The organism is Natrinema sp. CRL1 (assembly GCF_059162405.1).
The window spans coordinates 52989-107177 of sequence record NZ_JBLVOY010000001.1 but is presented as its reverse complement, the minus strand read 5'-3'; the positions used below and the strand labels follow the sequence as shown (position 1 = coordinate 107177).

The following is a 54189-nucleotide window of genomic DNA, read 5'->3' as shown; positions in this document are numbered from 1 at the left end:
AGTGGGAGCGAGAGCGACAAAAACGGTGTCGTTTCGGCGAGTGTCGGCGTGGGTGTGCGTTGCCCGCGTTAGGCCATCCCGATTGTCTCCTCGGCCTCGAGGAGTTCGTGGTAGCGGTTCCGAATCGTCACTTCGGAGATATCGGCGACGTCGCTGACGGCGGCCTGGGTGGTCTTTTCGTTGGTCAGGAGCGCAGCGGCGTAGACGGCAGCGGCCGCGAGGCCGACCGGCGACTTGCCGCTGTGGACGCCCTTCTCCTTGGCGTTCTGGAGGAGGCTCCGCGCGCGGTGTTCGGCCTCGTCGGAGAGTTCGAGTCCCGAAGCGAAGCGGGGGACGTAGCTCTCGGGGTCGGCCGGCTGGACCTCGAGGCCCAGTTCGCGGACCACGTAGCGGTAGGTGCGCGCGATTTCGTTTTTCTCGACGCGGGAGACGTCGGCGATCTCGTCGAGGCTGCGGGGGACGCCGGCCTGTCGCGCGGCGGCGTAGACACAGGCCGTCGAGACGCCCTCGATGGAGCGGCCCGGCAGCAGGTCCTCGTCGAGCGCGCGGCGGTAGATGACCGACGCGGTCTCGCGGACGTTCGTCGGCAGGCCGAGGGCGCTCGCCATGCGGTCGATCTCGCCGAGTGCCTGTTTCAGGTTGCGCTCCTTGGAGTCGCGGGTGCGGAAGCGCTCGTTCCACTTGCGCAGGCGCTGCATCTTCTCGCGCTGGCGCGAGCCGAGCGAGTTGCCGTAGGCGTCCTTGTTGCGCCAGTCGATGTTCGTCGAGAGCCCCTTGTCGTGCATCGTGTTCGTCGTGGGTGCGCCCACGCGGGACTTCTCGTTTTTCTCGGCAGCGTCGAAGGCTCGCCACTCGGGGCCGCGGTCGACGGAGTCTTCCTCGACGACCAGTCCGCAGTCTTCACAGACGGTCTCGCCGTGCTCGTCGTCGACGACGAGGTTGCCGGCACACTCGGGACAGACCAGATCCTCTTGCTCCTCGCTCTCGGTCTCCTGTTCGTTCGTTTCGGGTTCGCTACGTCGTACTCTCGTGTTCGATGGTGCGTTAGTCATACGATGGCGATTGCTGCCCGGCCGAACCGATTGCAAAAGCCCGGACGGATCCGTTACCTCCCACGTTCAGAGACTCGAGGTTTAATGGTTTCGAAATCGCGCCCCCATATCCCTCGAAAACGGGTAATTCGGGCGAACGAGCATGATAAATGGAAACATTAAACCAGAGAAGACGACCGCTACAGGCGAAATCGGAGGTGCCAACTCCGCTCCGTGCGGACGCCCGGTATGGAACTCGCAATCGGCAGCACGAACCCGGTCAAGATCGACGCGGTCGAACGCACGCTCGAGCGATACGAACCGACCGTGACCGCCGTCGACGTCGACTCCGGGGTGAACGAACAGCCGCGATCGCTCGAGGAAACCGTGTCCGGTGCCGAGAACCGCGCCCGGCGCGCGCTCGCCGCGACCGAGGCAGACTACGGCGTCGGCCTCGAGGGCGGGGTCGTTCGGCTCGAGGCGACGCCGGGACTCTCCCTAATCATGTGGGGTGCCGTCACCGACGGCGATCAACTCGAGCGCGGCGGCGGGCCGACGCTTCGACTCCCCGATCAGGTCGCCGAGCGGGTCGCGGACGGCGCGGAGCTGGGACCGGTCATGGACGATCTACTCGGCACCGAGAACGTCGCCGAGGCGGAAGGAGCCGCGGGCGCGCTCACTGACGGCCTGACGAGCCGGACGCAAGCGCTGGGCGAGGCGGTTGCGGCTTCGTTCGGACCGTTCGTAACGGGGTATTACGACATCGACGCGTGACTCTCGACCGCTGTGACGGGTCCCGCTTTCGTCGCGGCAATCGAAATGCCGATCGGCTCCCGTCGGCTGGAAACCATCACGAACAAACGACAGTCCGAAGGGAGTATATATTAACCGCACGTACCAACGAAACCTTTCCGTCCGGTTAGTAGCGGATTACGCCGCGTGGAAATCGCCCGACGTGAGCGGGTTAACCGCACGTACCAAACCCCCTAAGGGTGTTCCTGTCATCCGTTCGTGTATGAGCACTGCAATGGCCCCCGACCTCACGAGCAAACAGCAGCGGATTCTGGAGTACCTCCGGAACAACGCGGCGACGAAGACGTACTTCAAATCCCGCCTCATCGGCAAGGAGCTCGGCATGACGGCAAAAGAGGTCGGCTCGAACATCACCGCACTTCAAGAGGGCGACTACGACGTCGAGATCGAGAAGTGGGGGTATTCCTCGAGTACTACCTGGAAAGTCGACGCGTAACGTCGACTGCAGTCGCGCGGTCCGTTTCTGCTCTCGGTTTACCGATCGTAACGAGCGACGCGAACGCTCTTCTATCGCGAGGCCACAATATCGGGACATGACGGCAGTACTGTTCGATATGGACGGCGTCATCCTCGAGGGGCCGCGAACGCACCCGCAGGTGTACGCCGACGCCGCCGACGCGGCCCTCGACGACCTTGGGGTCGACCCGACGCCGTCGCAGCGTCGCGATTTTCGGGACCACGACCACGAACGGATTCGGAACCACTGCCGGGATCTCGGGATCGATCTCGCACAGTTCTGGAAACGGAAGGAGACACACGCCTCGAGCGGTACCCACGAGCGGCTTCGGGCGGGCGAGCGCGGCACCTACGACGATATCGACGCGATTCACGACCTCGGCGAACGGACGGCGATCGGACTCGTCACCAACAACCGCCACGAGACCGCCGAGTTCGTCGCCAACTACTACGGGTTCGAGTTCGACATCGTCCGCGGCCGAGACCCGACGGTCGAGGGCTACGAGCGGCGCAAGCCCGACCCCTACTACATCGAAGAGGCACTCGAGGCCCTCGGCGTCACGAGCGGGATCTACGTCGGCGATTCGGAAACGGACGTGACCGCCGGGCGCGCGGCCGGCCTCGAGACCGCGTTCCTCCGGCGGTCTCACAACCGCGAGCGGTCGATCGATGCGACCCACGACCTCACGTCGCTGACCGAACTGGCGTCGCTGCTCGAATCGAACGGATCGTCATAATAGCGCAGTAAGAGGGTCTTACCGCGGCGTAACAGTGACGTAGCCCTGACAGTCAGGGCTGATACTCGAGGAACTGATCCGCGTCTCGAGCGAGCGTCCGCGCGCGGTCGCCAAAGGAGTCCGCGTGACCGACGACCAGTACCAGCACCGTCTCGGGTCGTTCGACGGCGTAGCCGTCGTCCCGGGAAAGCAATCCGGCTTCCTCGAGTTCGCCGGCGTACTTACTTACCGTCGGCGGGGAAACCTCGAGCGCCGTCGCGAGGTCGCCGGCGGTGGCGTCCGGATGCAAGAGCAGTTCGATCAGCATGCCCCGCGGGGTCTCTCGGCGGAGGTAGCCGAGGGCGCGTTTTTCGAATTCGTCGAACCGGCCGGCCGTGACGAATCGCTTGTAGTCGCCGTCGCGGTAGCGCTCGATGGCCTCGAGTTCCTCGAGCCGGCGCAGGTGATGTTGGGTTTCGCCGGTTCCGAGTTGCAAGTCGTCGCGGATCTTCGAGAAGTGCGCGCCGGGCGTCGTGGAGAGATAGCCCGCGATCGCATCGCGAGCATCGCTTTCACCCGTGTCAGCCGCCGCTGAATCGGAGCGTCCGACAAGCGGGGAAGCGGCACCGAGGGCGGCGAATCGGCGCAGGGTCGCTCGTTTCTCGTCGTCGACCCCATCGGGTGCTGTCATGCGTACTACCGTCTACAACGGCGTGACACGTAAAACAGGTTTCGCTCTGCTTTGTTCACCGAGTATTACCAGTTAGGGATTCGATACGTGGGCTCGGACTCGAGGGGGAAACAAATCGAAGCGACCGCAACCGAACGGGAGACCGGAGTCAGTCGTTCGTGGAGGGGTCGTCCTCGTCGGCCGGCATCTCGGTGCCGCCGTCGGCCTGGCTCTGGAAGTCCTGGTCCATCTCCTCGATGACTTCGTCCGGGTCCGAGATATTCGCCGGATCCTTGCCTTCCTTGATCGCTTGGGCCTCCTGCTCCATAGCTTCGACGTCCATGTCGGCTTCCTGATCGATCTCACCGATGATCTCGGCGATATCGTCTAAGCCGATCAGTTCGCGGGTCTCGTCGTCGAAATCGCGGCTCTCGAGGTCGGTGCCGTTGCCCTCGACGTCGCTGCCCGAGAGGTGCTTGCCGTAGCGGCCGACCAGCGAGGTGAGTTCCTGGGGCATGACGAACGTCGTCGACTCGCCCTGCCCGATCTCGCCGAGCGTTTCCATCCCCTTGTCGATGATGGCGCGCTCGCCCATCGACTCGGCCGACCGAGCCCGCAGCACGGTCGAGATCGAGTCACCCTGTGCCTCGAGGATCTGGCTCTGTTTCTCACCCTGTGCGCGGATGATTTCGCTCTGTTTGTCACCTTCGGCCTTCTCGACGGCGCTGCGGCGTTCACCCTGTGCCTCGAGGATCATGGCGCGGCGTTTCCGCTCGGCAGAGGTCTGTTGTTCCATCGCGCGCTGGACGTCCTTCGAGGGGTTGACCTCGCGAACCTCGACTGATTCGACGCGGATCCCCCACTCGTCGGTGGGTTCGTCGAGTTCTTCGCGGATGCGCGCGTTGATCTCTTGGCGCTTGTTCAGCGTGTCGTCCAGTTCCATGTCGCCCAGTACGGCACGCAGAGTGGTCTGGGCGAGATTCGAGACGGCCTTCTTGTAGTCGTCGACCTGCAGGAACGCCTTCTTGGCGTCCATCACCTTGATGTAGACGACGGCGTCGGCGGTCACCGGCGAGTTGTCGCGGGTGATCGCTTCCTGCCGGGGGACGTCCAGTGTCTGGGTACGCATGTCGAAGGCGTACGTGTTCGAGACGAACGGCGGGACGAAGTTGATCCCCGGCTCGAGCAGTTTGCGGTACTCGCCGAAGACGGTGAGGGCACGTTTCTCGTAGGCGTCGACGATCTCGATCGCGCTCAGCAGCGCGGCGATCACGAGGACGAGGACGAGGGCACCGACGAGCAACACGGCTGCGCCGGCGGTTTGCATCGGGAACAGTTGTAACACCATATTTCGGCCTTACGGCGGTGGGGAGAAAAGCGTTCCCTTATTTCGTCAACATGTGCGAGACGATAGCAGAGATCAACTCGAGCGCTCCGTTTCCGTCTCTCGTTCGGCGTCGGCCGGCGATCCGTTATCGCCGTCCGCGGGTTTCGAGTCCTCTTGTTGGGCGTCTCGTGCCAGTGCGCGATCGATCTCGTCCTCGCCGATGGCGTCGATGGATTCGACCGTGAGCACGTTTCCGCCGCCGGGATCGATGACGATGACCTCCTCGCCTTCCTCGATCGTCCCGCTGGTGGTTCGCGCGCTGTAGTAGGGGGCAAAGCCGCCTTCCTCGAGTTTGACCTCGCCGCTGCGGTTCGTGACCGTCTCGGTGACGTAGCCGGTCGCGCCGGACAGCGAGTCCGAGTCCGTGGTTCGGGCAGTTCCTTTCCCGCCGTAGAAATCAAAGCGGTTGTAGATGTAGGCGGCGACAACCCCGATCGCGAGTGTCAACCCTGCGAGCACGAGTACGTTCGCCACGGGCGGAAAGAGCACGCCGATCAGCCCCGCGCCGACCAGCGCGATCCCGATGACGATGAGGTGGGCTCCCGGCGAGATGGCCTCGAGTACCATCAGTACGAGACCCACCACCAAGAGCAAGAGCGGCACGTTCCCCACGAGGGATTCGACCATACTTAGCACTAGCGTCCCACGCGAATTAAATGTTTGTCAAGTACCACGCAGGAGTTCGACGCGGGTCCGGTCAAAGTAAAAATCGTGGCATGGACGACTCGAGCGACCCAATACAGACTGTAACGAGTGCATAGTCACTGTGGGCACCGCGGCGGCCAGTCGTGGGAGACGACACCTACCCTGAACGTTCGGGGAAAATTTTTGGTCCCGGAGGCAGGAATTCGAGCAAGCGCCCTCCATGAATCTTCGGTTGCGGATCTGTGCAGTCCTCGGTGTGTTCGTCGCGGTTACTGCCGTGTTCGTGCTCACGCTGTTGTGGACGTACGGCGTCTTGCTCCCGGGAATCGTCGGCGGGACGATCGTCTACCTCCAGTACGGAGCCGTCGAGTTCGACCTCTTCCAGTTGCCAGTCTCGTGGACGACGGCACTGGTGCTGATTGGCGGTTTCCTCGCGGCACAGACGTATTACGGCTACCGGCGCGTGCTCTCGGGAACGCGCGGCGACGCCGGCGACGCGGACCACGCCGTCGCGCGAACGGTCCGACGGCTGGCGATGACCGCCGACGTTCCGGAGCCGGACGTTCGCGTCGTCGCCGACGAGGCGGCGAGTTGTTACACCGTTGGCCGGCTCACCGACGCGACAATCGTCGTCACGACGGGACTGGTCGAGGCCCTCGACGCCGACGAACTCGAGGCGGTCCTCGCCCACGAGATCGCCCACGTCGCCAACCGGGACGTGACGCTGATGACGATCACGACGTTGTTCCTCGAGATCGCCGACCGGGCCTACCACGCGGCGCTGCTCGCGCGCCGCGCGCTGTCCGATCCCGGTGAGCTGTCGGGCGGCAGCCGGGTGGCGGTGTACTGGTTTCTCCCCTTAGTCGTGCTGACCGGCGTCTTCGTCGCGCCGGTCCTGTGGGTGTTCCCGACGATCGCCGACTGGGCGACCCGAACGCTGTCACAGACCCGGGAGTTTGCCGCCGACGCCGCGGCCGCCCGGCTCACTGGAACGCCGATCGCGCTCGCGAGCGCGTTGGTAACTCTCGCCGAGACGGCCGGAACGCCGGAGACGGATCTCCGGACGGCCAAAACGAGAGCGTTGTGTATCATCCCTGCCGATCCCGTGACGGGCGACGAGACGACGTCGCTGCCCGAGATCCGGCGGCCGGGAGACGAGACGACCCGGCGCGCGAACGTCACGTCGTGGCTCGAGGCTACAACGCCCTCGGGACCCGTCGATACCGACTCGGCCGAGACTCACCCGCCGGTCGAGGTCCGCGTTCGACGATTGGCCGAAATGGCGGCTGAACTGGAGGGGCAGTCGTGACGGGGGCACGCCGGCTCCTGCTCGTCGTCGGCTGTCTGTGCTGTCTGTTCGTCGTCGCGAGCGCGCTGCCCGCGGCGGACCCGCGACTCGACGGGCCCGGCGGGAGCGACGGAGAGCCGATCGCCGGCGACTGGGGCTCGATAGAAGAGACGCCCGAGCTCGTCACGGAATCGCCCGGCGACACGAGCGAGCGCGACAGCGAAAACGACGACGAATCGGAGACGAGAGAGATCGAGATCGACGGCGAGATCGAACCGGGAAGCAACGTGACAGTCCAGACCAACCATCCCAGCCATTTCAGCACGAGAACCATCGCAGTCAACAGCGAGAACGTCACGGAGGTAGACGAGTTCGGCAGGGCCACCATCGTCGTCCCGTACGCCGAGGAGATGACCGTCTCGATCCCTGAGGAAAGCCAATCGCGGACGTTCGACGTCCCGACGGCTGCGACGCTCGAGACCCACGGCGGGGCGGCTCCGGCTCGCGACCTCGAGATCTCGGCGTCGGTCGGCTCGACGCCGGTGGCCGACGCGACGGTCTTCCGTGACGGGACGGCAGTCGCGACGACCGACGAGGACGGGAAAGCGAGCGTACTACTCCCGGAAACGACCGGATCAGTTGATTTGCGGGTCGAACGCGGCCCGATCGCGGGCAATCGGACCGTCGACGTGGCCGAACCGACGGTCGAGTTCGTCTCGCCGGTTCTGTTCCCCGGCTCGCCCGCGCCCGTCCAGGTGTCGGCCGACGGGGACGGCGTCCCCAACGCGACGGTCTCCCTCGAGAACGGCGGGACGGCGACGACCGGCGAGGACGGGCGGGCGCAGCTCTGGCTGCCGATCGATGACGGGGCGACCGTGACGGCCGAGGTCGGTGCGGAGACCGCGACGGCGACCGTCGGGAACCTCTACTTGCGGCTGGCGGCGGTCGTCGTGCTCGTCCCGGGATTCTGTATCGGCGGCGTCGTGACCTACCTCCGACTGGTCGCTACCAGTGAACGGCGGCGCGGAACCGGGGCGGCAGCGCTGTTCGTCGCGCTCGCGGACGTGGTCGGGAGCCTGGGAGCCGCACTCGGCCGTCTCTTCGGCGCTATTGGCGGATACAGTCTGCCGTCGATATCGCTCCCGACCGTCTCGATGCCTCGCCTCGAGTTCGGTGGCTCGAGTCTCGGATTCCCCTCGTTGGGATCGGCCCTCCCGTCGGTCGGCCGCGCGTTCGGCTCGCTCCCGTCGCTCGGATCGCTGGGATCGCTCGGCCGATCGTCGGCCGACAGCGACCGGTCGCTGCTCGCGGGGATTCTCAGAACGACTGCCGACGACGAGGACGCCGACGAGTCGAGCGACGGCGAGACGGCCACCCCCGAACTTGCGGCCGAACCGCTGACCCCTCGCGGGCCGCGCGCGGAGGTCCGAGCGGCATGGCACGCGTTCCTCGATCGCCTCGAGATCGACGACCGCGAGACGGAAACCCCCGGCGCAGTGGCTCGCGACGCGCTCGCCGCCGGGTTCCCCGCAGACCGCGTGAGTCGGCTCGTCGCGATCGTTCGTGACATCGAGTACGGCGGCCGCGAGCCGTCTTCGGAGCGAGCCGCGGCGGCGCGGGCCGCGGTACAGGACCTACTAGACGACGAGCCGGACGGGGAGGGGTCGGAATGAGTCCGCGTTCGTCGTCCGGACCGCGACGGGACCCGTTGGCCCAACTCCGCGCCGTCGATCCGGAGCGAGTCGCGACGGGAGTGGTCAGTGCCGGTGTCGTCCTCGCGGTCGGCGCGGTGTTACTCGGCGGGTTCGTTCCGTCCGTCCAGCCTCTCACCGTCCTGCTGTATCCGCTCGCAGTGCTGTTTCCGGCGTTCGGAGTCACGATCGTAGCGGGCGTGTGCTGGTGGCTGTGGACCCGCGACCGCTCGAGTGAATCCCCGCTGCTCGAGGGTGTCCCACCCGAACCGGGTGTCAGTCGTACCGAGACCGCAGTCGGCCGCGAAACACAACGGACCATCACCGCCGCCGCGCAGGGCCGGTACCGCTGTCGAGCGAACGAGTCGGCGAGGGACGTTCGTCGACGGCTCGCCGAGGGTGCGGTTCGGGTCGTCGTCACGAAACGCGGGCTTGCGGCCGATTCGGCTCGCGAGGCCGTCCGCTCGGGGACGTGGACCGAGGACTCCGTCGCCGCCGCGTTCCTCGCCGACGGTCGGCGACAACCGCTTGACGAACGGCTCCGGGCCGCGGTCGACCCCGGCGCGGCGTACCAGCGCCGCGTCCGTCGCACGCTCGCGGCGATCGAAGCCGTCGACGGGGAGGGAGACCGATGACAGAACGGACCGTCGAGCGACTCGCGGGCGACGAGTGGGCCATCGCCGCGACGCTCGCACTCGCAGGGCTCGGCATCGCCGCCGGCAGCCAACTCCTCGTCGCCGCCGCGACGCTCCCGCTGTGGTACGTCGCCGCGGCCGTGTTCGGGACGAATCAGCCGTCGATGGTGCGTATCGACCGTCGGATTTCGGTTCGCGACGGCGCGAGTGGCGAAGTCGTCGACGACGAGGGTACCGACACCGGCACCAGCTCCGCGGCGGTATCCGCCGATCCGGGTGAGACCGTCACGGTGCGGACGACGGTCCAAAACGCCGGCTCGGACGCGATCGTCGACCTGCGTGTCGTCGACGGCGTGCCCGACGCGTTGCCGGTCGTTTCCGGCTCGCCGCGTGCGTGTGAGACCCTCGACCCCCTCGAGGAGACGACCCTCGAGTACGAGCTCGAATGCCGGCGCGGCGAGCACGCGTTCGGTGGTGCCACGGTTCGAACGCGCGATCTCACGGGGACGGTGGCCGAGACGTGGCGTGCAGGCGCGAGCGGCGACGACGCGGTCCGCTGTTCGCCGGTCGTCGAGTCGGTGTCGCTCGGCGACGGGACGAACGACTACGCGGGCGAGGTGCCGACCGACGAGGGCGGCAGTGGCCTCGAGTTCTACGCCGTCCGCGACTACGAGCCGGGCGATCCGGTCCGGTCGATCGACTGGCGGCGGTACGCCGGGAGCCGGGAGTTAGCAACCATCGAGTACCGCGCCGAGCGGGCGACGCGGATCGTCTGCGTCGTCGATGCTAGACCGAGCCAGTTCCATGCGGCGACGACTGGACACCCGCCCGCGATCGAGCGCTCCGCCGAGGCCGCCGAACGGGCGCTCGAGGCGCTGGTGGCCGCGGGCCATCCGACCGGCGTCGTCGGGCTTTACGAAAAACGGCTGACGACCGTCGCCCCGGGAACCGACCCCGCGACGAGACGGGAAGCGTCGCAGCTACTCGAGGGGGCCCGGGAGGCCAATTTCCTCGGCTACCGGTCGTCTCGGCCGAACAATCGGACGCGGACGGACGATCCCGCCGCGGACCTCCCCCGGGCGCTGCCCGGCGAGGCGCAGGTGTATCTGTTCTCCTCGTTCGTGGACGACGAACCGGTCGACCTCGTCGAGCGGCTCCGGGCGCGGGGGTACGCGGTCCGCGTGATCTCGCCCGATGTCACGACTGACCCCAAGGATATCGCGACGCGGCTGGAATCGCTCGACCGGGAGACGCGGCTCGCTCGAGCCCGCGCGACTGGCGCTCGCGTCATCGACTGGGACCGCAAGCAGTCACTCGGAGTCTTACTTCGCAACGCGATCAGGAAGGGGGAGACACGATGAATGCCGACGGTCGGATCCCAGCGACGACGAGACGGGGGATCGCGATGGCCGCTGGTATCGGTGTGCTGGCGCTCGCCCTCGCGGAACTGCTCGTCGTCGCCGGCGTCCTCGTCGGGATCGGGTTCGCAGCGGCGGTGGGGTTGTCCGCGGGTTCGTACCGCCGCGTTGCGGTCGCGTCGGCGCTGGTTCCGATCGTTGCTCTCGGCGGGGTCGCGGTTATCGGTCCCGCGGGAGCGCCGATAGCGGCTCTCTCGGCGCTCGTCGGCGTGGTCCTCGGACTCGCCGCCGGTGGCGTTCTCGGCGGTGAGCCGACGCCGATCGCGCTCCTGCGGGCGGGCGCGGCCGCGCTCTGTTCGGCGATCGTCGCCGCCGGGGTGGCACTGCTCGCCGTCTGGATCGACACGATCGGCGGCGTCGGACCGGCCCTCGCCGCGGTCCCGTGGCTCACCGGCGACGGCCCGTCCGGACTGTTCCTCGCGCTCGTCGCCGCCGTCGTCGCGGTCGCGGCCGCCCTCTTTCTCGTCCCGCCGGCGGCGTTTACCGTTCCCTCGAGACGTGATACCTACGACGGGACGCGAAACGCACTCGCGAGGATGGCCGGGGTCGCGACCGCGCTCGCGATCGTCGTGCTGGCGGTACTGACGGTGCTCTCCGGGCTCGTCCCGCCCCTCGAGTTGCTCGTTGATGCGATCGCCGGCAGCGTCGTCGTTCGCGGATCGATCGCGGCCGTGACCGCCGTCGCCGCCGTCGTCGCCGTCTCGGCGACGGTCGTCCGCGCCACGTGGGTCCAAACGGACGGACGACAGAACGCGGCCGTCGCGATTATCGTCGGCGCGGTCTCGGGCGTGGGTCTCGCGTTCGCCGGCGCCTGGACGCTCGGCAGCGTGGGGACGAACGTCGTGGCCGTGGCCTTCGGCGCGATAGCGGTCGTTCTCGGTGCCGGCTGGCTGGCGGCATGGCTCTACCAGGCTGCGGTGTTGCGAGGCGACGCCCCCGCACCCGGTACCGTCCTCGCCGGGTCACTCGCGGCGGGCGGCGGTATTGCCGGTGGCACTGTCGATACCGTTCTGCTCGACCTCGAGACGGTCCGGGTCGGTGTAGCAACGTTCGTGCCGATCGCGGCCGCGCTGTTCGCGTACGATGTCGGTCGCTACGGGCGAACGCTGGCGAGCGAGATCGGTCACGAGGCGTCCCGTCGCCCACAGCTCGTGCGGCTCGGCTGGAGCGGGGCGATGGCGTGCGCCGGCGTCCTCGTCGCGGCCGTCGGGCTGACCGGAGCGGCGGTCCTCGCGCCCACACTGTCGGTTCCGGCGACGGCGGGCGTGATCGGTGCCTTGGTCGCGGTCGGCGGCGGAGCGTGGTTACTGGTCCGTTGAGGGGGGCTCCATCGCCGGCACTGGACGCTCCTCGAGGACGGCGTCGATGACCGCGCGCCGGGAGACGCCGTCCACGCTCGCCTCGGGGGTCAATACGAGGCGATGGGCGAGCGCCGGCCCGGCGATCCGCTTGATATCGTCGGGAACGACGTACTCGCGGCCCTCGAGGACGGCGCGAGCCCGACTCACCTCGAACAGTCGCTGGACGCCGCGGGGCGAGACGCCGACGTCGACGCGGCCGTCGGTCCGGGTCGCTCGACAGACGTCGCCGATGTAGTCGCGGATCGAGTCCTCGACGGTGATTTCTTCGGGCACGCGCTGGAGGGCGAGCACCCGCTCGCGGTCGACGATCGGGTCGACCGTCGGGTCCGGACGGTCGCGGTCGGCCCGACGGTCGATCAGTTCCCGCGTTCCGTCGGCGTCGGGATACCCCAGCGAGGTCTTGATCATGAAGCGGTCGCGTTGGGCTTCGGGCAATTCGAATGTGCCCTCCTGCTCGACGGGGTTTTGCGTCGCGATGACGACGAACGGCTCGGGGAGCTCGTGGGTCTCGCCGTCGACGGTCACCTGTCCTTCGCCCATCGCCTCGAGCAGCGCGGACTGGGTCTTCGGCGGCGCGCGGTTGATCTCGTCTGCGAGGACCACGTTCGCGAACACCGGGCCGGGCGTGAAGTGGAACTCGCCGGTCTCCTCCTCGAAGACGTACGAGCCGGTGATGTCGGCGGGCATCAGGTCCGGCGTGAACTGGATCCGGGAGAACTCCAGTCCGAGCGCGGTCGCAAACGACCGCGCGGTGAGCGTCTTACCCGTTCCAGGCACGTCCTCGAGCAATACGTGACCGCGGGCGAGCACCCCAGCTGTGACCTCCTCGAGGACGGTTCGGTCGGCGACGACTGCGGAGAGGATTTCGTCGACGACGGCTGCCGCCGTCGCCGCGGCGTCGGGGACTGACATACCGATACCCGTCCCTACGTGACCTTATATCTCACGACGGCCGACACGAACAAGGAGTGCCACCCACGGAAATTAGTCGTCCGGTTCGACCGAGATGGCGTCGGTCGCCGCGCCGCTCCGATAGACCGCATAGAGGACCAACACTGCGATCAGGAAGTCGGAACCGTGCTCGACGAGGTGGTGGATCGTCATGGGAACGAGACCGAGGACGGTCCCCAGGCCGGTCACCGACCGGACGACGAGGATGCCGAGCACGACCGTAATCAGCAGGTAGCGGAGTGTCCGACGCCGAGCGTACGCGACGAGTCCGGCGACGAACAGCACCGCCGTTCCCAGCACCGCAAGCGCGATTACGCAGACGAGAACGGGGGCGAGCTGGGGGTCTAACCACTCACCGGCGACTGACAGTGGGAACTCCATACGATGGATACCCGTAATCGGGCCGACACCCACCTATTCCCTTCGGTGTTTCCGGCCGGGATCGCTCCGACCGTCTGCGTGGCGAACTGCAGTGTGTCGGGACACCGCGAGGACGCCACCGCGGACCGACGATGGTCCCGACAGCTGCAGGCACTGCCGTTTTGGCCGGGTAGCAGCTACCGCGATTGAAGAACCTATGAGTAACACGAACACCGACACCGACCGCGGGGCCAGAGCGGACTACAACTCGCTGAACACGGACGCGATGCAGTGGCTGAGTGCCCTCGTCGCGCTGATCGGGCTCTACCTCGTCGCCTCGCCGTTCATCCTCGAGTCGACGGATGCAGCGATCTGGAACGATACGCTCGTCGGGACGGCGATCTTCCTGACCGCCGGCTACAACTTCGTCCGGCTGTCGAGAGATCGCTTGGCGAGCGTCGGCGTCGCGTCGCTTGCCGTCCTGCTCGGCCTCTGGGCGCTCATTTCTCCCTCGGTCATCGAGATGGGGAGCAGCGAGCTCGCGACCGGAACCGCGATCTCCGGCGCGGCCGTCGCTCTGCTCTCGGCGTACAACGCATACGCGAACAATAAGGCAGACACGCCCGAACAGGCCCGCGCTCGAGCCTAATGTCGAAGTCGAGTCGTCACGCTACTGATTATTTTCGACTGGAACTGCTCGCTTACCGCGAGCGGCATGTAGATCGTTGAGCGGATGGTCCGACGCTGCCGACCCGAGTTTCGATTCATACCAGATCGGAACGGCCACTGCTGCGAACTGCGCTCGAGGACCGAGTCGAGAGAGTAACTGTACTGATACGACGGCGGTCACGCGAACGGACGACCCCGGGACTGAGCGACGGTTCTCGAGTGTTGGGAACGTGGGAAACCCGTTATATGTCCCCCGGCAGTAGCCGACGTATACGTCCGCGCTTCGGACCCAGAGATACCGATGACCAACACTCGACAGCAGATTCAGGCCCACATCGGCGACAACGCCGGCGTGCATTTCAACGAACTCGTCAGAGAGTCCGACTTCGCACCGGGACAAGTCCAGTATCACATCCGACGGCTGCGGGAGGACGACCGGCTCGTCCGCGAGGAGTTCTACGGCCGAACGCACTACTACCCGCCGGCCTACGACGAGTGGGAACGGGCCGCGCTGGCGCTGTTCCACCGGGAGACCGCTCGAGAGATCGTCGTCTACCTGATCGAACACGAGCCGGCGGGCCCCGGAGACGTCGCCGACGACCTCGAAATCGCCCGGAGCACGCTCGAGTATCACCTGAACCGGCTGGTCGAACACGACCTCGTCACGAAGCGCTACGACGACCGCAATCGGGTCATCCTCGAACTGGCCGAGCCCGAAGCGACAGGGCGGCTGCTGGCGACGGTGACGCCGACGGTTCCCGATCGGCTCGTCGACCGGTTTACGCGGCTCGTCGACGAGTTGCTCGCGGGCGGGCAGGAATCGCGGTAGCGGTCTGTTGTTGCGGTTACAGTTCTTGTTGCGGTCATGGGTGACCGCAAATTATAGTCGCCCCGCTCGATTGCGGGCCAGCGTCACTGCATTCCAGGGGTTTCCTCGAGTCGGTCGTAGTGGTCGTTCATCACGTCGAGCGTCGCGATCAGTGCGCCGAGGACGACGGGGCCGTAGAACAGGCCCATGACGCCGAAGGCGTAGACGCCGCCAAGGACGCCGAGGATGATGACGGCGGGGTTGAGTTCGGCGTAGCGATCGACGAGGACCGGCCGAAAGTAGTCGTCGGAGAGCCCGACGATGATCACGCTGTAGACGAACAGCCCTACCGCAAACAGCGGTTCGCTACTCAGGAAGAGATAGACGACGGCCGGCCCCCAGACCAGAAACGAGCCGATCAGCGGGATCAGCGAGAGGATGATCATGACGAACGTCCAGAACGCGGCGTTCGGGACGCCGGTCGCCAACAGTCCCAGCCCGGCGAGAGCGCCCTGAATGATCGCGATCAGGACGTGACCGGCGAGGACGGCCCACATGACTTCGTCCAGTTTCTGGTAGAAATCGTCCTGTGCGTCGTCCGGCAGCGGCGTCAGCTCCCGCAGCCACGCCAACAGGTCCCCACCGTCTTTGAGCAGGTAGTAGAGCAAGAAGAGCGCAAGCCCCAGCCCGATCAATACGTGCGTAAGCGCGCTGAACCACTCGGTCGAGCGTTCGAGCACCATCGTGCCGGCGCTCTGTGCGGCGTCGGTCAGCGCCGCCGGCAGATCGACGCGCTGGCCGGTCTGTTCCTCGATCGCCCGCTCGAGGTCGCTCACCTGCAACGAGTCGGTATTAACCTGCTCGAGGAGTCGGCGAGCGTCGCTGGCGACCGCCGCGACGATGCCGATCAACGGAACGACGAAGCCGGCGATCGCGAGGGCGACGAGTCCGAAGGCGGCAATCGGCGGCGCGATGTGTGTCTCGAGGCGCTGCTGGACCGGGTAGAGGACGTAGGCGATGAGGATGGCACCGAGGACGTACTGAAAAAACGGGAGCACAAGCAACAGGGAGAGATACGCGAAGAGGGCGACGAGGACGAGGAGAAATCCCTTGCTGAGATTCACACCATTATTTCCACCGTTCGGGGCATAAAACCACGGCCTGAACCTGTATTCAGTCCGGACTGTCGTGTGCAACCGTCACACGGCTTCAAGGGGCTGGTTCGCGAATTTTAGACCGAATGTCGACTCAGCTCGATCCCCTCTCGCTCTCGGCCGATCTCCTGTATACGGTCAAGACCGAGGGCGACGCCGATCAGTTACGGGAGCATCTGGCGGCGCTCGAGCGAGCCCAGCTAGAGCGAGCGCTCTCCGGTCGCGAGGGGAAACTTGCCTTCTGGCTCAACTGTTACAACGCCTACGCGCAGTTGCTGATAGAGGACGAAGATCCCGACCTGTTCGAGGGCGGACTCCTCGACCGGTGGAAGTTCTTCGCACGCGATCAGATCCCCGTCAGTGGGGTGTGGCTGAGTCTCAACGATATCGAGCACGGGCTGCTCCGAAGTTCCAAGCAGTCGTGGGGCTTTGGCTACGTCCCCCGGCTGCTTCCCTCCTCGTTCGAGCGGCAGTTTCGCCTCGAGGAGTGCGATCCGCGGGTCCACTTCGCGCTGGGCCACGGGGCGGAACACTGCCCGCCGATCGCGGTCTACTCGCCGCGGGACGTCGACGAGGAGTTAGACATCGCGATCGAGTGGTTCCTGGAGGAAAACGTCAGCTACGACGACGAGGACGACACGGCGACGGTGCCGCGGCTGTTCCGGCAGTACCGCGGTGACTTCGGGGGAAAACAGGGCGTCATCGGTTTTCTCCGGGAGTACAACGCCGTCCCGGCGGGGACGACGCCGGCCCTCGAGTACGAACAGATCGACCACTCCGCGGAACTCGACGTGGATCTCGACGCCGAGGATATCCGGTCGTAGCCCGCTGATCTCCGACTCGGCCTACTCGAGCCGATCGATCCGCGCCGCCGGTGCGCTCCGCATGACGCTTCGGGCCGCCCGTTCGGCGTTGGACCGCGAGGCGTACCCCTCGCCGCTGTCGGCGACGATGTTGCCGTTCCAGTGGACGAGCCGCCAGCGCCACTGGCCGCCCTTGTCCTCGTAGACCTCGAAGCGGCTCGTCCGGCCGGAGTCGCCCGCTTGGTCGGCGTCCGCCGGCGCTGTGGCGTCGTCGGCCGTTACCGCCGTCTCGTCTGCCTCGACGCCGTCTGCGCCACCGTCGCGGTTCGCCATCCCCTCGAGGGGCATCACTGCCGCCGCGGGATCGACGTCCGTCGAGTCCGCATCTGCATCGTGATCGGCGGTCTCGGCGTCAGGGGCCTCGGTGGTCTCGGCTGACCCAGCACTCTCGCCGTCGGCGATCGAGTCGCGGTCGGCGACGCGAACGCTCGAGCCGTCGGGATCGTCCCACTCGAGTTCGAGTTCGAGTTCCCCGACCGGCGGCTCGTCGTCGGCGTCGTACTCCGCTTCGAATTCGGCGACGACGCGCTCCGGAACGGCGATCCTGACGGTTCGGTCGTCGCCGTCCAATCGAATGGGGCGGCCGTCCTCGAAGGCGGTCGCGAACTCGCGAAAGATTGCGGCGAGTTCCCTGCGGTCGTACCCGCGCTCGAGTTCGAACTCGGTCAGGCTGTCCGCGTCCGAGTCGTTCGATCCCGCCGAGTCGTCCGATTGGTCCCGCTCGTCCGATGAGTCGACCATACTGGGACTACGACCGGCGGCCCGTTAGTAGTTCGTGCGTTGCCCTCCGAGCGCCGCCGGTCCACGGGTTGTCGGTGCGTTTTTGTCGTCGCGCTGTCTTCGCTCGCTCGTGACTTCACGCGACTGGCGCGCCGACCGCGAGGCCGTATTCGACCGCGACGGGCACTCCTGTCGACACTGCGACACCGACGGCGGCGACGACCCGGCCACGCTTCGACTCTTCCCCGTGGGCGACGTTCCCCTCGACGGCCACGTCCACGAGAGTGCGCTCGTCACCGTCTGTGACGACTGTTTCGCGACGCTCGAGGCCCCGGCGTCGACGGATCCGGTCGCCAGCGACGAACTGTTCCACCGCGTCCGCGAGACGACCGGCGTGCAGGGCGAGACGATTTCGGACGTCGCGTCGTTCGCGTCGGCCGCGACGTCGCTACCCGCCACACTCGAGTCGACCGTCGACAACGGGACCGACGCCGAACTCGACGACTCGATCTCGGCGTATCGCCGCAGTCGCCGCGACGTCTCGCTCGCGATCGCGATCGTCGACGCGCGACTCGAGCACCTCGCCGCCCTCGATGACGGCGCGTACGACTCCGAGGTCCGGACCGCGCTCGCGGACTTTTCCGACGCCGCGGCCGACCTGCAGTCGACGCTCCGCGAGGTCGTCATGCTGAGCGAAACGGTCGCGGTCGGCCTCGAGCGCTGTCACGGCTGTTTCGACTCACTCGAGGGAGAGACGTGTCCACGCTGCGGGCTCGAAGCACGCGAAACGGCGGCATGGCAGGACGAGGACGGAACGCTCGCGTTCGAGGCGTTGTTCGAGACGATCAACGATCGGCTACAGGGAGCCTCGGAGACGACCGAGACGCTGACCGATCGGACGACGACGCTCGCGCGACGGCTCACGGCGGAGTAGTCGGAGAAGCTGATTTTACGAGCAGTTCGGTCAGGAGTCGACGGGCTCGCTCGAGTCAAAGTTCGCGATCGTTTCGTCGGTCACACCGCCCCGCGAGAACAGCGTGACGATGTCGTCGGCGCGGATTTCCGTGTCGCCGTGGGGTGTCAACACCGTATCGTCCCGTTCGATGGCGATCACGAGCGTGTCGTCGGTGAGCGTGTCACAGCGGGCCGCCTCATGAATCCGCATTCCGGCGGCCGGGGCGTCCCGATCGACGGTTACTTCCGCGACTTCCGCATCGCCGGAGAGACTGATGAAGTCCGTGAGCACGGCGTTTCGGGTCTCGTCGTTGGGACCGTACGGCGCGTACGCGCAGGTCGTTTCGGTCTGGACGAGGACCTCGTCTTCGATCTCGATGCCGAGGTCCGAGAGCGATCGGGCGACCCGGCGTAGGTCCTCGGTGTCGCTCCCGACCGCGAGCACGTGCAGGTTCCGCCGGCCGGTCATCAGTTCGCGGACGTTGACGACCCCCGGAATGATCCGGGCCTGGCGCGCGACCGACTCCCGCTCGGAGACCGGCGCGTTACACATGAAGAGGTTCGGGAGGTGGCCGTCCGCCCGTTCGAAATCGATGCTCGCGTGATAGCCGGTGATGATACCCTGCTCCTCGAGTTGCGAGATTCGGTTCCGAATGGTTCCGGGAGAGACGTTCAGATCGTCCGCGATCGTTGGAGCCGAGGTATTCCGCGCGTCACCCATCAACGCGTGGATAATCCGCCGATCGATCTCGTCGAGCCGATAGTCCATGCCCGTTCGTTACGCGTCCTCCGCTATATGCTGATTTACTTTGGATCGTGTCAGACAATAGTCTACTTTCAGCAATCATCAATACAGGTCTAGAAAATTGAGGTATAAGGAATACAATCGAGTATTTTATGATTCTGGGCGGGAAGGCCCGAACAGATGACCGCGTCACAGCTTTCGCCGCCGATTTCGGAGGGGAGAGAACCGATCGCTGGAACGAACCCGTTCGAAGCCGGTCGGAGTGAGAGGTAAGTCGATGGGACACTCCCTCTTCGAGACGGTCCTCGTCCCGATCGCCAACGAGCGAGACGCCGAGGCCACGTGTCGGGCGCTCCTCCGGGAAATCGACAACGGTGACGCGACGCTACACGTCGTTCACGTGATCGAGAAGGCCGGTGGCGCGCCGGACAAGGCCGGCGTCGAACAGCGAAAAGAGGTAGCTGGCCGCATTTTCGACCGCGTCGATGCGGTACTGGCCGAGGAAATCATTTCCCTCGAAACAGAGATTCTCTACGGAACCGATGTCGCGACGGCGATTCTCGAGCATGCCGACCAAATCGACGCTACGTCGATCGTGTTCACGCCCCGCGGCGCGAGCCGGTGGAAGAAGTTGCTCTCCGGTGATGTCGCACAGAAGTTAGTCTCGAACACCGACCGGCCGCTGGTGGTCCTCCCGCCGGGGGATACCGATGAGTGACGACGAACTCGCCAAGGATCTGGGGCTCCTGTCCGCGCTCGCGATCGGCATGGGGACGATGATCGGCGCGGGGATCTTCGTCCTCCCCGGTGCCGCCGCACAAGAGGCCGGGCCGATCGTCGTCGCCTCGTTTGTGATCGGCGGCGCGATTGCGATGGTCAACGCGTTGGCAGTGAGCGAACTCGGGACGGCGATGCCGAAAGCCGGCGGCGGCTACTACTACGTCAACCGCGGCCTCGGCCCACTGTTCGGCTCGATCTCCGGCATGGGCGACTGGATGGGGCTGGCATTCGCATCGGCGTTTTACTGCATTGGCTTCGGCGGGTATCTCACCGACCTGCTCGCCGGCACGGTGCTCGCGCTGCCGACGCTCAAGTTCGGGCTGTTCGCGCTGACGGACATCCAGCTGGGTGCCCTGATTGCCGGGGTCCTGTTCGTCGGGGTCAACTACATGGGCGCGAAGGAGACCGGCGGCGTCCAGACGGTGATCGTCACGGTTCTGCTGGGAATTCTCACGGTCTTCGCCGCGACCGGCTTCCTCCATTTCAATTGGGAGACGTTGACGACCGACGGTCTCGCGCCGACCGAACAGGGGTACGGCGCGATCCTCCCCGGCACCGCCCTCGTCTTCGTCTCCTTTCTGGGCTACGCGAAGATCGCGACCGTCGCGGAGGAACTGAAAAACCCCGGCCGGAACCTTCCGATCGCGGTCATCGGCAGCGTCGCCGTCGTGACGGCCGTCTACGCCGTCCTCGTCGGCACGATGGTCGGCATCGTCCCGTGGCACTCGCTCGACGACAGCGTCCCCGTCTCGCAGGCCGCCGAGATCACGTTCGCCGGAATCCCCCTGCTCGACGCCGTCGGCGTCACCCTGATCTCGCTGGCCGCGATGCTCGCGACCGCCTCGAGCGCGAACGCGTCGATCCTCTCGTCGGCCCGGATCAACTTCGCCATGGGCCGGGACAAGATCGTCACGGACAAACTCAACGAGATTCACCCCACGTACGCGACGCCCTACCGGTCGATCCTGCTGACCGGCAGCGTCATCGTCGTGTTCATCGCCGCGCTGGGCCAAGACCTCGAGATCCTCGCGAAGGCGGCGAGCGTGCTCCACCTGATCGTCTACGGCCTGATGAACCTCGCGCTGATCGCGTTCCGGCAGGCCGACGTGCCCGACTACGACCCCGACTTTCGAGTGCCGTTCTACCCGGTGACACCGATCGTCGGCGCGGTGCTTTCCTTCGGCCTCATCGGGTTCATGGACCCGATCGAGATCGGGCTGAGCCTCGCTTTCGTCGCCGTCGCGGTGCTGTGGTACGCGCTGTACGCGCGCTCGAAGACGCCTCGGCAGGGCGTCCTCGGCCGGTACGTCCTCGACCGATCCGATGCGATGCCCGATATCGCGGTTTCGGCGGCCAGTGCAGCCAGCCCCGACGCCGCCGACGAACACCGCGTGATGGTCCCGCTGTCGAACCCGCGGACTGAACGGCACCTTATCTCGCTGGCCAGCACGCTCGCCGCCGAACGCGACGGCATCGTCCACGCGATCCACATCGTCCAGGTGCCCGACCAGACGCCGCTGGACCGCGGTGCCGAACGGATCGACAGCGAATCCGAGAAGCTGCTCGAGCAGGCCCGGGAGCACGCCGCGGCCCACGAAGTGGACATCGAGACGACGACGATCGCCTCGCATCGCTCCGTCGAGGAGGTGTTCGACGCCGCCCGCCAGTACGACGCCGATCAGGTGGTGATGGGCTGGGGCGGGGACCGGTCGTGGTCGGCCGGCCGCGCCGAACAGCCGCTCGACGAACTCGCCCGCGACCTCCCGTGTGACTTCCTCGTGTTGAAAGACCGGGGCTACGATCCCAGCCGGATCCTGCTGCCGACCGCCGGCGGACCGGACTCCGATCTCAGCGCCGAGATCGCGAGAACGCTGCGTTCGGCCACCGGTGCCTCGATCGACCTGCTCCACGTCGTCGACGACGAGAGCGAGCGCGACGCCGGCGAGGCGTTCTTCACCGAGTGGGCTGCCGACCACGATATCGGGGACGCCGTGCTCACGGTCGATACGTCGGGCGATATCGAAGGCGCGATCGCCCGCGAGGCCGCCGGGGAGACGCTCGTGATCATCGGCGCGACGGAACGCGGCCTGCTCTCCCGGCTCGTCCGCGGTTCGCTCGTCTTCGACGTCGTCGACGACCTCGAGTGTTCCGTGTTGCTCGCCGAGCGACCGACGAAGCGGTCGCTCCGTGAGCGGCTGTTCGGTCGCTCGAAGGAGTAGAAGGGTCGGTTCGACGCGGCTTACAGTTCGGTCGCGGCCTCGAGCGAGAGGTCGATCGCGCGCCCGACGTTGTTTTTCGCCTTGTCAGGGAGTTCGTCGTCCTCGGTGTCAGTCCCCTTCTGGGTGCCTTCGACGAGGTTGCCGTCGACGGTACAGATCGCGCCGGCGCGCAGTCCCTTGCGGCGGGCCAGCGAGAAGACGGCGGCGGCCTCCATCTCGACGGCTAACATGCCGGCGGCCTCCCAGTCGGCGACGTGGTCGTCGGTTTCGGCATAGAAGGCGTCGTCGGAGACGATGGGGCCGACGTGGACGTCCTCGTCGTTCGCCTCGGCGGAGTCGACCAGCGCCGAGAGCACGTCGTAGTCCGGGACCGCGGGATACTCGGCGGCCTCGTAGCGCTTGCTCGTCCCCTCGTTTTTCGCCGCGCCCGTCGCGACGATCATGTCGCCGATCTCGATGTCGGACTGGAGTGCGCCGGTCGTACCGACGCGGAGGAACGTCTCGACGCCGACGTTGGCCATCTCCTCGACGGCGATGGCGGCGGAGGGACAGCCGATTCCCGTCGAGCAGATCGTCAGTTCTCGACCCTCGTAGGTGGCGTTGACGAGTTTGTACTCGCGGTTTTGTGCGACCGTCTCCGATTCGTCGCAGTGATCGGCGATTCGATCGACTCGTCCGGGGTCGCCCGGAATGAGCGCGATGTCCGTCAGATCTCCGTCGTCGACCAGCAGGTGTGGCTGCGTCGCCATACCGTCGGATTCCGCGGGCGGTGCAAAAAAAGGTTCGAGGAAGGGCCGAGACGCGACCGACTCGTCCGGCGACCCTCGACAGCACCCCGTTTCCCCCGGCCCGGCCGACGACCGGCGACTCGCCCGTCGCCGTCAGTCGATCGGGGACACGTCGACGCGTTCGGGTCGAATCGTGACGGTCGCGTCGTCGACCTCGAACTCGACGGTCCCCGCCGACCGGCTATCGCCTCGGTTTGTTTCGGCGAAGAGACTATCGAGTGCGTCAGGATCAATGTAGTCGTACAGCTGCGTACTGGCTGCGGTGACGTCGTCACCGTAATACCGCGCCAGTGCCGTTGCAGCGGCGATACTCGGCGGTTCGTCTTCTCGTCGGTCGTACTGGATGCGCCGTCGAAGGCCACACCCGTGGGACTGGTTTACCCTTCCTTCCGTCATGTCTCTCAGTCACGGGATCGTGACTGTTCACTCGAGTGGCCAACGTCGTCGCCCATATAGCTACCGTCAGACAACACCCGGTGAGAACCGCAGGACTACGACGCTTTCGGGCGGGTACGAGAATACGTAAGAAGGCATCGGTCAGGATCGAGACGTGAGAACGTCTTCGACCGCCCCCTTCGTCGGCGCGTTTCGCGCCCCGTCGCGGCTCGCGGTCAGCGCACCGCAGGCGTTGCCGACCGCGAGCGCGCGGTCGATTTCCTCCTCGCTGAGCCACGTCGCGAGGAATCCCGCGGCGAAGGCGTCGCCCGCACCGGCGGTATCGACCGGGTCGATATCGAACCCCGGGTGAACGACGGGACCCGCTGGCGTGTACGCTTCCGCGCCGTCGGCCCCGCAGGTCACGACGACGATCCGGTCGTCAGTCGCCGCATCGATCGAGTCGCCCTCGAGCAGCGCCGCGGCTTCCCGGTCGCTGACGAAGACGAGGTCGGCGAGCGCGAGCGCCTCGCCGTAGTCCCGATCGCCGATCCGGCGGCCGGGATCGACGCTGACGGAGATACCGGCCTCGCCCGCGATGCGTGCGATCGCGGCGGCGGTCTCGGGCCACTGACCCGTGAGGTGGACGTGATCGACCGCCCGGATCCGCCCCGGCTCGAGGTCGGCGGGTGTCACGGCCTCGTTGACGCCGTCGTTGCCGAGGATCGCGACCTCGCCGGTTTCGTCGACTAACAGGTACTTGACGGCCGTTTCGGCCCCCTCGATCACGCGGACGCCCTCGAGAGAGACGCCCGCGGCCTCGAGTTCCCGACGAGCGAGCAGGCCGTGGTCGTCGTCGCCGACGCTGCCGATCAGTTCGGTCTCGACGTCGAGACCGGCGAGTGCGGCGGCGACGTTGGCGGCGCTGCCGCCGCCCGACTGGCGCTGTGAGCGGATCGCTGCCTCGCCGTCGGGGCGGGGAAACCTGTCGATGCGAAGGGTCACGTCCCAGTTGACGTGGCCGGCGGTGAGTACCCGGACCGGAGCCATTCGATACGACCGAGAAGACGCCCCGGTTGGGCAAAAATCTAGGTGACAGCGCGCAGTGGTAGCGGCGGTGCGCGGTCGCGACGAGAACGGAGACTTAGCCGACGGCGAACAGCAACGTATTGTGGACCGCCGGGCCGAGCCCGACCGCGGCGACCAGTGCGAGCATCGTCCGGCCCTGCCGCGGTGCCTCTTCGACGTACTCCCTGAAGAGCCCGAGGATGACCATCGCGAGGGCGACCTTGACGAGGACGAACAGCCAGCCGGCACCGACGTACTCCGCGGTCGGCAGCGCCGCGCCGGCCTCGAGAATCAGCAGCGAGAGCGGCACGTCCTCGCCGGCCCCGAGGACATCGTAGCCGATGGCGGTCGTGACGCCGTCTAAGGTGTGGCCGAAGACGACGAGCACGCCCGTCGCGCTCGTGGTCGTCGCGATGTCGGTAAACCAGAGACTGAGCCCGATCCACGCGATTGCGGTGACGATGCCCGCGACAACGACGGCGATAACCGGCCAGAACGGCTCGAGGGTGCCCTCCTCGAGGCCGACCGAGAGCGCGAACATCGTGAAGACGGTGAAAAACGCCGTGCCGGCGATGCCGACAAAGCGGGGGATCGTTTGCTGTAACCCGCCGACGTGGAGGAAGATCGCGATAACCCAGACGATTCCCGCGACAGTCGCGGTCACCGCGTAGACCATCGGCGCGGTAAACAGCGGCTCGATCGTTTCCGGGAACGCACCCAGTTTGTAGAGAACGTGGAGACACGCGCCGAACATCATCCACGGCGCGAACGCGATGACCGTCCGGTCGGTCACCGGCGGCTCGAGTGCCCACAACAGCGCGATAACCCCGCCGAGAACGACGATGACCGGAACCAGCAGGTACCACGGCGGGATGACGAACCCCTCGGGTAATACCATAGGGTGGAATAGCTCACACCAGTGACTAACACTTTCCGATTATCGGATATTCGGAGCCGCGAACGCGGTTGGCACTCGCGGTAATTGACGCGGGCCGGGAATCGCGGCCGAGCCACGCAGGTGGGGACGGGCCAGCGATCGGCCTCGAACACGGTCGCGATGGCGACCATTGCCGCGGCGAGAAGCTTCAGTGTGGCGACGACACTGCAAGGGACGATCGGGCGGCTTTTTCTTTATCCGGCGAGTCGCCCGTGTATGGACCGCAGCGAACTCGCCACCCTGATCGACCACACCGTCCTCGGCCCCGAGACGACCCTCGATGACGTTCGACACGTCCTCGACGCGGCCGCCGAGCACGGCATGAACGCCTGTATCCCACCCTACGCGGTCGAGACGGCCGCCGAGTACGAACCCGACGTGACCCTCGCGACGGTGATCGGGTTTCCGCACGGCCAGCACGCGCCCGCGGTGAAACGCAAAGAGGGCGTCACGGCGTGGCAAGACGGCGCGGACGAACTCGACGTCGTGATCAACGTCGGCCGGCTGCGAGCGGGCGAGGACGAGGCGGTCGAGGCGGAGCTCGCGGAACTGGTCGCCGCGGTGCCGATCCCGGTCAAGGTGATCATCGAGACCGCGCTCCTGACCGACGCCGAGAAACGCCGGGCCTGCGAGGCCGCCGTCGCGGCCGACGCGGCGATGGTCAAAACCTCGACCGGCTTCGCCGGCGGCGGCGCCACGGTCGCGGACGTCGAACTCATGAGCGAGTATCTCCCGGTCAAGGCAAGCGGCGGCGTCGGCAGCTACGACGACGCGCTCGCGATGCTCGAGGCCGGAGCCGAACGGATCGGGGCCTCGAGCGGGGTCGAGATTCTCGAGGGCGCACCGGAGTAGAAGCCGAACGGTTTTGGTCGCGCCCCGAACAACGGACCCTATGCTCGAGGGTGTGCGAGCGCGGCTGTACGCGCTCGCGAGACGACTCCGGCGGCTGGAGCGACGCGAGCTCGACGCCGCCCTGCGGTGGCTCGAGCACACGGGTAATCTCGTCCACCTCTCGGTACTCGTGTTCGTCCCGCTGTTGATCGCCGTGGTGACGTGGCTGGCGAACATGACGGCAGCGATTTCGTTCCTGTTGTTCCCGCCGCTCGCCTCCGGAACCTACACGCTCTTTGCCGATCCGGAGGGGAAGTACGCAACGCCGTCGAAGTTCGTCGGGGGGATGACCGTCGGCGCGCTCTGTGGCTGGTTCGCGTTGGGACTCGCGGCTGCCGTCGGGCTGCACGCCGGCGGGGTCAACGCGGCCGGTGCCGCCCTCGGGATCTTCTTTACCGGCGTCTGTACGTGGGCGCTCGACCTCGAGGAACCGACAGCGTTTTCGACCGCTTTGCTCGTCCTCGTGACCGGCAACACGCAACTCGCCTACGTCCTTGGGATCGTCGTCTCGAGTTCGTTCGTCGCGGCGGCCTTCGTCGTCTGGCGGCGGCACTTCTACGAGCAGCGCGCTCGCTACCTCTACCAGACGACCAGCGGTGACGACCACGTACTCGTCCCGATGGGCGGCACCGACGAGACGGTCGCCCGTTTTGCCGCGTCGATCGCCGGCGCACACGACGCGGGGAAAGTGGTACTGTTCGACATCATCGACGACGAAGACGCCGAGGGACAACGGGCGGCCACCGCCGAAAGCGACGGTGAAGCGGGCGCGAGCTTCACCGAACGCGCGGCCGGCGACGCCGCGCGCCGCCTCGAGTCGCTCGCGGCCGACCTCGAGAGCGCGTACGACGTTCCCTGCGAGGTCGTCGTTGCGGCCGACGGCGGCCGCTCGGCGGGGCTCGTCTTGCAGACGGCACGGGCACAGAACTGCGATCTCATCGTCGCGCCGTACGCCGAACGCGAGGACGGTGGCCTCTCGGCGTTTATCACGGGCTTGTTCGACAGCGAGATCGACGTGATCGCGTTCCGGTCGAACGGGATCCGGCGACGGCGGTGGCAGAACAGCCTCGTCGCGGTCCGGGGTGCCGGCGACACCGCTCGCGCGATGCTCGATTTCGCGATCCGGGTGTCCCAGTCCGGCCAGCCGGTCAGCGTCTGTACCTGTATCGACACCGAATCGCGCCGCCGCAGCGCGGAGGCGACCCTCGCGGACCTCGTCGATGCGTTCCCCGGCCCCTTCGAGACCCACGTTGCCACCGCGTCAGTCCAAGCCTACCTCAGCCGGACCGCACCCCGCTATGACGTCTGCTTCGTCGGTTCGAGCACCGACCGGTCGGCCGCCTCGCGGTTCGTCTCCCCGCCGACGTTTCGCAAACTCAGCGACCTCGAGGCAGACGTAGCGATCGTCCACCGCGGTCGACACCGATAGCGGTCTCGGTACGACCGACACCGGGACACAGAACGGAGAGACGCGGCCACGCGATTTGTGCGCCGAGCGTCCGAGAAAGCAGGCTCTTTCCGCGGTCACCGCTCGAGGATCCGATCGATCAGCCCGCTCTCGTCGCTGCCGAGCGCCGAGCGAACCAGCAGGTGGCCCCCGAGCATCGAGGGACTGATCACGGCGTCGGCACCGGCCCGCTCGAGTTTCTTGGTGTTCTCGCGGTCGGTCGCGGCGGCGACGATGCGGGCCTCCGGCGCGAGTTCGCGGGCGGTGAGGACGGCCAGGGCGTCCTCGGCGTCGTGGTTCGTGGCGACGACGATCGCGGCCGCGCGGTCGATTTTCGCGCGGCGAAGCGGCTCCTCGTCGCTGGGATCGCCGTTGACGACGGCGAGGTCGCGATCGGTAAGAGTCGCCGCAGCCTCGCGGTCGTTGGTGACGACGACGAACTGCCGGCCGGCGTCCGCGAGTTCGTCGACGATCGGTTCCGTCAGTTCGCCGTAGCCGAGCACGAGGATGTGCTCGTCGAGCAGTTGCAGCTGTGAGTCAGTCATCTTTCCGAGTGTTTTCGAGATTCTGGTCTGAATCGCCGGGCCCACGAGCGCCCCGATGGCGATACCGAAACTGGCGACGCCCAAGACGAGCACCGACATCGTAAACAGCATCGCCTCGGTCGAGCCGGGGTTCGGCGTCACGTCGCCGTAGCCGACCGTACTCGAGGTGATCAGCGTAAAGTAGAAGGCGTCGAGGATGCTGCTGATGCCGTCGAAATCATCCCGGAGCGCGTAGCCGCCGATCGTGCCGTACAGTTGGACGCCCACGAGCGACGCGCCGGCCGCGATCTGGGTCGTCGACAGCGAGAGGGGCTTGGTAAAGCGCTTGCGGGTAAACAGCAGTATCGGGATCGAAACGCCCGACAGGGCGACCAGCGGCAGCGAGTACGGACTCGACTGGAGGAGTCCCTGCGCCGCGGTCAACGGGAGCAAGAACAACGTCGCCCACCAGCCGGTCCGCAGACCGCGCCGGAGCGCGAGCGCGCTCCCGACCATCATGAACCCGGTCAGCGCACCGGTAAAGGCGGCGGCGCTCTGGACCGCTTCGGGAACGTATTCGGCGAGCGGACCGCCGACGCTATTCGTCCCGATATTGACGACCGCGGTCGCGACCGAGAGCAAGGCGACGAGCAAGACGAGAATCACGGCCGCTCGAGTCGTGAGGACCCGCGGCCAGTTCTTTGGCAGGCGCGCTCGCAGCGACCGGTCGTCGACCATACACACCGCTGGGCGGCGGTGTTAGTTAAACGTCTCCGTCTCGAGTTCGTCCGAACCGGCGTCCTGTGAGGGATCGAACGAGATCAGCGAACGACGGTCACCGGCACGGGCGAGCGCTCGAACACGGTTTCGGCGACATCACCGACGAACAACCGATCGACCATAGTCCCGCTGTGACTGCCGATCACGACCACGTCGTAGTCGTCGGCGCGAGTGACGATCGCCCGCGCTGGGCGACCGACCGCGACGACGGTGTCGATTTCGGCGTCGTGCTCGGCGGCCAGTTCGCGAGCGGTGTCGAAGACCTCCTCGGCGCGTTCCGTCGCGGCCGCCTCGAGGTCGTCCTCGAAGGCGAGGCCCACCGCTTCGCCCATCATCATGGACGGCTCGCCGACGACAGTGAGGACGGTGACCGACGCGTCGGGATGGTTCTCGAGGGCGTAACTGAGCGCGTGCTCGGAGAGCATCGAGCCGTCCATCGGGACGAGGACGCGTGCGAGCATAGGATCGCTACCACGAGCAGGGCGATAAATCCACCACCGGTTCCGTCCCGGAGAGGGCGATCGTCAGTGCCCGTGTCGGTGCTGATTTAACGGTTCCGTCCCACTGACAGACAATGCAATCGCTTCCGGTCGATCTGCTGATCGAAGTGCTGCTCGGCCTCTATCTCGGGCTTCTGACCGGCATCGTCCCCGCGTTCGTCGCCGGATCGCTCGGCTTCCTCGTGCGGTACTTCACCGGCGTCACGCTGCCCGGGTTCGGTGTCGTCGTCCTCGCGCTGTCGATCGCCAGCGTTCAGGGCGGCCTGCTGGGTCTCGTCGAACCGACGATCGCCCAGTCACCGCGACTGCTCGTCGCCGTACTGGTCGTCCTCATGCTCGCGCTCTACGCCCACAGTCAGGGCGACAAACTCGGGGCCGAACTGCCGCGCCGACTCTCCTTTACCCGCCTCCGACAACGGACCCTCTCGGCCGACGTCGTCGAACTCGTCGGCTCGGTCGGCCAAGTCACCGTCCGCCCGACCGGCGAAATCCACGATATGGAGGGGTATCCGCCGCTGTCGCCCGATCTCCGGCAGGCGCTCAAGGCCGGTTCGTGGCGACTGCCCGCCGACCTCCCCCTCTCGGAACTCGCCTCCCGTCTCGAGGAGCGGCTGCGAACGGAACACGACCTCGCGGACATCGACGTTACGATCGACGAACAGGCGCGGGCAACCATCGTGGCGGCACCGCCGTCCGGGAGCCTCTCCCGCCGGGTATCGATGGGCCAGCGCGCCGTCTCGGTCGCGACGCTCGTCCCGACGGGGCTCGCCCGCGGGGACGAGGTGACCGTCCGAACCGGCGAGCGCTCGATCACCGGCCGAGTGCTGAGCGCTCAGACCGATGTCGACGACGAACGCACCGCGGCCGCCAGTCCGGCTGAACCCGAAGCGGACGAGATCGCGACCGATGGCGGCGAAGACGAGGAGACGATCGCCCCGACATCGAGGGCGAACGCGGCGACGGCCGGCGGGCCGGGACGCGTGACCCTCGCCGTCGCCCGGCGGGACGTCAAGCCCGTCCTCGAGGCCGACTCGCCGCGGCTCGTCGTGCGATCTCGCGGTACGAGCCGCGAGTTCGAAGCGCTCGCGCTGGTCAAACGCGAAGGGTACGCCATCCGCCGGTTCACCGTCGGCGCAGCCGGCGCGGACGACGAGACCGTATCGGCGGCGGACGTGACGATACTCGCGGTGCGACGACAGGGCAGCGAGACGAGCGGCCGCCGCCACGGCTGGGTGTTCGGCCCCGGCATCGAGCGGCGACTCGAGGCCGGCGACGAGGCCTTTGTCGCGGGGCCGGAGGACGCCACCGAAGCGTTCACGGAGGCGATCGCGCGATGACCCTCGCCGTCGCCGTGATCGACGCTCGCGCCGAGGACACGACCGGGGGTGACCGCTCGTGGTAGCCCTTCGTGTCGCACAACTGGTTTCGTCCGAACTGCTCTCGTCCGAGACGCTACTAGAAGCGCTCGTCGGGATCCTCGGGTTCGCACTGCTCGCGGCCGGTGCGGGTGTCGGCGTGGCGTTTGTCTACCGCTGGTACAGCGCCGAGGAGGTCCCCGAGGGCGTCGCGGTCCTCTTCGGTGTCGCGATGGTCGCGATCTGGCTGAACACCCAATCCGCCCTGCAACAGGCGATTCTCGGCGATACGCCGCTGACGGACCCGAGTACCGCGATATACACCGTCGCCGCGTTCACCGCCAGCGCGGTCGCGGCCGACGGCGGCCGACGGCTGGGTGACTTCCTCGCCCGAGACGTGTTCGTGGTCGCCACGCCGCGGACGATCACCGAGGTCTCCCAACTCGTCCGCTCGGCCGGCCGCGTCGTCAGCGTCGAACTGCCCGAGGAAATCGGCGACATCGACGGCTACGACGCCGTCGAGGAGTCGGTGAAAGCCGAACTCGCGGGCCAGACGTTCCTCTTCCCGCGCCGGCTCACCGCCGACCAACTCCGCGAGCGACTGACCGCCCGCCTCGAGCGCGATCACGGGATCGGGCACGTCGACGCTGACCTCGCCGCGGACGGAACCGTCGAGTTCCTCGCGGTGGGGAGCCGACCGGCGGGGATCGGGCCGACGCTCGCGCCGGGAACCGTCGCCGTCGCCCTGACCGGCGACCCCGCCGCCGACGCCAGCCCGGGCGATGCGGTCCGCATCTGGGCGCGCAACGACGAGGACGGCACCGCTCGGCGGGTCGCCGGCGGCGAACTGCGTGCGACCGCCGCCGACGTCGCGACCGTCGCCCTCGACACCGAGGACGCCCACGACCTCGAGCCCGAGCGGGAGTACCGGCTCGTGACCCTGCCGGGCAGCCCCGACGCCGAACGGGACCTCGTTTCCCTGCTCCGAACAGCCGACGAGACGGTGACAACCGTCTCGGTCGGGACTGCCGACCCGCTTGCGGGACTGTCGGTCGACTCGCTACCGGTCCTGGTGTTGGCACTCGAGCGGGATCGTGACGCCGGTGACGCCGGTGACGGCGGGGACAGCGATGGCGACGAGTACCTGCCGCTGCCGGCCGGCGACGAGCGACTCGCGGCCGGCGACGTCGCCTACGTGCTCGGGCGGCCCGACGCGCTCCGGCGGGTGACCGAACGGACGCTGGTCGAGGCAGGCGATCGCAGCGGCGAGCGGGTGCAAGCGCGGGAGACGAGTGCCGACGAACAGGACGACCGCGAACGGGAACGGCCACAGGAGCGGTAGCTACTTGCCGCCGGCACCGATAGCGCCACGTATGCCTACGGAGTGGAAGCTGTTCGCCGACCTCGCCGAACGCGCTGGCGACAAACACGTGACCGTCGATACCGCGGCCGGCGATACCGTCGGCGACGCCTTCGAGGCGCTGCTCGAGGCGGCCCCCGAACTCGAGGGGCGCGTACTCGAGGACGGCGAACTGCGATCGCAGATCAACGTGTTGCGAAACGGGACGAACGTACTCGTCGAAGAGGAAGGACTTGAGACGGAACTCGAGGAGGGCGACGAACTGGCGCTGTTTCCGCCGGTCAGCGGCGGATAGCCGCCGATTCGGAACGATCGCGGTCCTCCCTTCTACCCAGTTCGGTCACTGCCCGCTGAGATCGATCCCTAACACGAAATCGGGTTCCTCGGCGATCCCGACCCCGGCGTAGGGCGCGTCGGTGACGTGTCTGGGCGTCTCGGGGATCAACACCCGCGTCTCGTCGGCCCCGCAGTCGGCGGCATCGCGGGCGATCGCCGCGAACAGGGAGCGGGCGGCGTCGACGTGTTTCCACGCGCCGAGTCCGTACTCGGCCCACGTCTCGGTTTTCGGTCCCTCGTCCGATTCGTCATCGTTCGAGTCGTCGCCCTCGACCGGCCGCTCGTACGTTCGCGATCGGTAGGCCGTCCCCGCGAGTCCGCTCTCGCTCTCGACCGCGAAGACGGCCGTCTCCTCGGCCAACCGCTCGAGATCATCTCGAGTGAGTTCCCTGACGGCCCACGACTCTTCGGGCGCGAGGGCGAGCCCCGACAGGTGCTCGCGTGCGTCGCTGTGGGTCCAGTACCGCCACGTGGCCGCGGGATCGCTCGAGACCGCGTGTGACGCCGGCCCGTCGGCGTCCGGATCGGGGTCGGGGTGGGCGAAGCGAAACTCGGTGATCGGCTCGTAGCCGCTTGCCCGCGCCGCGCCGAAAGAGGCCGCGTTCCACGAGAAGATCATCACGCGGCCGACCGTCGCGCCCCGATCGCGGGCCCACTCGAAGGTCGCCTCGTTGAGCCGGTGGCTCACCCCCTGCCGGCGGTAGTCGGCCGCGACGCGCATGCTCTGGAACCACGCCTCGTCGTCGGTGAGCATGACGCCCTGGACGATCCCCGCGGCTTCGCCGTCGACCTCCGCGAGGAAGGTCTTCTTGCCCTGTCCGGGCTCGTCCTCGAGCCAGTCGTGGTAGACTCGGGGAATGTAGTCGCCGCCGCGTTCGGGCCAGATATCGCTCGTGAAGTCGACGACGGCCTCGTAATCGTCGTGGGTGGCGCGGCGAATATCGATGGAGGGATCGGCATTGGCTGGCATCGGTCGGTGAACGATAGAACCTCATGCGGTCTTTCGGGAATAGTGCTTCGCAGAATCAGGCAGTGGCCCGCGCTGGGGAGCGGCGAACCGATGGCAAACCGCTCGAGGAAGTCGTGCGAGCGAATCAGTTGGGGAGTGTGGCGATCCTCGCCGCCGGCGTGAGCGGAACGCTTCTCCCGAATCATCGTCCCCTACACATGCGTATTGATCACATAGGGGTTCTCATAGCAGCCGCTTTCTGTGTAACATACCCCTCTCCAATCGGAGCCGGTCACCTTTCGCAGGTGTCAGAAACCATCACAATGTCCCGACAAACGCCTGAAACCCCTCGAGAGGAGAAGAGTGGGGCCGTTCGCCGCAGGCGACGAGAGGTGCTTGCGACGGCTGTCGCAAGCATGGGCGCGTTATCGGGCTGCGTTTCGAGAGAAGAAGAGCGAGACCACGAGAATATCGTTCGCCAGTATACTGTGCACCTGCCTACCGGGACAGAAGAGATGCGCATACCCGTTCCCAAATCCGTTTATCAGGAGGCCCACGAGGAAACGGGTTCGATTCCAGACGCCGTTACCGCTGCCCGGAATACCGAATTTCTCGACGACGTCGTCGACCGTATCACGGCCGCTTCGTCCGCTCTTCCCGAGGCGCTTCGTGCCGTCCAATCGTTTGTCGAGGCGATCGACTACGCCACGGATCTGGAATCGACAGGGACGACTGAATACGTCCGGTACCCGTCCGAGACCCTTGTGGACGGCGAAGGCGACTGCGAGGACAAGGCCGTTCTCCTGGTCGGTCTCCTTTCTCGTCCACCCTTTAACTATCACACGGGGCTCGTCTTCCCACCGGAACACTGTGCGACGCTCGTGCCGCGGACGGATCTCCCCGCACGATCGGTTTCGAGAGATCCGTTAACTGTAACAGTCGATCAAACGGAGTTCGTGTACCTCGAGTCGGTTACCGCGGTTCCCGTGGGACACTGGGCAGCGGACTACGGGAACGGGCCCATCCTCGCCTCGTACACGGATTTTTGGACGATCCACGATCTGGGTGCGCTGATCGCATCGACTAAGCAAGCGTTGGAAGGCGATTTGCTCTCGGTCCTTCGGGCATACATGTAGCGCCCTCTGTATTCGGCACATAGGGTTACCGATACTGGAGGTCGTCTTGGTCGGCTGTTACACCGTTCTCTGCCCCCTCGAGATCGACGCGGCGAAACCGATCTGTCTCCCTACCGGCTCCGTCTCGAGTCCGCCGTCACTCCCACGGGACCGACCGTTCCTGAATCTCGCCGGCAAGCGAGGTGCCCATCGCCTCTTCTACGTCCTCGCTGTTCTCGAGTGTCCACATCAACTTGACCTTCGCCGTTCCCGGCAGCGTGTCGCCGCCCTCGATCACGCCGGCCTCGAGCAGGTCCCGACCGGTGTCGTAGACCCGATCGCAGACCCGGCCCTCGAGACATTGGCTGGTCATGACGACGGTCGTTCCGTCCGCGATGAGTTCCTCGATGCGGGGGATCAGATCGGTGTGGACGTGGCCGAGGCCGGTGCCTTCGATGATCAGGCCCTCGCTGCCCTCGACGACGTCGAGGAACGCGGGGTCCATCCCGGGCGTGAACTTGAGGAGTTCGACGTCGCTCTCGAGTGCGGGTGCGGTCTCGAGGTCGGTTTCGCCGCGCTGCTGGTAGTCGCGACGGAAACTGACCTCCTCGGTCTCGTAGTCGACCTCGCCCAGCGGTGTCGCGCCGACGGTCTCGAAGGCGTCCCGGCGGGACGTGTGGTTCTTCCGCACGCGCGTGCCGCGGTGGAGCGCGCAGTTGTCGTCGGATTCGGAGGCGTGCATACAGACCAGCACCTCCGCGCAGTCGCTTTTGGCGGCCTCGACGGCCGAGACGGCGTTCATCACGTTGTCCGAGGACGGCCGGTCGGCCGAGCGCTGCGAGCCCGTAAAGACGATCGGCACCGGCGTCTCGAGCATAAAGGAGAGCGCAGAGGCGGAGTACTGCATCGTGTCGGTGCCGTGCATGACGACGACGCCGTCGGCACCGGCCTCGATCTCCTCGGCCACCGCGTCGGCGAGGTCCTGCCAGAGCGGCGGTTCCATGTTCTCCGAGAGGATGTTCGCGACGACGCGCCCGCGGTAGTTCGCCCGTCCCGCGAGATCGGGCACGGCACGGAGCACGTCCTCGGCGTCGAACTGCGCCGTCACCGCGCCGGTGCGGTAGTCGACCGTCGAGGCGATCGTGCCGCCGGTCGAGATCAGCGAAATCGTCGGCAGGTCGTCGTCGAACTCGATCTCCGAGCCGGCGTCCTCGCCCGTCGCGTCGGTGCCGTCGATCCGGTAGACATCTTCCGCGAGGACCTCGACATCGGCCGCCTCCCGATCGACGCCGACGTTGTAGCCGCCCTCGAGTTTCACCACGAGGTGGTCGTCCGTGCTCGAGGGGAGCAACACGCCTTCGTAAGTGCGGTCCGCGCGATCGACGCGGACGCGGTCGCCTGGGTTCATGCGTTGGCGTTGCGCGGCGTCGGACTTGAAGGCACGCTTTCGATCCAACTGAGCACACGATCTCGTCCGATCGCGTGAATGTATCTTCGGCAACGACTCGAAAGCCCCTGCGTCGCTCGACCGCGCCGGGGCTCGCTGCGGTTCTCGATCGTTCCCGTCGGTCACTCACTGCGGTCCTTGCGTCGCCCGGGCGGGACCGACCGAAGCAGCCCCTTTCAGTCCCACCCGACGGTAGGTTGTCGAGCGGGCCGATACTCGAGCGAAGACAACCACGCGACTCGTCGCAACATACCGGCGTCAGGAACCGCTTTTGTCGACGTGATACCACGTCCCGTCCCACGAGAGGCCGTACTCGAGCAGCGATTTGAGGGTGAGCACGCCAAAAGCGGGATAGAGCAGCGGCGCGAAGACGACGCTCCACCGGAGGCCATCGATCTGGCCGTCGCGGGAGTCGCGCCACGCGACAAGGCCAACGGTCGCGATGAGCGCCGAGGCGGGAATCAGGAACGCCGATTCGACGCCCAGAACGAGCAACAAGAGGAGTTTCGAGGTGAGCGCGAGGGTGAACAGACACCCGAGCAGGCTCGAGCACATCCGGCCGATCGAGATGACCCCGCGGCGGTCGACCTGTCCGCCCAGTGCCTCGAGAAGCGTCGCGTGGAGGACTTCGATCTGGCCGACGCGCCAGCGCTTGCGCTGGCCCCAGAGATCGCACAGGGTGTGGGGGGCTTCCATCGTGTTCGTACACTGGCGGGCCTGTCTCACGTCGAGGCCCTCGCGATAACAGCTGTGAGCGAAATCGAGGTCCTCGGTGAGCATGTCGTCGTAGCCGTCGACGCGTTCGAAGGCCTCGCGGGTCAGAACCGTCGAGGAACTCCGGCAGTTCGCAAAGCCGGAGAGTTCGACCATCTTGTAGCTCGCGTGGAAAACCGCGCGTTCGCAGTACGCAACTGTCTCGATGATACCGGTCGGTCGCGGGATCCGGCGACCCTGAAAGACGTCCGCGCCCTCGAGTATCCCACCCATCGCACGCGGGAGGAACTCGGATGAGACCCGCTCGTCGGCGTCGAAGACCGCGATATACTCGGCGTCAGTCTCGCGAACGGCGTAATTGATCGCGCCCGCCTTCGAGCCCGGCTTCCCGTTGATCAGACACTCGACTCGCTCGTGAGCGCTCGCGAGTTCGCGGGCCCGCTCGAGGGTCGCGTCGTCGTTCGGTTCGGCAACGATGACGACCTCGAGTGACTCGTAGGCGCTTTCACAGAGGCTCTCGACGCTTTCGTCCATCACCGCGTGATCGCGGTAGACCGGCACGATCGCCGTCAGCCGCGGGCCGTCGGTTACCGGGTCGATGACGTCGCGGGAGGTCCACACCTCGCGGACCAGCAACAATCCGGTGATCGCGACGAAACACGTGAAGACGGCCAGCGACGACAGCGCGTCGAGGAACACCACCTGCACGGTCACCACGAGCAAGTCGAGGGTGTACTGTTGGATCTCCCGTCCCTGTGTAAATCCGAACAGCAGCAGGCTGAGCACACCGACGACGGTGGCCCCGTGTTCGACGGCTCGAGACGCTGTCGAAATCATTGTCGGGGGTTTCCGGTCGGCGTGTTATCAACATTGCCCATACAGGCGGCGAGTCCAGTGCGGAGTCAGCACCTGCACTCGGCGTCGCGAATGCGGGGGCGGAGACGACGATGGCTTCGGCCGATCGGACCAGAGCAGTCGGAGAATCGGGCGAGAGCAGCGAACGGCCGCGGAAACGTTGCCAAACGTAACAAATAAACCGCCGACCGAGTAGATACGTGATATGCAAATCGAGCCGCAAGCGTTCGACCGGGTTCTCTCCTCGATGTGTACGGAACCCCACCCGGCGGCGCGCGACGCGGCCGAGCGGTTTCTCGCGACGAACCCCGGCGACCCCGGCACCTATCCGAACGTCGCGGCCCTCGAGGACGATGTGATCGCACTGTTGGGCGAGATCGCGGGCCTCGACGATCCGGCAGGCTACATCACGAGCGGCGGCACCGAGGCGAACATTCAAGCCGTCAGGATCGCCCGCGAGCGGGCCGACAGCCGGACGCCGAACGTCGTCATGCCCGAATCGGGCCACTTCAGTTTCCAGAAGGCCGCCGACCTGCTCGGGGTCGAACTCCGAATCGTCCCGACCGACGACCGGCACCGAGCGGACCTCTCAGCGGTCCGGGCCTCCGTCGACGACGACACCGCGCTGGTGATCGGCGTCGCGGGGACCACCGAGTACGGCCGCGTTGACCCGATTCCGGACCTCGCCGACATCGCCCACTCCGTCGGCGCCATGTGCCACGTCGACGCCGCGTGGGGTGGGTTCGTCCTTCCCTTTACGGACTACGAGTGGAACTTCGACCACGCCGCGGTGGATACGATGGCGATCGACCCCCATAAGATGGGACAGGCCGCGGTGCCCGCGGGCGGCCTGCTCGTCCGCGATTCGGTCCTGCTCGACGAACTCGCCGTCGACACGCCCTACCTCGAGTCGACCTCGCAGGCGACGCTGACCGGTACCCGTTCGGGCGCGGGCGTCGCGAGCGCCGTCGCCGCAATAGAAGAGCTGTGGCCCGGCGGCTATCGACGCCAGTACACTCGCTCGAAGAACAACGCCGAGTGGCTCGCCGACGCCTTAGAAAAACGCGGCTACGAGGTCGCCGACCCGACCTTGCCGCTGGTCGCGGCCGACGTGCCCCGCTCGACATTCGATGCGCTGCGAGCCGAAGGCTGGCGGATTTCCCGGACCGCCACGGGCGAGCTCCGAGTCGTCTGCATGCCCCACGTCACCCGCGAGATGCTGGCTTCCTTTATTGGGGATCTCGACCGACTCGAGGTGCGTGCGAGCGTCCCGATCACGAGCGACGACTAGCACTGCCGTCACCCGCGTGCGACGATTCGCTGCGTTCCCCGAAGGCCTCGAGTGACGACTGGATTCGCTCGAGCCGAGTCGGAACCCCACGAGCGCTCGAGGAGAGTCGTCGGTCGGGCGATCGAAACCGGCGGGTTTTACGCCCGCGAGCGCAACGTGACGACCATGAGCCACGAGGAGTTCCCGACGGAGAACCCCGCCGTCGTGACCTGTGGGTTGCCCTACGCCAACGGCGACCTCCACATTGGTCACCTGCGAGGGTATATCGGTGCAGACGCGTTCAGCCGCGCACTCGAGACGCTGGGACAGGAGACGGCCTACGTCTGCGGGTCGGACATGCACGGCACCCCGGTCGCCGTCAACGCCGAACAGCAGGGGGTCGATCCGGCGGAGTTCGCACTGGACTGGCACGAGCAGTACGAGGAGACGTTCCCCAAGTTCAACGTCGACTTCGACAACTACGGCCACACCCACGACGAGACCAACACCGAGCTGACCCAGGAGATCGTCCGCACGCTGGATGACGAGGGCTACATCTACGAGAAGGAGATTCAGGTCGCCTACGACCCCGACGCCGACCAGTATCTTCCGGATCGCTACGTCGAGGGCACCTGTCCCTACTGCGGGGCAAAAGCTCGCGGCGACGAGTGCGACGAGGGCTGTCAGCGCCACTTAGAGCCCGGCGAAGTCGAGGATCCGACGAGTACGATCACGGGGAACCCGGCCGAATACCGCGAGCGGACCCACAAGTTCTTCGAGGTCTCGGAGTTTTCCGACTTCCTCACCGAGTTCCTCGACGGCCTCGAGGGCACCTCGAACGCGCGCAACCAGCCGCGCCAGTGGATCGAAGACGGCCTGCAGGACTGGTGTATCACGCGGGACATGGACTGGGGGATCGATTACCCCAACGGGGACGACACCGAGGGCGACGACCTCGTCCTCTACGTTTGGGTCGACGCGCCGATCGAATACATCTCGAGTACGAAGCAGTACTCCGAGCGCGTCGGGACCGACGAGTACGACTGGGAGCAGGTCTGGAAAGGGGATGGCGAGATCATGCACGTCATCGGCCGGGACATCATCCAGCACCACACGATCTTCTGGCCCGCCATGCTCGAGGGGGCAGGCTACAACAAACCCCGGGGGATCGCCGCGACCGGCTTCATCACGATCAACGGCAAGGGCCTCTCGACCAGCCGCAATCGCGCGATCTGGGCGAAGGAGTACCTCGACGAAGGGTTCCACCCCGATCTGCTGCGATACTACCTGACCACGACGGGCGGCCTCCAGCAGGACGTCGACTTCTCGTGGGACGCCTTCCAGGAGACGGTCAACGGCGAACTCGTCGGCACCGTCGGCAACTTCTGGTACCGCTCGCTGCTCTTTGCCTACCGCAACTACGAAGGAACGCCCGAAACGGACGTTTCGGCGGAAGTCGAGGAACGCATCGAGGAAGCCATCGGCGACGTTCGCGAGAGCGTCAACGACTACTCCATGCGCGGGGTCGGGCAGGCCGCGACGCAGCTCGCGCAGTTCGGCAACGAGTACATCCAGCGCAATGAGCCGTGGAAGCTCACCGACGAGGAACCCGAGGAAGCCGCCCAGGTCATCCGCGACTGCGTACAGATCGCCAAGGCCGTCGGCGTCCTGCTCGAGCCGATCACCCCCGACAAATCCCAGGAGCTGTGGGCCCAGATCGGCGAGGACGGCGATATCGCCGACGCCAATCTCGAGGACGCGCTCGAGGCCCCGCCGCGGGAGTTCGACGAGCCCGGCGAACTCTTCGAGAAGATCGAGGACGACCGCGTCGCGGAACTGACCGAAAAGCTCGAGGACCGCGTCGCGGCCGCCGCGGACGACGAGGAGGCCGACGACGGCGACGCGGAAACCGAAAGCGACGACACCGCCGCGGACGAATCCGACGGTATGGCAGACACGGACGACCTCGAGCCGCTGCTCGAGGACCGGATCGGATTCGAGGACTTTCAGGAACTGGACATTCGCGTCGGCCGGATCGAGTCGGCCGAAGGTATCGAGGGTGCGGACGACCTCGCGAAACTCGCGGTCGATATCGGCTTCGAGACGCGGCAGGTGGTCGCGGGGATCAAGCAACTCCACGACCTCGACGAACTACCCGGGAGCAAGTGCGTGCTGCTCGCGAACATGGAGCCGGCGGAACTGTTCGGCGTCGAGTCGAACGGCATGATCCTCGCGGCCGGCGAGGAAGCAGACCTGCTGACGACCCACGGCGACGCGGCCCTCGGCGAGAAGATCAAGTAACGACCCGCCGCTCGAGACTGAGAGATCGTTTCGAATAGTTCGAATGGGGGTTTTTACCACCAATCCGAGCGCATTGAAACAGCGTTTTTGACGTGGTGTTCCGAATGTGCATTAAAAACAACTCCAAATAGATATTTGTAGTCCCGAGTCGGGTGTCTGTCTGTGTTCCCCGATAGCGTCTCACACCTCGACGATCGACCGGTTTTGCGCCACACGGTCGCGCCGATCAGTGCGTTCGTCGCGGTCGTCGTCGCAGGGATCGCGGGCCTCGCGGTCCTCGGGAACGTCGGCCCCGTAGAGGCGGCGTTCTGGCTGGTCGATCTGACGAGCATCGATCTCCACTTCCAGGACCACGCGGGTCCCGAACGGGCGACCAAGGCCTACGCTGTGCTGGTCACAGTTGGGCTCGTCCTCTCGGGGCTGTGGATCGGCGAAACGGTCGTCACCGAACTGTTCGGGGGACGGATCTCTACGGAGGTATCACGAGCAACGATGCAACGACGAATCGACAACAGCGACGATCACGTGATCGTCTGTGGCTACGGCATGTTCGGACGGACGATCGCCAACCGGCTCGCCGAGGCGGATCGGCAGGTGGTCGTCATCGAAATCGACGAAGACAACGCGGAACGCGCCCGCGATGACGGGCATCTGCTCGTCGAGGGCGACGCCAGACGCGAGCGGGTGCTGCGATCGGCTGGGGTCGATCGGGCGACGAAACTCGTCGCCGCAATCGACGACTCGAACGTCAACATCCAGATCGCGATCGTCAGCGGCACGGCGACGTCGACGCCCGAAATCCTCGTCCGCGTCGGCGAGGAGATCTACGAGTCGGTCGCGCGGGAGGCCGGTGCCGACGAGGTGATCATCCCCGAAGTCCTCAGCGGCGAGCGCGTGACCCGCCTGCTCGAGCGCCCGGCAGATCGCCCTCCTGCGGACTGACTCGAGCACCGAGGGGCGGACGGTGTCTCGCCGCGGATGGCCTCGATTGCATACTCGAGTACGAGTAAGTGACCATCTTTTAGGGTGTGCTGGCGCTAGCTTCCACCATGAGAAACGCGAAAATCGTCAGTACGCTGGGACCGGCGACGAACGACCGGGAGACGATCCGGGACCTCGCCGCGGCGGGAATGTCCGTCGCGCGGCTGAACGCGAGCCACGGCAGCCCGGAGGATCGCGCGGCGTTGATCGATCGCGTCCGCGCGGTCGACGAAGAACGGGCCGAGCCCGTCGCGATCATGCTCGACACGAAGGGGCCGGAGATCCGGACCGCACCGCTGCCAGAGGGCGAAACGGTGACTCTCGAGACGGGCTCGGAAATCCGGTTCGTCGAGGGCGAAGAGGCGACATCGGAGACCGTCGGCCTCTCGGTATCGGTCACTGCGGTCGAGCCCGGAGACCGAATCCTGCTCGACGACGGCCTGATCGAGACGACCGTCCTCGAACACGACGGCGACGCGATTCGGGCGCGGGTCGACACCGGCGGCGAGCTGGGCGGTCGCAAGGGCGTCAACGTTCCCGGCGTCGAACTCGACCTCGATGTCGTCACGGAAAAGGACCGCGCGGATCTCGAGCTGGCCGCCGAGAAGGAAGTCGACTTCGTCGCGGCGAGTTTCGTCCGGGACGCCGAGGACGTCTACGAGGTCGGCGAGGTTTTAGAAGAGGCGGGCGCGGACATCCCGATCATCGCGAAGATCGAACGGGCCGGCGCAGTCGAGAACTTAGACGAGATCATCGACGCCGCCTACGGCGTAATGGTGGCCCGCGGAGACCTCGGCGTGGAGTGTCCGATGGAAGACGTGCCGATGATCCAAAAGCGGATCATCCGCAAGTGCCGCGAGGCCGGGCGACCGGTCATCACGGCGACGGAGATGCTCGATTCGATGGTCCACGCCCGCCGGCCGACGCGCGCGGAGGCCTCCGACGTGGCAAACGCCGTCCTCGACGGCACCGATGCGGTCATGCTGTCGGCCGAGACCGCGGTTGGCGACCACCCCATCGCCGTCGTCGACGCGATGGACAGCATCATCTGCGAGGTCGAGGGCTCCGAGGAGTACGCGGAGTTGCTCGAGCAGCGCGTGCCGGCGTCGGGCGAGGCGCGGACGGACGCGCTGGCCCGATCGGCGCGGTTCCTCGCGCGGGACATCGGCGCGGACGCGGTCGTCGCCGCGACCGAATCCGGCTACACGGCGCTGAAGACGGCGAAGTATCGTCCGGGCGTGCCGGTCGTCGCCTCGACACCGAGTCAGGCGGTGCGCCGCCAGCTCGCGTTGACGTGGGGCGTGACGCCGCTGTACGCGCCCGTCTCGGATCAGGGTGCCGACGCCGTCGTCGAGAAGGCCGTCCAGGCCGCCTTAGACGCCGGGATCGCCGAGAGCGGGGATACCGTGGTCGTCCTCTGTGGAATGATGACCGACCTCGAGGGGGCGAACACGACGAATATGCTGAAGGTCCACGTCGCCGCCGACGCGCTGACGACCGGACAGGTCGTCGTCGAGGGGCGGGCGACCGGGCCGGTCGTCCACGTGACCGACGGCGATCTCTCGGACATCCACGAGGGGGCGATCCTCACCCTCCCCGTCGATTTCGACGAGGAGTTTACCGGCGATACGAGCCGCATCGGCGGCATCATCAACGCCGAGCGGGGGATGACCGGCTACCCGGCGCTGGTCGCCCGCGAGTTGGGGATACCGATGATCAGCGACGCGGACGGCACGGACATCGCGGCCGGCGAGGTCGTCACGGTCGACGCCGAACGCGGCGTCGTCTACGGTGGCAATATCAGCGACCGCACCGAGCGGCTCTGAATCGGGTCCGACGGCCGCCCGCGATCGGACCGCGGGTTTTTGACGGCGGACCCGTTAGGATGGCGTATGGCAGACGACCCGTCCGGAAACGACACCACCGACCGATGGGGCGAGCCGTCGGCGGCGGACCCGGACGCCGAACCGACGACCGAGGCTATCGACGGCGACTCGAGCGACAACGATGACCAGTGGGATCGAATCCCTCTGGATATCTCCGGCTCAAGCGAGGAGTCGGACGAGGACGCGGCGATGGACGACGAGTACGCACCCGAAGCCAGTTCGACGCCGATCGAGTCCGGTGATCCGGACCTCGAGAACGCGCTGTTCGTCGTCTTGGGGGCGATCGCGATGGTGCTCGTGCTCGTGCGGCTGCTCTCGGTTCCGCTCTGATGACGGGCGGCCGACTCGTCCGAGCCCGGTCGCGTTCGAACCCGACCGATTCGTAGGACCATGCGCGTTCGGAGCTACATTTACGACGGCGAGACCGCCCCGGCACACGTCGACGCCGTCCTCGAGGCACTGTCGGCCCGCGAGGAGTCTGTCGACCGGCTGGACGTCAGCGCGGCGGCTAACCGGGACGACGCGGTCCGGGAGGCGATGTTGCGGGTCCGCGAGTCGGTGCGGATCGGCACGAGTCCCGACGGGATCTACGACGAAGCGGGGAATCCCGACTTTTCGGCCGGCGTGCTCATCGCACAGGAGCCGACCGGCCGTCGCTCCCTTTTTGTGGGTGAGGAAGCACTCGAGGCGCTGATCGATGGGACCGATGACGAGACTGCAGGCGGGGCTGCGAGCGGGAGCGACGCCGACGAGCGGTAATCGAGGCGACCGCGGACCGTCGTGGCCGCGTTCACCGCGCCCACCGCGCCCGCGATCCGTCGCGCTTTTGATTCGCCAGCCCCGAGAACGGTCCAAGCGAATGGCCCGGTATCACATCGAAACGTACGGCTGTACGTCGAATCGCGGGGAGAGCCGTGAGATCGAGCGACGGCTCCGCGATGCGGGTCACTACCGGGTCGACGGGGCCGAGGAGGCAGATGTCGCCATCCTCAACACCTGTACCGTCGTCGAGAAGACCGAGCGGAACATGCTCCGCCGAGCCGAGGAACTGGCCGACGAGACGGCCGATCTCTTCATCACGGGCTGTATGGCCCTGGCCCAGGGCGAGGAGTTCGCGCAGGCCAACGTCGACGGGCAGGTCCTCCACTGGGACGAGGTACCCGAAGCAGTCACCAACGGCGAGTGTCCGACGACGACACCCGACGCCGAGCCGATCCTCGACGGCGTCGTCGGCATCCTCCCGATCGCGCGGGGCTGTATGTCCGACTGCTCGTACTGCATCACCAAGCAGGCCACGGGCAAGATCGACTCCCCGTCGATCGAGGAAAACGTCGAGAAGGCCCGCGCGCTGATCCACGCCGGCGCAAAGGAGATTCGGATCACCGGCCAGGACACCGGCGTCTACGGCTGGGACGAAGGCGAACGCAAACTCCACCGCCTGCTCGAGGAAATCTGCGAGATCGAGGGCGACTTCCGCGTGCGGGTGGGGATGGCCAACCCGAAGGGGGTCCACGGCATCCGCGAGGAGTTAGCCGAGGTCTTCGCGGACAACGCGGAACTCTACGACTTCCTGCACGCGCCGGTCCAGTCCGGTAGCGACGACGTGCTCGGCGACATGCGCCGCCAGCACCAGGTCGAGGAGTACCTCGAGGTCGTCGAAACCTTCGATTCGACCCTGGATTCCTGGACGCTGTCGACGGACTTCATCGTCGGCTTCCCGACCGAGACCGACCACGACCACGCCCAGTCGATGGCGTTGCTCCGCGAGACCCGCCCGGAGAAGATCAACGTCACCCGCTTCTCGAAGCGGCCCGGCACCGACGCCGCCGAGATGAAGGGACTGGGCGGGACGATCAAGAAGGAGCGCTCGAAGGAGATGAGCGAAGTCAAACGCGAGATCGTCGCCGAAGCCTACGCGGACATGGTCGGCGACGTCCGCGAGGACGTTCTGGTCGTCGAGGAGGGCACCGCGGATTCGGTCAAGTGCCGCGACTCGGCCTATCGGCAGCTCATCGTCCAGAACGCGAGCGACTACGGCATAGAGCCCGGGGATTTCGTCGACCTCGAGGTGACGGCCCACGAGACGATGTACGCGTTCGGAAAGCCCGTATAATCGACCGGGAGGAAGGCGTACGGGCCGATCCCCAGTAAGCGGGAACGAGCGGCGAGAGCAAAGTATTCGCCGATCGTAACAGTACCTATGAGCGACGGAACCGAGCAACCGCACCCATGTCCGCGGCTGGGACAGGACGGCGAACTGGGGTGTAATCCCCGCCGCGTCATGGATCTGCTCGCCGACGACGACGCGCGAGCGGTGTATTTGTACGCCGAGGAGCCGGCGACGGTCAGTGAGATCGCCGAGGCGGTCGAACTCCCGCAGTCGACGGCCTACAGAAAGGTCGAGAACCTCCGAGACGCCGGCCTCCTCTCTCGGCTCAACGATCGCTCGCGGACCGGGACCCCGTCCCACTACGTCCAGGCCATGGATCACGTGTCGGTGACCTACGACGACCCGCTGCGGATCGAGTGCGAGTGCAACGGACGACCGTTGTACTGTGAACCCTAACGACGTCTCCCGGTAGCGACCGATGTCGCCCGCAACCGCAGCCGCTCACCCCGTCGGCGGCTACTCGAACGCGACCGCGTTGTCCTCGTCGGGGACAGTCGCCCCGTCTTGGCCGGCGAAGGCCTCGTGGACGTGGTCGTAGGTCGCCTCCAGGGCCTCGACGATCACCGTCGTGTCGCTGAGGACAGGCATGAAGTTGGTATCGCCTTGCCATCGCGGGACGACGTGGGTGTGGAGGTGGTCGTCGATCGAGCCACCGGCCCCGTCACCGAGGTTCAAGCCGGTATTGAAGCCGTCCGGCTCGAGGGCAGCCGCGAGCGCGTCGAACGTCCGCTGTTTCAATCGGGCGTGATCGAGCAGGACATCGTCGTCGAGGGTGGTGTAATCTCCGGTGTGGACGTGTGGAATCACCATCACGTGTCCCGGGTTATACGGGTAGTTGTTCAGCATGACGAACGCGTGTTCGCTCCGCGCGACGATCAGGTGCTCCCGGTCGTCGTCCAGTTCGGGCAGTTCACAGAACACGCAGTCTTCGATGTCGGGGTTTCCCTCGTCGCGTCGGATCCACTCGATGCGCCACGGTGCGAAAACCTGTTCCATACCCGATACCACTCGAGCGCGACCTAAAGCGTTTCAATCCGCCAGTATGGGCCGAGAATAACGGTAATACTTACACGAAAGCGTGCGACAACAACGCACAGTAAAGATATAAAGCTTTGAGAATGTCTTTTGAACGATATAGTGTGTTCTGAGAACGTATTATGAAAAAGTTACCGCCTGCTTGCGATTGTGGCGACTCAGCCGTCAAAATGAAGCGTGGGTTTAAGATGGGGCTACTGCAAGTAATCCAGTAATGGCAACGACCGACGACTCCTTTAACGGGATGACCGAGCACTGCGAGGACTGCGATTTAGAAACCCTCCACGAAGTGTCCGTCCAGATTCGAACCGAGAGCCTGAAACAAGAGAACGCGCAGTTCTCCCGCGAACCCTACCGCGTCAGCGAGTGCCAGCGCTGTGGGAATCGCTCGAGCCAGCGGATGAACAACGCCTAATCGCCCACGAACGGTAGCGAACCAGATAGTACAGCCGACAACCGCCCTCGTTGCTCGGTCTCCGCCTTCGTCTCTGCTTCGACGGGATTTCGGATCGTCGTGTATTACCGATACGGATGTCCGCTGGCGCTCCGGAGCCGGCTACTGCTCGGTCGTCACTTCACAGCCGTCTTCGGTGACGATGATCGTGTGCTCTTTCTGGCTGACGAGGAAGCCGTCGTCTTCCTTGAGCACCGGATAACCGTGGACGATGTCGTTGCGCTTGAGCCGGCGCAGCGCCATCTCTGGCCGGTCGGTCTCGAGCCACCGCGTCGCAAAGGGCAGCGTGCGGAACTCCTCGGTGATCTGTGCTAAGGCCTCGCGGGCCTGCCGGTTGCGAACGGTTCCCTCCCGCTCGAGCGAGAAGATTTCCTCGCTTGCGCCTTCCGTGACCTTGCCGCCGCCGTCGGTCGCGAACGGCTCGATCGCGACGACGTCGCCGACTTCCAGTGTCGTCCCCTGTGAGACGGCGCGGTTGGGGATGTTCGGGCTGGTGTGTTGCTCCCAGTGGCCCAGTCCGTGGCCGGTGAGATTGACCACGGGGTTGTAGCCGTAGCCGTCGATGACGTCCTCGATCGCCGCGCCGATCTCGCCGGTCCCGATTCCGGGCTCGACGATGTCGACCGCGGCCTCGAGTGCTTGCTCGGAGGCCTCCGCCAACTCGGGATTGCCCGACAGGTCGACGGTGATCGCGGTGTCGGCCAGCCAGCCGTCGACGTGGACGCCGATGTCCAAGTTGATCATCTCCTCGCCGAAGGTCGTCTCGTCGCCGATCGACGGCGTCGCGTGGGCCGCCTCCTCGTCGACGGAGATGTTGACGGGGAAGGCGGGTTCGCCGCCGAGTTCCCGAATGCGCTCCTCGGCCCACTGGGCGACCTCGAGGTGGCTCGCGCCGACCTCGACGCGCTCGGCGGTTTCGTCGCGTACCTGCGCGAGGATGTTTCCCGCTTCGCGGTGCTTCTCATACTGCTCGGACTCGAGGTCCACCTCGGATTCGGCCATGTCTCAGGGTTCGACCGGTCGACAAAAAGAGGTTCCGTCTCCGTCGCCGGCCACCGTCGGCGGCTCGCAGTCAGCGGCTCTCGGGGCCGCCGTCGACCCACTGACACGCCGGACAGGCGTCGACACCCTGTACGTTCGACAGCGTCACGGCACAGCGCGGGCACTGGCGCGCGGCGTACTGCGGTGCTCGTAGCATGGTTTGCCCAACGTCTACGTCAATAATAAATGTACTCCACGACGATTGTCGAACCCGAGCAGTCGGAGGGCGATGGGCAGGGGGTAGCACTGTACGATCGATGCTCGAAACTGACCGTTCGCAGAAGAAACGAGACGTAACGGGACCAGAATCGGCGAAACGGTCGCCACTGGTTTGGCCGCCGCGTCCCTCGACTCGGTCGGCGTGAGAGACGCCACACGCGAGTCGAGGGTCGCTGACACACCGACGCCGACTCGCGGGCCGTGATCGCCGCCCTCGAGGCCGAACGACGCGACGGTCCCGGCGGGTGGATTCGTCGGTCTCGAACGGGCGACATCACGGTGGTTTTCACACTCGTCCGGTCGGTTCGCTCGAGAGTTGCTACCGATCGAGAAATACTGGTTTTAGTATTCACGGACCCGTCATTTGACTTATTTTTATATAGGAAACGGAACTCCGGTTCGACCCGATACTGGCTACAGTAGCTCTCCAACCGCCCTATACTGCCGTGTAGGAGGTATTGGAATGGTTCAATTTTTGCCGATCCGAGACGGAAATGGTAGACCTTTTACCCCCGTCGAAGAACCGTACAGACGAAATGAGCTACGACAAGATCGAGGTCCCCGAAGCGGGGGAACAGATCACGCTGAAAGCGGGTACCGAGAACGAACTCGAGGTGCCTGACAACCCGATTATCCCGATTATTTACGGCGACGGCGTCGGGAGCGACGTTGGTCCCGCCGCACAGAAGGTTCTGGAGGCTGCCGCCGAGGCGACCGGCCGCGACATCAACTGGATGCGACTTTATGCCGGCGAGTCCGCACGGGAGAAGTACGATGAGAACCTGCCCGAGGAGACCGTCGAAGCAATCAAGGAACACCGCGTCGCGATCAAGGGCCCGCTGACGACTCCCGTCGGTGCCGGTTTCCGATCGCTGAACGTCGCGCTGCGAAAGAAACTCGACCTCTACGCGAACGTTCGACCGACCTACCACCTCGACGGCGTCCCGTCGCCGGTCAAAAACCCCGGCGAGATGGACATGGTCACCTTCCGTGAGAACACGGAAGACGTCTACGCCGGCATCGAGTGGGAGGCAGGCACCGACGAAGTCCAGCAGGTCAAGGAGTTCGTCGAAGACGAGATGGGCGACGACGACGTCATCCACGACGGGCCCGTCGGTATCGGCGTCAAGCCGATCACGGAGTTCGGCACGAAGCGACTCGTCCGCCGCGCCATCGACTACGCCTTAGAGCACGACCGCGATTCCGTTACGCTGGTCCACAAGGGTAACATCATGAAGTTCACCGAGGGCCAGTTCCGCGACTGGGGCTACGAGGTCGCCGAAGAGGAGTACGGCGACGAAGTCATCACCGAGGACACCCTCTGGGAGGAGCAAGACGGCGAAGCCGACGACGATACCCTCGTCGTCAACGACCGCATCGCCGACAACATGCTCCAGCAGCTGCTGACCCGAACGGACAACTACGACGTCATCGCGACGATGAACCTCAACGGGGACTACATGTCCGACGCCGCCGGCGCACAGATCGGTGGCCTCGGCATTGCCCCCGGATCGAACTTCGGCGACGGCCTCCTGCTGGCCGAGCCCGTCCACGGCTCCGCGCCCAAGTACGAGGGCCAGGACAAGGTCAACCCGACCGCAATGATCCTCTCGGGCCGCATGATGCTCGACTACCTCGGCTGGGACGACGCTGCCGACCTCGTCCGCGACGCCGTCGAGGAGACCATCTCCTCCGGTAAGGTCACCTACGACCTCGAGCGCAACCTCGAGGACGCCGAGAAGCTCTCGACGAGCGAGTACGCCGAGGAAGTCGTCAACAACATCGAGAAACTGTCGTAAGACAGTTTTCGGGCAGTCAGGCCGAAAGCGGTCTGATGCTCTCGAAAAGCTGGCGTAAGCCAGCTTTTCAGCCGCCGTTCTACTCTCGCGGTTTTCTTTACGACGTTCCATCGCCAGCCACAGCCAATGGGCCCCGACGGGTTCGTAACGCTCTCGTGATCGACGGTCCTACGCCATCGCGATGGACGAACTCGAGGTTCGCGTCGCAGACACCGACCGGGAACGTGAGGACGCGTTCGCGGTCCGACAGGCGGTATTCGTCGAGGAGCAGGGCGTTGACGAGGACGTAGAGTACGACGACCACGACGAGACGGCCGACCACTTCGTCGCCTACGACGGCGACGAGCCGGTCGGCGCGGCCCGACTCCGCGAGTACGCGGCCGGCGTCGGCAAGGTCGAACGAGTCGCCGTCCTCGAGTCGTGGCGCGAGGCGGGCGTCGGCCGCGCGCTGATGGAATCGCTCGAGGACCGAGCCAATGCATGCGGCTTTCGGAAACTGAAACTACACTCGCAGACGCGAGCCGCCGACTTCTATCGCCGATTGGGCTACGAGCGCCGCGGCGAGGAGTTCGAGGAGGCCGGCATTCCCCACGTCGAGATGCGGAAGGCACTCGACTGAGTTTTGTATCTGGCCGCGGGTCACGGCCCGTGTGATGACTCGAGCACTGTAGCAATTCGCCGGCAGTAGTCCACGCCGAAAACAGTTCCATCCCGTGAATGTCTGACTGACTTTCAAATAGGTGTACGTGCGTAGTACTGCTATGCAACAGTCGATTCGTGCGCCCCTCGAGGCGATAACGACCACGGCAGCGACGGTCCAGCGGGCCGGCCGGATCCTCCTGCCGCTGGGTCTCGTGGCCGCGAGTACCGGCGTCGGACTGCTCGTCTACTTCTGGTTGATCGCGACAGTTCTGTAACGACTCGAGCGACCGAACGGCTCACGCCGTCGTGATTCGATCGCGGACGTATCTGGCACCCAATCCGAGGACCGCCAGCGCCATCGCCGCCGCGAAGGCGACGACGAACGCCGAGACGGGTTCGGTAATCGTCTCGAGTTCCGCGAGGACGAATTCGCCCGCGAGGACGACGGCAACGGCGAACAGCGCGAGCCCGCCGACGTTCGCCGGGAGCGAGTTCGTCTCGGGGACGACCGTGGGATCGTTCAGCAAGTAGAGGATCACCGCGATGGCGAACGGCGTTCCGACCAGCCCGAACGCCAGCGTGAGGACGAGGAGCTGGAAGAACGCTCCCTCGACGAACGAGCCGGCGGCCGACGCGAGCGCGACGACGACGATCGCAGCCCGGTAGCGGCCGTCAGTGACTGACTGATCCCAGCCGAGTTTGTCGGCCAGCAGGTACGGCGGGACGATCGTGTTCCCGTCGAGCGTCGACACCGCCGCGCCGAGCAAGCCGGCGAGGAACAGCCACGTGGCGTACTCGCCGGCGATCGGGCCGAGACTCTGTGCGGCACCAACGCCGTCGATCGTGGCGGGGTCGACGCCGGCCGACGGGAGCACGCTCGCCGCGACGAGGAAGACGCCGAGGCTGAAGACGCCGAAGGCGACGAGCATCGAACTCACGACGTCGAACGTCGCGGTGTCGGCATCGTCGGCGGTCCAGTCGCGGGCGCGCATCGTGTAGCTCTGCATGGTCAGCAGCGTGATGTGGACCGCGCCGCCGAGGATTCCCGCGGCGATGAGCGCGCCGTCTACGCCGGCCGGAATTTCGGGGGTTAGCCCCGCAGCCGCCGCGGCCGGATCGATCGGGACGACGAACGCCGAGGCGACGAAGGCGACGACGACGATCGAGACGAGCAGTTTCGCGCCGTGTTCCGCGAGGCGGTAGCCCCCGCCCGCGAGCCCCAGTGCGAGGAGGACGGCCCACGCGATCCCCCAGAGGCGCGGATCGGTCAGCGCGGCGACGCCGATGCCCGCTTCGGCTGTCATCGTCGCGCTAACCGACGCGAGCGTCTTCATAATCACGATTTGGGCCAACCCCGCGGCGAGTACGGCATCGACGACGAGCACCCAGGCCCAGAACGAGCCGAGGTGTCGCTCGACGACCGCGACGATCCCCGCCTCGGTAAGCAGTCCCAACCGCATCGCGAGGTACTGCCCGACGGTGCCGAGGATCGCCGAGAGGACGACGACCCACAGCAGCGCGTACTCGAAACTCGCCCCCGCGACCAGCAGGCTCCCCATCGTCGCGGGCCCCGCCGCGATCGCGCCGGCGAGCCACGTCGGCCCCAACCGCTCGAGAAACGATCCGATTCGACCCAATCCGACCGATCGCCGTGTCCGTTCCGTTGCCATCGGACTCCCCTTTCGAAATCGGGTATATAACTCCGTGGTATTTGTCGGTGTTACAGGAGAGTGAGAGCGGCCGACCGAGCCCCGGAGACCTCGAGCGAGGCACCGAAATCCGGCGGCGGTTCACCGAAATCGTCGGGCCGGGGGCGCTACCGCTGGGAAACAGATCGCTGTCGCGACCGATCGTGCGGACCCGAAGTGGTGCTCGAGGCGATCAGTCTACCTGCCAGCTCGGATCCTCCCGCGGCGGGCTGAAGATGTCGACGCCCCGGACCGCCTCGTCGCCGCGATTCTCGGCTGCGTGTGGCTGGTCGCCCGGAATCGCGTAGGAGTCGCCGGGACCACAGACGATCTCCTCACCGTCAGTGAGGAACGTTAGTTCGCCCTGCGTGATGTAGCCCGTCTGGTCGTGGGGGTGGCTGTGCTCGTCGACCGTCGCGCCGGGTTCGATTTCGAAGTGCTGGATGTTCATCGACTCGGTTCCCGCCATCAGCGCGAGGTGGACGCCATCGGCGGCTTCCGCCGGCTCAAGGTCGTCGAGGGAAACGCGTTCCATACGCAATGGCACGGCAACGGATACTATAGTTCCGGGGATAGTGGCGCTGGCAGGTCGGGGCAGCTGCCGGGATCGACAGGGAATCGTCGCGGCACTCGAGTCCCTACCGCTCCGAAACAAATATTAATTTTCCAACTAGAGGGTGGCGCATGAACCCGTATGTGATCCTCGGCGGTGCGATCCTGTCGGAACTGGTTGGAACGACGGCGCTCAAACTTTCCGACGGGTTCTCGCGGCCGCTGCCGAGTCTCGGTGTCCTCGTCGGCTACGGCGTCGCCTTCTATCTGCTCTCGCTGACCCTCGAAGAGCTACCGGTCGGTATCGTCTACGCGACGTGGGCCGCACTCGGCATCGTCGGCGTCGCGTCGATCGGCGTGGTAGCGTTCGGCGAGC

The 54189-nt window shown here is 66.2% G+C and carries 56 protein-coding genes (1 of these 56 cut by a window edge); 33 read left to right on the top strand and 23 right to left on the bottom strand.

Annotated elements, in window-relative coordinates:
- Window positions 1–68: 68 nt before the first annotated feature.
- Entirely contained in the window at window positions 69–1052 is a 984-nt protein-coding gene (locus ACJYUO_RS00605; protein ID WP_494343486.1) for a transcription initiation factor IIB, read from the bottom strand.
- Window positions 1053–1280: 228 nt separating this feature from the next.
- Here ACJYUO_RS00605 and yjjX point away from each other — a divergent pair, with 228 nt between their 5' ends.
- The 3 genes from yjjX (at window position 1281) to ACJYUO_RS00590 (ending at window position 3037) form a co-directional block, all read left to right on the top strand.
- Entirely contained in the window at window positions 1281–1805 is a 525-nt protein-coding gene (gene yjjX / locus ACJYUO_RS00600; protein ID WP_494343485.1) for an inosine/xanthosine triphosphatase, read from the top strand.
- Window positions 1806–2058: 253 nt separating this feature from the next.
- Window positions 2059–2280: a DUF7123 family protein gene (locus tag ACJYUO_RS00595; RefSeq protein ID WP_006429128.1), complete on the top strand. Its 222-nt coding sequence runs from the start codon at window positions 2059–2061 to the stop codon at window positions 2278–2280.
- Between the two features lie 97 nt (window positions 2281–2377).
- Window positions 2378–3037 (top strand): HAD family hydrolase, encoded by a 660-nt coding sequence (locus ACJYUO_RS00590; protein ID WP_494343484.1) that lies wholly within the window; start codon window positions 2378–2380, stop codon window positions 3035–3037.
- A 52-nt stretch (window positions 3038–3089) separates the two neighbouring features.
- Here the strand turns inward: ACJYUO_RS00590 and ACJYUO_RS00585 are convergent, their stop codons facing one another.
- From ACJYUO_RS00585 to ACJYUO_RS00575, 3 genes are all read right to left on the bottom strand, one after another.
- Entirely contained in the window at window positions 3090–3707 is a 618-nt protein-coding gene (locus ACJYUO_RS00585) for a winged helix-turn-helix transcriptional regulator (protein WP_494343483.1), read from the bottom strand.
- A 148-nt stretch (window positions 3708–3855) separates the two neighbouring features.
- The gene (locus ACJYUO_RS00580) at window positions 3856–5034 is read right to left on the bottom strand and encodes an SPFH domain-containing protein (protein ID WP_494343482.1); all 1179 of its coding nucleotides are present in this window, start codon (window positions 5032–5034) and stop codon (window positions 3856–3858) included.
- A gap of 72 nt (window positions 5035–5106) precedes the next feature.
- On the bottom strand, window positions 5107–5700 hold the full coding sequence (locus ACJYUO_RS00575; RefSeq protein WP_494343481.1) for an NfeD family protein: 594 nt from the start codon (window positions 5698–5700) through the stop codon (window positions 5107–5109).
- Window positions 5701–5938: 238 nt separating this feature from the next.
- On the opposite strand from ACJYUO_RS00575, the gene ACJYUO_RS00570 reads away from it, so the two are divergent.
- The 5 genes from ACJYUO_RS00570 to ACJYUO_RS00550 are packed head-to-tail and all read left to right on the top strand — an operon-like array spanning window position 5939 to window position 12069.
- On the top strand, window positions 5939–7027 hold the full coding sequence (locus ACJYUO_RS00570) for a M48 family metalloprotease (RefSeq protein ID WP_494343480.1): 1089 nt from the start codon (window positions 5939–5941) through the stop codon (window positions 7025–7027).
- The gene (locus ACJYUO_RS00565) at window positions 7024–8679 is read left to right on the top strand and encodes a DUF4129 domain-containing protein (RefSeq protein ID WP_494343479.1); all 1656 of its coding nucleotides are present in this window, start codon (window positions 7024–7026) and stop codon (window positions 8677–8679) included. Before ACJYUO_RS00570 ends, ACJYUO_RS00565 begins: the two co-directional genes overlap by 4 nt.
- Window positions 8676–9332 (top strand): DUF7269 family protein, encoded by a 657-nt coding sequence (locus ACJYUO_RS00560; protein WP_494343478.1) that lies wholly within the window; start codon window positions 8676–8678, stop codon window positions 9330–9332. The genes ACJYUO_RS00565 and ACJYUO_RS00560 overlap by 4 nt, the downstream gene beginning before the upstream one ends.
- The gene (locus ACJYUO_RS00555; protein WP_494343477.1) at window positions 9329–10693 is read left to right on the top strand and encodes a DUF58 domain-containing protein; all 1365 of its coding nucleotides are present in this window, start codon (window positions 9329–9331) and stop codon (window positions 10691–10693) included. The genes ACJYUO_RS00560 and ACJYUO_RS00555 overlap by 4 nt, the downstream gene beginning before the upstream one ends.
- Window positions 10690–12069 carry a hypothetical protein gene (locus tag ACJYUO_RS00550; RefSeq protein WP_494343476.1) on the top strand — a complete coding sequence of 460 codons (1380 nt, stop codon included), beginning with the start codon at window positions 10690–10692 and terminating at the stop codon, window positions 12067–12069. The genes ACJYUO_RS00555 and ACJYUO_RS00550 overlap by 4 nt, the downstream gene beginning before the upstream one ends.
- Here the strand turns inward: ACJYUO_RS00550 and ACJYUO_RS00545 are convergent.
- Both ACJYUO_RS00545 and ACJYUO_RS00540 read right to left on the bottom strand, forming a co-directional pair.
- The gene (locus ACJYUO_RS00545; protein ID WP_494343475.1) at window positions 12055–13023 is read right to left on the bottom strand and encodes an AAA family ATPase; all 969 of its coding nucleotides are present in this window, start codon (window positions 13021–13023) and stop codon (window positions 12055–12057) included. The two genes, ACJYUO_RS00550 and ACJYUO_RS00545, sit on opposite strands and share 15 nt — an antisense overlap.
- Window positions 13024–13095: 72 nt before the next feature.
- Complete coding sequence (locus tag ACJYUO_RS00540) at window positions 13096–13443, bottom strand: DUF7471 family protein (protein WP_494343474.1); 348 nt, start codon at window positions 13441–13443, stop codon at window positions 13096–13098.
- Window positions 13444–13639: 196 nt separating this feature from the next.
- On the opposite strand from ACJYUO_RS00540, the gene ACJYUO_RS00535 reads away from it, so the two are divergent.
- Both ACJYUO_RS00535 and ACJYUO_RS00530 read left to right on the top strand, forming a co-directional pair.
- On the top strand, window positions 13640–14071 hold the full coding sequence (locus ACJYUO_RS00535) for an SPW repeat domain-containing protein (protein WP_494343473.1): 432 nt from the start codon (window positions 13640–13642) through the stop codon (window positions 14069–14071).
- Window positions 14072–14392: 321 nt separating this feature from the next.
- The gene (locus ACJYUO_RS00530) at window positions 14393–14920 is read left to right on the top strand and encodes a winged helix-turn-helix transcriptional regulator (RefSeq protein WP_494343472.1); all 528 of its coding nucleotides are present in this window, start codon (window positions 14393–14395) and stop codon (window positions 14918–14920) included.
- Window positions 14921–15003: 83 nt separating this feature from the next.
- Here ACJYUO_RS00530 and ACJYUO_RS00525 read toward each other — a convergent pair whose 3' ends face one another.
- Entirely contained in the window at window positions 15004–16023 is a 1020-nt protein-coding gene (locus ACJYUO_RS00525) for an AI-2E family transporter (protein ID WP_494343471.1), read from the bottom strand.
- 116 nt (window positions 16024–16139) lie between these two features.
- Between ACJYUO_RS00525 and ACJYUO_RS00520 the strand changes: the two genes are divergently transcribed.
- Window positions 16140–16877, top strand: a complete 738-nt coding sequence (locus tag ACJYUO_RS00520; protein WP_494343470.1) for a DUF547 domain-containing protein — start codon at window positions 16140–16142, stop codon at window positions 16875–16877.
- 21 nt (window positions 16878–16898) lie between these two features.
- Here ACJYUO_RS00520 and ACJYUO_RS00515 read toward each other — a convergent pair whose 3' ends face one another.
- Complete coding sequence (locus ACJYUO_RS00515) at window positions 16899–17657, bottom strand: amphi-Trp domain-containing protein (RefSeq protein ID WP_494343469.1); 759 nt, start codon at window positions 17655–17657, stop codon at window positions 16899–16901.
- A gap of 109 nt (window positions 17658–17766) precedes the next feature.
- Between ACJYUO_RS00515 and ACJYUO_RS00510 the strand changes: the two genes are divergently transcribed.
- Window positions 17767–18570, top strand: a complete 804-nt coding sequence (locus tag ACJYUO_RS00510; RefSeq protein ID WP_494343468.1) for an HNH endonuclease — start codon at window positions 17767–17769, stop codon at window positions 18568–18570.
- 30 nt (window positions 18571–18600) lie between these two features.
- Here ACJYUO_RS00510 and ACJYUO_RS00505 read toward each other — a convergent pair whose 3' ends face one another.
- Window positions 18601–19359 (bottom strand): Lrp/AsnC family transcriptional regulator, encoded by a 759-nt coding sequence (locus tag ACJYUO_RS00505; protein WP_494343467.1) that lies wholly within the window; start codon window positions 19357–19359, stop codon window positions 18601–18603.
- 253 nt (window positions 19360–19612) lie between these two features.
- On the opposite strand from ACJYUO_RS00505, the gene ACJYUO_RS00500 reads away from it, so the two are divergent.
- Together ACJYUO_RS00500 and ACJYUO_RS00495 are read left to right on the top strand one after the other, a co-directional pair.
- On the top strand, window positions 19613–20053 hold the full coding sequence (locus tag ACJYUO_RS00500) for a universal stress protein (RefSeq protein WP_494343466.1): 441 nt from the start codon (window positions 19613–19615) through the stop codon (window positions 20051–20053).
- Window positions 20046–22334 carry an amino acid permease gene (locus ACJYUO_RS00495; protein WP_494343465.1) on the top strand — a complete coding sequence of 763 codons (2289 nt, stop codon included), beginning with the start codon at window positions 20046–20048 and terminating at the stop codon, window positions 22332–22334. Before ACJYUO_RS00500 ends, ACJYUO_RS00495 begins: the two co-directional genes overlap by 8 nt.
- A gap of 20 nt (window positions 22335–22354) precedes the next feature.
- Here ACJYUO_RS00495 and ACJYUO_RS00490 read toward each other — a convergent pair whose 3' ends face one another.
- From ACJYUO_RS00490 to ACJYUO_RS00475, 4 genes are all read right to left on the bottom strand, one after another.
- Window positions 22355–23083, bottom strand: coding sequence for a guanosine phosphorylase (locus ACJYUO_RS00490; RefSeq protein WP_494343464.1), 729 nt, complete (start codon window positions 23081–23083; stop codon window positions 22355–22357).
- Between the two features lie 132 nt (window positions 23084–23215).
- The gene (locus tag ACJYUO_RS00485; RefSeq protein ID WP_494343463.1) at window positions 23216–23518 is read right to left on the bottom strand and encodes a HalOD1 output domain-containing protein; all 303 of its coding nucleotides are present in this window, start codon (window positions 23516–23518) and stop codon (window positions 23216–23218) included.
- 141 nt (window positions 23519–23659) lie between these two features.
- A complete protein-coding gene (locus tag ACJYUO_RS00480) occupies window positions 23660–24547 on the bottom strand; it encodes an ATP-dependent ribose-1-phosphate kinase (protein ID WP_494343462.1) in 888 nt (295 codons plus the stop codon).
- Between the two features lie 94 nt (window positions 24548–24641).
- Window positions 24642–25463 (bottom strand): DUF63 family protein, encoded by an 822-nt coding sequence (locus ACJYUO_RS00475; protein ID WP_494343461.1) that lies wholly within the window; start codon window positions 25461–25463, stop codon window positions 24642–24644.
- Window positions 25464–25718: 255 nt separating this feature from the next.
- Between ACJYUO_RS00475 and deoC the strand changes: the two genes are divergently transcribed.
- Window positions 25719–26354, top strand: a complete 636-nt coding sequence (gene deoC, locus ACJYUO_RS00470; RefSeq protein WP_494343460.1) for a deoxyribose-phosphate aldolase — start codon at window positions 25719–25721, stop codon at window positions 26352–26354.
- Window positions 26355–26394: 40 nt separating this feature from the next.
- Window positions 26395–27822 carry an HPP family protein gene (locus tag ACJYUO_RS00465; protein WP_494343459.1) on the top strand — a complete coding sequence of 476 codons (1428 nt, stop codon included), beginning with the start codon at window positions 26395–26397 and terminating at the stop codon, window positions 27820–27822.
- Between the two features lie 95 nt (window positions 27823–27917).
- Here ACJYUO_RS00465 and ACJYUO_RS00460 read toward each other — a convergent pair whose 3' ends face one another.
- Both ACJYUO_RS00460 and ACJYUO_RS00455 read right to left on the bottom strand, forming a co-directional pair.
- Entirely contained in the window at window positions 27918–29102 is a 1185-nt protein-coding gene (locus ACJYUO_RS00460; RefSeq protein WP_494343458.1) for an NAD-binding protein, read from the bottom strand.
- A gap of 83 nt (window positions 29103–29185) precedes the next feature.
- A complete protein-coding gene (locus ACJYUO_RS00455; RefSeq protein WP_494343457.1) occupies window positions 29186–29605 on the bottom strand; it encodes a universal stress protein in 420 nt (139 codons plus the stop codon).
- A 113-nt stretch (window positions 29606–29718) separates the two neighbouring features.
- On the opposite strand from ACJYUO_RS00455, the gene ACJYUO_RS00450 reads away from it, so the two are divergent.
- From ACJYUO_RS00450 to ACJYUO_RS00440, 3 genes are read left to right on the top strand one after another with little or no spacing between them, the layout of a single operon-like run.
- Window positions 29719–30981, top strand: a complete 1263-nt coding sequence (locus ACJYUO_RS00450) for a DUF8167 domain-containing protein (protein WP_494343456.1) — start codon at window positions 29719–29721, stop codon at window positions 30979–30981.
- Window positions 30982–31039: 58 nt separating this feature from the next.
- Window positions 31040–32341, top strand: coding sequence for a DUF8167 domain-containing protein (locus tag ACJYUO_RS00445; protein WP_494343455.1), 1302 nt, complete (start codon window positions 31040–31042; stop codon window positions 32339–32341).
- A gap of 31 nt (window positions 32342–32372) precedes the next feature.
- Window positions 32373–32654, top strand: a complete 282-nt coding sequence (locus ACJYUO_RS00440) for a ubiquitin-like small modifier protein 1 (protein ID WP_494343454.1) — start codon at window positions 32373–32375, stop codon at window positions 32652–32654.
- A gap of 45 nt (window positions 32655–32699) precedes the next feature.
- Here ACJYUO_RS00440 and ACJYUO_RS00435 read toward each other — a convergent pair whose 3' ends face one another.
- Window positions 32700–33665 (bottom strand): GNAT family N-acetyltransferase, encoded by a 966-nt coding sequence (locus tag ACJYUO_RS00435; RefSeq protein ID WP_494343453.1) that lies wholly within the window; start codon window positions 33663–33665, stop codon window positions 32700–32702.
- Window positions 33666–33802: 137 nt separating this feature from the next.
- On the opposite strand from ACJYUO_RS00435, the gene ACJYUO_RS00430 reads away from it, so the two are divergent.
- Window positions 33803–34780: a transglutaminase-like domain-containing protein gene (locus ACJYUO_RS00430; protein ID WP_494343452.1), complete on the top strand. Its 978-nt coding sequence runs from the start codon at window positions 33803–33805 to the stop codon at window positions 34778–34780.
- A gap of 136 nt (window positions 34781–34916) precedes the next feature.
- Here ACJYUO_RS00430 and gatD read toward each other — a convergent pair whose 3' ends face one another.
- Together gatD and ACJYUO_RS00420 are read right to left on the bottom strand one after the other, a co-directional pair.
- A complete protein-coding gene (gatD, locus tag ACJYUO_RS00425; RefSeq protein ID WP_494343451.1) occupies window positions 34917–36167 on the bottom strand; it encodes a Glu-tRNA(Gln) amidotransferase subunit GatD in 1251 nt (416 codons plus the stop codon).
- Between the two features lie 297 nt (window positions 36168–36464).
- Complete coding sequence (locus ACJYUO_RS00420; RefSeq protein ID WP_494343450.1) at window positions 36465–37757, bottom strand: glycosyltransferase family 2 protein; 1293 nt, start codon at window positions 37755–37757, stop codon at window positions 36465–36467.
- A 223-nt stretch (window positions 37758–37980) separates the two neighbouring features.
- Here ACJYUO_RS00420 and mfnA point away from each other — a divergent pair, with 223 nt between their 5' ends.
- From mfnA to ACJYUO_RS00380, 8 genes are all read left to right on the top strand, one after another.
- The gene (mfnA, locus tag ACJYUO_RS00415; protein WP_494343449.1) at window positions 37981–39066 is read left to right on the top strand and encodes a tyrosine decarboxylase MfnA; all 1086 of its coding nucleotides are present in this window, start codon (window positions 37981–37983) and stop codon (window positions 39064–39066) included.
- Window positions 39067–39231: 165 nt separating this feature from the next.
- The gene (metG, locus tag ACJYUO_RS00410; RefSeq protein ID WP_494344410.1) at window positions 39232–41346 is read left to right on the top strand and encodes a methionine--tRNA ligase; all 2115 of its coding nucleotides are present in this window, start codon (window positions 39232–39234) and stop codon (window positions 41344–41346) included.
- 162 nt (window positions 41347–41508) lie between these two features.
- A complete protein-coding gene (locus tag ACJYUO_RS00405) occupies window positions 41509–42288 on the top strand; it encodes a potassium channel family protein (protein ID WP_494343448.1) in 780 nt (259 codons plus the stop codon).
- Window positions 42289–42395: 107 nt separating this feature from the next.
- Entirely contained in the window at window positions 42396–44153 is a 1758-nt protein-coding gene (gene pyk / locus ACJYUO_RS00400) for a pyruvate kinase (RefSeq protein WP_494343447.1), read from the top strand.
- A gap of 66 nt (window positions 44154–44219) precedes the next feature.
- Complete coding sequence (locus ACJYUO_RS00395) at window positions 44220–44543, top strand: DUF7312 domain-containing protein (protein WP_494343446.1); 324 nt, start codon at window positions 44220–44222, stop codon at window positions 44541–44543.
- Window positions 44544–44603: 60 nt separating this feature from the next.
- Window positions 44604–44972 (top strand): hypothetical protein, encoded by a 369-nt coding sequence (locus ACJYUO_RS00390; protein WP_494343445.1) that lies wholly within the window; start codon window positions 44604–44606, stop codon window positions 44970–44972.
- Between the two features lie 100 nt (window positions 44973–45072).
- Window positions 45073–46326 carry a tRNA (N(6)-L-threonylcarbamoyladenosine(37)-C(2))-methylthiotransferase gene (locus tag ACJYUO_RS00385; RefSeq protein ID WP_494343444.1) on the top strand — a complete coding sequence of 418 codons (1254 nt, stop codon included), beginning with the start codon at window positions 45073–45075 and terminating at the stop codon, window positions 46324–46326.
- An 87-nt stretch (window positions 46327–46413) separates the two neighbouring features.
- A complete protein-coding gene (locus ACJYUO_RS00380; RefSeq protein WP_494343443.1) occupies window positions 46414–46779 on the top strand; it encodes a helix-turn-helix domain-containing protein in 366 nt (121 codons plus the stop codon).
- A 60-nt stretch (window positions 46780–46839) separates the two neighbouring features.
- Here ACJYUO_RS00380 and ACJYUO_RS00375 read toward each other — a convergent pair whose 3' ends face one another.
- The gene (locus ACJYUO_RS00375; protein ID WP_494343442.1) at window positions 46840–47379 is read right to left on the bottom strand and encodes an HIT family protein; all 540 of its coding nucleotides are present in this window, start codon (window positions 47377–47379) and stop codon (window positions 46840–46842) included.
- A 253-nt stretch (window positions 47380–47632) separates the two neighbouring features.
- Here ACJYUO_RS00375 and ACJYUO_RS00370 point away from each other — a divergent pair, with 253 nt between their 5' ends.
- The gene (locus ACJYUO_RS00370) at window positions 47633–47833 is read left to right on the top strand and encodes a DUF7835 family putative zinc beta-ribbon protein (RefSeq protein ID WP_494343441.1); all 201 of its coding nucleotides are present in this window, start codon (window positions 47633–47635) and stop codon (window positions 47831–47833) included.
- Window positions 47834–47974: 141 nt separating this feature from the next.
- On the opposite strand, the gene map is transcribed toward ACJYUO_RS00370, so the two are convergent.
- Together map and ACJYUO_RS00360 are read right to left on the bottom strand one after the other, a co-directional pair.
- A complete protein-coding gene (map, locus tag ACJYUO_RS00365; protein ID WP_494343440.1) occupies window positions 47975–48874 on the bottom strand; it encodes a type II methionyl aminopeptidase in 900 nt (299 codons plus the stop codon).
- Between the two features lie 70 nt (window positions 48875–48944).
- On the bottom strand, window positions 48945–49070 hold the full coding sequence (locus ACJYUO_RS00360; RefSeq protein WP_494343439.1) for a hypothetical protein: 126 nt from the start codon (window positions 49068–49070) through the stop codon (window positions 48945–48947).
- A 598-nt stretch (window positions 49071–49668) separates the two neighbouring features.
- Here ACJYUO_RS00360 and icd point away from each other — a divergent pair.
- From icd to ACJYUO_RS00345, 3 genes are all read left to right on the top strand, one after another.
- Complete coding sequence (icd, locus tag ACJYUO_RS00355; RefSeq protein WP_494343438.1) at window positions 49669–50931, top strand: isocitrate dehydrogenase (NADP(+)); 1263 nt, start codon at window positions 49669–49671, stop codon at window positions 50929–50931.
- Between the two features lie 181 nt (window positions 50932–51112).
- Window positions 51113–51550 (top strand): GNAT family N-acetyltransferase, encoded by a 438-nt coding sequence (locus ACJYUO_RS00350; RefSeq protein WP_494343437.1) that lies wholly within the window; start codon window positions 51113–51115, stop codon window positions 51548–51550.
- A gap of 142 nt (window positions 51551–51692) precedes the next feature.
- Window positions 51693–51848, top strand: coding sequence for a hypothetical protein (locus ACJYUO_RS00345; RefSeq protein WP_494343436.1), 156 nt, complete (start codon window positions 51693–51695; stop codon window positions 51846–51848).
- Window positions 51849–51869: 21 nt separating this feature from the next.
- Here the strand turns inward: ACJYUO_RS00345 and ACJYUO_RS00340 are convergent, their stop codons facing one another.
- Together ACJYUO_RS00340 and ACJYUO_RS00335 are read right to left on the bottom strand one after the other, a co-directional pair.
- The gene (locus ACJYUO_RS00340; protein ID WP_494343435.1) at window positions 51870–53243 is read right to left on the bottom strand and encodes an NRAMP family divalent metal transporter; all 1374 of its coding nucleotides are present in this window, start codon (window positions 53241–53243) and stop codon (window positions 51870–51872) included.
- A 211-nt stretch (window positions 53244–53454) separates the two neighbouring features.
- Window positions 53455–53796: a cupin domain-containing protein gene (locus ACJYUO_RS00335; RefSeq protein WP_494343434.1), complete on the bottom strand. Its 342-nt coding sequence runs from the start codon at window positions 53794–53796 to the stop codon at window positions 53455–53457.
- 149 nt (window positions 53797–53945) lie between these two features.
- Between ACJYUO_RS00335 and ACJYUO_RS00330 the strand changes: the two genes are divergently transcribed.
- Window positions 53946–54189, top strand: the 5' portion of a protein-coding gene (locus ACJYUO_RS00330; protein WP_494343433.1) for a DMT family transporter. 89 nt of this gene lie beyond the right edge of the window; 244 of the gene's 333 nt are visible here — the first part of the coding sequence; its start codon is at window positions 53946–53948; its stop codon lies beyond the right edge, outside the window.

Excerpts from the sequence above, each read along its gene's own strand:
- ACJYUO_RS00605 (WP_494343486.1), bottom strand. The coding sequence starts at position 1,052 with ATGACTAACGCACCATCGAACACGAGAGTACGACGTAGCGAACCCGAA.
- yjjX (WP_494343485.1), top strand. The coding sequence starts at position 1,281 with ATGGAACTCGCAATCGGCAGCACGAACCCGGTCAAGATCGACGCGGTC.
- ACJYUO_RS00595 (WP_006429128.1), top strand. The coding sequence starts at position 2,059 with ATGGCCCCCGACCTCACGAGCAAACAGCAGCGGATTCTGGAGTACCTC.
- ACJYUO_RS00590 (WP_494343484.1), top strand. The coding sequence starts at position 2,378 with ATGACGGCAGTACTGTTCGATATGGACGGCGTCATCCTCGAGGGGCCG.
- ACJYUO_RS00585 (WP_494343483.1), bottom strand. The coding sequence starts at position 3,707 with ATGACAGCACCCGATGGGGTCGACGACGAGAAACGAGCGACCCTGCGC.
- ACJYUO_RS00580 (WP_494343482.1), bottom strand. The coding sequence starts at position 5,034 with ATGGTGTTACAACTGTTCCCGATGCAAACCGCCGGCGCAGCCGTGTTG.
- ACJYUO_RS00575 (WP_494343481.1), bottom strand. The coding sequence starts at position 5,700 with ATGGTCGAATCCCTCGTGGGGAACGTGCCGCTCTTGCTCTTGGTGGTG.
- ACJYUO_RS00570 (WP_494343480.1), top strand. The coding sequence starts at position 5,939 with ATGAATCTTCGGTTGCGGATCTGTGCAGTCCTCGGTGTGTTCGTCGCG.
- ACJYUO_RS00560 (WP_494343478.1), top strand. The coding sequence starts at position 8,676 with ATGAGTCCGCGTTCGTCGTCCGGACCGCGACGGGACCCGTTGGCCCAA.
- ACJYUO_RS00555 (WP_494343477.1), top strand. The coding sequence starts at position 9,329 with ATGACAGAACGGACCGTCGAGCGACTCGCGGGCGACGAGTGGGCCATC.
- ACJYUO_RS00550 (WP_494343476.1), top strand. The coding sequence starts at position 10,690 with ATGAATGCCGACGGTCGGATCCCAGCGACGACGAGACGGGGGATCGCG.
- ACJYUO_RS00545 (WP_494343475.1), bottom strand. The coding sequence starts at position 13,023 with ATGTCAGTCCCCGACGCCGCGGCGACGGCGGCAGCCGTCGTCGACGAA.
- ACJYUO_RS00540 (WP_494343474.1), bottom strand. The coding sequence starts at position 13,443 with ATGGAGTTCCCACTGTCAGTCGCCGGTGAGTGGTTAGACCCCCAGCTC.
- ACJYUO_RS00535 (WP_494343473.1), top strand. The coding sequence starts at position 13,640 with ATGAGTAACACGAACACCGACACCGACCGCGGGGCCAGAGCGGACTAC.
- ACJYUO_RS00530 (WP_494343472.1), top strand. The coding sequence starts at position 14,393 with ATGACCAACACTCGACAGCAGATTCAGGCCCACATCGGCGACAACGCC.
- ACJYUO_RS00520 (WP_494343470.1), top strand. The coding sequence starts at position 16,140 with ATGTCGACTCAGCTCGATCCCCTCTCGCTCTCGGCCGATCTCCTGTAT.
- ACJYUO_RS00515 (WP_494343469.1), bottom strand. The coding sequence starts at position 17,657 with ATGGTCGACTCATCGGACGAGCGGGACCAATCGGACGACTCGGCGGGA.
- ACJYUO_RS00505 (WP_494343467.1), bottom strand. The coding sequence starts at position 19,359 with ATGGACTATCGGCTCGACGAGATCGATCGGCGGATTATCCACGCGTTG.
- ACJYUO_RS00500 (WP_494343466.1), top strand. The coding sequence starts at position 19,613 with ATGGGACACTCCCTCTTCGAGACGGTCCTCGTCCCGATCGCCAACGAG.
- ACJYUO_RS00495 (WP_494343465.1), top strand. The coding sequence starts at position 20,046 with ATGAGTGACGACGAACTCGCCAAGGATCTGGGGCTCCTGTCCGCGCTC.
- ACJYUO_RS00490 (WP_494343464.1), bottom strand. The coding sequence starts at position 23,083 with ATGGCGACGCAGCCACACCTGCTGGTCGACGACGGAGATCTGACGGAC.
- ACJYUO_RS00485 (WP_494343463.1), bottom strand. The coding sequence starts at position 23,518 with ATGACGGAAGGAAGGGTAAACCAGTCCCACGGGTGTGGCCTTCGACGG.
- ACJYUO_RS00480 (WP_494343462.1), bottom strand. The coding sequence starts at position 24,547 with ATGGCTCCGGTCCGGGTACTCACCGCCGGCCACGTCAACTGGGACGTG.
- ACJYUO_RS00475 (WP_494343461.1), bottom strand. The coding sequence starts at position 25,463 with ATGGTATTACCCGAGGGGTTCGTCATCCCGCCGTGGTACCTGCTGGTT.
- deoC (WP_494343460.1), top strand. The coding sequence starts at position 25,719 with ATGGACCGCAGCGAACTCGCCACCCTGATCGACCACACCGTCCTCGGC.
- ACJYUO_RS00465 (WP_494343459.1), top strand. The coding sequence starts at position 26,395 with ATGCTCGAGGGTGTGCGAGCGCGGCTGTACGCGCTCGCGAGACGACTC.
- ACJYUO_RS00460 (WP_494343458.1), bottom strand. The coding sequence starts at position 29,102 with ATGGTCGACGACCGGTCGCTGCGAGCGCGCCTGCCAAAGAACTGGCCG.
- ACJYUO_RS00455 (WP_494343457.1), bottom strand. The coding sequence starts at position 29,605 with ATGCTCGCACGCGTCCTCGTCCCGATGGACGGCTCGATGCTCTCCGAG.
- ACJYUO_RS00450 (WP_494343456.1), top strand. The coding sequence starts at position 29,719 with ATGCAATCGCTTCCGGTCGATCTGCTGATCGAAGTGCTGCTCGGCCTC.
- ACJYUO_RS00440 (WP_494343454.1), top strand. The coding sequence starts at position 32,373 with ATGCCTACGGAGTGGAAGCTGTTCGCCGACCTCGCCGAACGCGCTGGC.
- ACJYUO_RS00435 (WP_494343453.1), bottom strand. The coding sequence starts at position 33,665 with ATGCCAGCCAATGCCGATCCCTCCATCGATATTCGCCGCGCCACCCAC.
- gatD (WP_494343451.1), bottom strand. The coding sequence starts at position 36,167 with ATGAACCCAGGCGACCGCGTCCGCGTCGATCGCGCGGACCGCACTTAC.
- ACJYUO_RS00420 (WP_494343450.1), bottom strand. The coding sequence starts at position 37,757 with ATGATTTCGACAGCGTCTCGAGCCGTCGAACACGGGGCCACCGTCGTC.
- mfnA (WP_494343449.1), top strand. The coding sequence starts at position 37,981 with ATGCAAATCGAGCCGCAAGCGTTCGACCGGGTTCTCTCCTCGATGTGT.
- metG (WP_494344410.1), top strand. The coding sequence starts at position 39,232 with ATGAGCCACGAGGAGTTCCCGACGGAGAACCCCGCCGTCGTGACCTGT.
- pyk (WP_494343447.1), top strand. The coding sequence starts at position 42,396 with ATGAGAAACGCGAAAATCGTCAGTACGCTGGGACCGGCGACGAACGAC.
- ACJYUO_RS00395 (WP_494343446.1), top strand. The coding sequence starts at position 44,220 with ATGGCAGACGACCCGTCCGGAAACGACACCACCGACCGATGGGGCGAG.
- ACJYUO_RS00390 (WP_494343445.1), top strand. The coding sequence starts at position 44,604 with ATGCGCGTTCGGAGCTACATTTACGACGGCGAGACCGCCCCGGCACAC.
- ACJYUO_RS00385 (WP_494343444.1), top strand. The coding sequence starts at position 45,073 with ATGGCCCGGTATCACATCGAAACGTACGGCTGTACGTCGAATCGCGGG.
- ACJYUO_RS00380 (WP_494343443.1), top strand. The coding sequence starts at position 46,414 with ATGAGCGACGGAACCGAGCAACCGCACCCATGTCCGCGGCTGGGACAG.
- ACJYUO_RS00375 (WP_494343442.1), bottom strand. The coding sequence starts at position 47,379 with ATGGAACAGGTTTTCGCACCGTGGCGCATCGAGTGGATCCGACGCGAC.
- ACJYUO_RS00370 (WP_494343441.1), top strand. The coding sequence starts at position 47,633 with ATGGCAACGACCGACGACTCCTTTAACGGGATGACCGAGCACTGCGAG.
- map (WP_494343440.1), bottom strand. The coding sequence starts at position 48,874 with ATGGCCGAATCCGAGGTGGACCTCGAGTCCGAGCAGTATGAGAAGCAC.
- ACJYUO_RS00360 (WP_494343439.1), bottom strand. The coding sequence starts at position 49,070 with ATGCTACGAGCACCGCAGTACGCCGCGCGCCAGTGCCCGCGCTGTGCC.
- icd (WP_494343438.1), top strand. The coding sequence starts at position 49,669 with ATGAGCTACGACAAGATCGAGGTCCCCGAAGCGGGGGAACAGATCACG.
- ACJYUO_RS00350 (WP_494343437.1), top strand. The coding sequence starts at position 51,113 with ATGGACGAACTCGAGGTTCGCGTCGCAGACACCGACCGGGAACGTGAG.
- ACJYUO_RS00345 (WP_494343436.1), top strand. The coding sequence starts at position 51,693 with ATGCAACAGTCGATTCGTGCGCCCCTCGAGGCGATAACGACCACGGCA.
- ACJYUO_RS00340 (WP_494343435.1), bottom strand. The coding sequence starts at position 53,243 with ATGGCAACGGAACGGACACGGCGATCGGTCGGATTGGGTCGAATCGGA.
- ACJYUO_RS00335 (WP_494343434.1), bottom strand. The coding sequence starts at position 53,796 with ATGGAACGCGTTTCCCTCGACGACCTTGAGCCGGCGGAAGCCGCCGAT.